The 57,671-nt window shown below is 34.6% G+C and carries 42 protein-coding genes, 16 tRNA genes, 2 rRNA genes and 4 pseudogenes (1 of these 64 running past the window's edge); 10 read left to right on the top strand and 54 right to left on the bottom strand.

The features are described from left to right. Positions 1–1,315 carry the 5' portion of a formate dehydrogenase subunit alpha gene (fdhF, locus tag DM800_RS17965; RefSeq protein WP_088608955.1) on the bottom strand. Its footprint begins 1,622 nt before the window's first position, so only the first 1,315 of its 2,937 coding nucleotides appear in the window; it begins with the start codon at positions 1,313–1,315; the stop codon falls past the left edge of the window. Positions 1,316–1,614: 299 nt separating this feature from the next. On the opposite strand from fdhF, the gene fdhD reads away from it, so the two are divergent. Beyond that, a complete protein-coding gene (fdhD, locus tag DM800_RS17960; RefSeq protein WP_088608954.1) occupies positions 1,615–2,421 on the top strand; it encodes a formate dehydrogenase accessory sulfurtransferase FdhD in 807 nt (268 codons plus the stop codon). Positions 2,422–2,641: 220 nt separating this feature from the next. After that, positions 2,642–3,148 (top strand): GNAT family N-acetyltransferase, encoded by a 507-nt coding sequence (locus tag DM800_RS17955; protein WP_000405878.1) that lies wholly within the window; start codon positions 2,642–2,644, stop codon positions 3,146–3,148. A 510-nt stretch (positions 3,149–3,658) separates the two neighbouring features. Here DM800_RS17955 and DM800_RS29650 read toward each other — a convergent pair. Beyond that, on the bottom strand, positions 3,659–3,781 hold the full coding sequence (locus tag DM800_RS29650) for a hypothetical protein (protein ID WP_080492832.1): 123 nt from the start codon (positions 3,779–3,781) through the stop codon (positions 3,659–3,661). Between the two features lie 329 nt (positions 3,782–4,110). On the opposite strand from DM800_RS29650, the gene DM800_RS17950 reads away from it, so the two are divergent. The 3 genes from DM800_RS17950 to DM800_RS17940 all read left to right on the top strand — a co-directional run bounded on the left by DM800_RS17950 (position 4,111) and on the right by DM800_RS17940 (position 7,079). Next, a complete protein-coding gene (locus DM800_RS17950) occupies positions 4,111–4,782 on the top strand; it encodes a response regulator transcription factor (protein WP_088061791.1) in 672 nt (223 codons plus the stop codon). A 65-nt stretch (positions 4,783–4,847) separates the two neighbouring features. Beyond that, positions 4,848–6,311: a HAMP domain-containing sensor histidine kinase gene (locus DM800_RS17945; protein ID WP_088061789.1), complete on the top strand. Its 1,464-nt coding sequence runs from the start codon at positions 4,848–4,850 to the stop codon at positions 6,309–6,311. A gap of 255 nt (positions 6,312–6,566) precedes the next feature. Further along, positions 6,567–7,079, top strand: a complete 513-nt coding sequence (locus DM800_RS17940) for a GNAT family N-acetyltransferase (protein ID WP_000351216.1) — start codon at positions 6,567–6,569, stop codon at positions 7,077–7,079. 32 nt (positions 7,080–7,111) lie between these two features. Here the strand turns inward: DM800_RS17940 and pdxR are convergent, their stop codons facing one another. Further along, positions 7,112–8,512: a MocR-like pyridoxine biosynthesis transcription factor PdxR gene (gene pdxR / locus DM800_RS17935; RefSeq protein ID WP_147787296.1), complete on the bottom strand. Its 1,401-nt coding sequence runs from the start codon at positions 8,510–8,512 to the stop codon at positions 7,112–7,114. Between the two features lie 120 nt (positions 8,513–8,632). On the opposite strand from pdxR, the gene DM800_RS17930 reads away from it, so the two are divergent. Next, positions 8,633–9,559, top strand: a complete 927-nt coding sequence (locus tag DM800_RS17930; RefSeq protein WP_088121249.1) for a DMT family transporter — start codon at positions 8,633–8,635, stop codon at positions 9,557–9,559. Between the two features lie 115 nt (positions 9,560–9,674). Beyond that, entirely contained in the window at positions 9,675–10,199 is a 525-nt protein-coding gene (locus DM800_RS17925) for a DUF4871 domain-containing protein (RefSeq protein ID WP_147787295.1), read from the top strand. 297 nt (positions 10,200–10,496) lie between these two features. On the opposite strand, the gene DM800_RS17920 is transcribed toward DM800_RS17925, so the two are convergent. From DM800_RS17920 to DM800_RS17860, 14 genes and pseudogenes are all read right to left on the bottom strand, one after another. After that, positions 10,497–11,696 (bottom strand): NAD(P)-dependent malic enzyme, encoded by a 1,200-nt coding sequence (locus DM800_RS17920; protein WP_075310641.1) that lies wholly within the window; start codon positions 11,694–11,696, stop codon positions 10,497–10,499. A 59-nt stretch (positions 11,697–11,755) separates the two neighbouring features. Then, complete coding sequence (locus tag DM800_RS17915; protein WP_000512729.1) at positions 11,756–13,102, bottom strand: 2-hydroxycarboxylate transporter family protein; 1,347 nt, start codon at positions 13,100–13,102, stop codon at positions 11,756–11,758. Positions 13,103–13,224: 122 nt separating this feature from the next. Continuing rightward, positions 13,225–13,932, bottom strand: coding sequence for a response regulator (locus DM800_RS17910; protein WP_147787294.1), 708 nt, complete (start codon positions 13,930–13,932; stop codon positions 13,225–13,227). Beyond that, positions 13,929–15,533, bottom strand: coding sequence for a sensor histidine kinase (locus tag DM800_RS17905; protein WP_147787293.1), 1,605 nt, complete (start codon positions 15,531–15,533; stop codon positions 13,929–13,931). Before DM800_RS17905 ends, DM800_RS17910 begins: the two co-directional genes overlap by 4 nt. 78 nt (positions 15,534–15,611) lie before the next feature. Continuing rightward, positions 15,612–16,430 carry a methyl-accepting chemotaxis protein gene (locus tag DM800_RS30065; RefSeq protein WP_434087966.1) on the bottom strand — a complete coding sequence of 273 codons (819 nt, stop codon included), beginning with the start codon at positions 16,428–16,430 and terminating at the stop codon, positions 15,612–15,614. A 120-nt stretch (positions 16,431–16,550) separates the two neighbouring features. Then, a pseudogene (locus DM800_RS30060) lies at positions 16,551–17,564 on the bottom strand (HAMP domain-containing protein); the annotation flags it as partial. 282 nt (positions 17,565–17,846) lie between these two features. Further along, entirely contained in the window at positions 17,847–18,596 is a 750-nt protein-coding gene (locus DM800_RS17895) for a C39 family peptidase (RefSeq protein WP_147787291.1), read from the bottom strand. A 13-nt stretch (positions 18,597–18,609) separates the two neighbouring features. Next, entirely contained in the window at positions 18,610–19,431 is an 822-nt protein-coding gene (locus DM800_RS17890; RefSeq protein ID WP_098090702.1) for a transporter, read from the bottom strand. A 206-nt stretch (positions 19,432–19,637) separates the two neighbouring features. Further along, positions 19,638–20,888, bottom strand: a complete 1,251-nt coding sequence (locus DM800_RS17885; RefSeq protein ID WP_304488575.1) for a sensor histidine kinase — start codon at positions 20,886–20,888, stop codon at positions 19,638–19,640. After that, entirely contained in the window at positions 20,885–21,556 is a 672-nt protein-coding gene (locus tag DM800_RS17880; protein ID WP_147787289.1) for a response regulator transcription factor, read from the bottom strand. Before DM800_RS17880 ends, DM800_RS17885 begins: the two co-directional genes overlap by 4 nt. 150 nt (positions 21,557–21,706) lie before the next feature. Continuing rightward, complete coding sequence (locus tag DM800_RS17875) at positions 21,707–22,411, bottom strand: metallophosphoesterase family protein (RefSeq protein ID WP_048562841.1); 705 nt, start codon at positions 22,409–22,411, stop codon at positions 21,707–21,709. Between the two features lie 589 nt (positions 22,412–23,000). After that, positions 23,001–23,873 carry an ankyrin repeat domain-containing protein gene (locus DM800_RS17870; protein ID WP_147787288.1) on the bottom strand — a complete coding sequence of 291 codons (873 nt, stop codon included), beginning with the start codon at positions 23,871–23,873 and terminating at the stop codon, positions 23,001–23,003. Positions 23,874–24,163: 290 nt separating this feature from the next. Beyond that, on the bottom strand, positions 24,164–24,667 hold the full coding sequence (locus DM800_RS17865; protein ID WP_147787287.1) for a nitrous oxide reductase accessory protein NosL: 504 nt from the start codon (positions 24,665–24,667) through the stop codon (positions 24,164–24,166). Positions 24,668–24,798: 131 nt separating this feature from the next. Further along, on the bottom strand, positions 24,799–25,053 hold the full coding sequence (locus DM800_RS17860) for a hypothetical protein (protein WP_087983445.1): 255 nt from the start codon (positions 25,051–25,053) through the stop codon (positions 24,799–24,801). A 253-nt stretch (positions 25,054–25,306) separates the two neighbouring features. Here DM800_RS17860 and DM800_RS17855 point away from each other — a divergent pair, with 253 nt between their 5' ends. Then, the gene (locus DM800_RS17855) at positions 25,307–26,611 is read left to right on the top strand and encodes a CitMHS family transporter (RefSeq protein ID WP_000880452.1); all 1,305 of its coding nucleotides are present in this window, start codon (positions 25,307–25,309) and stop codon (positions 26,609–26,611) included. A 47-nt stretch (positions 26,612–26,658) separates the two neighbouring features. Here DM800_RS17855 and DM800_RS17850 read toward each other — a convergent pair whose 3' ends face one another. The 7 genes and pseudogenes from DM800_RS17850 to colA all read right to left on the bottom strand — a co-directional run bounded on the left by DM800_RS17850 (position 26,659) and on the right by colA (position 36,616). Beyond that, positions 26,659–27,351 carry a response regulator gene (locus DM800_RS17850; RefSeq protein ID WP_088061768.1) on the bottom strand — a complete coding sequence of 231 codons (693 nt, stop codon included), beginning with the start codon at positions 27,349–27,351 and terminating at the stop codon, positions 26,659–26,661. After that, positions 27,351–28,961 carry an ATP-binding protein gene (locus DM800_RS17845; protein ID WP_472926093.1) on the bottom strand — a complete coding sequence of 537 codons (1,611 nt, stop codon included), beginning with the start codon at positions 28,959–28,961 and terminating at the stop codon, positions 27,351–27,353. Before DM800_RS17845 ends, DM800_RS17850 begins: the two co-directional genes overlap by 1 nt. 152 nt (positions 28,962–29,113) lie before the next feature. After that, on the bottom strand, positions 29,114–29,974 hold the full coding sequence (locus DM800_RS29945) for a methyl-accepting chemotaxis protein (RefSeq protein ID WP_371399490.1): 861 nt from the start codon (positions 29,972–29,974) through the stop codon (positions 29,114–29,116). Between the two features lie 81 nt (positions 29,975–30,055). Further along, positions 30,056–31,090: pseudogene (locus DM800_RS29940) on the bottom strand (HAMP domain-containing protein); the annotation flags it as partial. 247 nt (positions 31,091–31,337) lie between these two features. After that, positions 31,338–32,912: a flotillin family protein gene (locus DM800_RS17835; RefSeq protein ID WP_000154996.1), complete on the bottom strand. Its 1,575-nt coding sequence runs from the start codon at positions 32,910–32,912 to the stop codon at positions 31,338–31,340. 12 nt (positions 32,913–32,924) lie between these two features. After that, on the bottom strand, positions 32,925–33,473 hold the full coding sequence (locus DM800_RS17830; protein WP_001173145.1) for an NfeD family protein: 549 nt from the start codon (positions 33,471–33,473) through the stop codon (positions 32,925–32,927). A 245-nt stretch (positions 33,474–33,718) separates the two neighbouring features. Next, positions 33,719–36,616, bottom strand: a complete 2,898-nt coding sequence (gene colA, locus DM800_RS17825) for a collagenase ColA (protein ID WP_088061762.1) — start codon at positions 36,614–36,616, stop codon at positions 33,719–33,721. A gap of 268 nt (positions 36,617–36,884) precedes the next feature. Here colA and opuD point away from each other — a divergent pair, with 268 nt between their 5' ends. After that, the gene (opuD, locus tag DM800_RS17820) at positions 36,885–38,435 is read left to right on the top strand and encodes a glycine betaine transporter OpuD (protein WP_088061760.1); all 1,551 of its coding nucleotides are present in this window, start codon (positions 36,885–36,887) and stop codon (positions 38,433–38,435) included. Positions 38,436–38,563: 128 nt separating this feature from the next. Here the strand turns inward: opuD and DM800_RS17815 are convergent. The 13 genes and pseudogenes from DM800_RS17815 to DM800_RS17755 form a co-directional block, all read right to left on the bottom strand. Beyond that, a pseudogene (locus tag DM800_RS17815) lies at positions 38,564–39,427 on the bottom strand (GNAT family N-acetyltransferase). Between the two features lie 156 nt (positions 39,428–39,583). Next, on the bottom strand, positions 39,584–42,496 hold the full coding sequence (locus DM800_RS17810) for an NEAT domain-containing protein (protein ID WP_147787284.1): 2,913 nt from the start codon (positions 42,494–42,496) through the stop codon (positions 39,584–39,586). A gap of 129 nt (positions 42,497–42,625) precedes the next feature. Further along, complete coding sequence (gene yhbH / locus DM800_RS17805) at positions 42,626–43,801, bottom strand: sporulation protein YhbH (protein ID WP_046957378.1); 1,176 nt, start codon at positions 43,799–43,801, stop codon at positions 42,626–42,628. 446 nt (positions 43,802–44,247) lie between these two features. Next, positions 44,248–46,143, bottom strand: coding sequence for a PrkA family serine protein kinase (locus tag DM800_RS17800; RefSeq protein ID WP_000353275.1), 1,896 nt, complete (start codon positions 46,141–46,143; stop codon positions 44,248–44,250). A gap of 392 nt (positions 46,144–46,535) precedes the next feature. Next, positions 46,536–48,605, bottom strand: a complete 2,070-nt coding sequence (locus tag DM800_RS17795; protein ID WP_098191411.1) for a sensor domain-containing protein — start codon at positions 48,603–48,605, stop codon at positions 46,536–46,538. 127 nt (positions 48,606–48,732) lie between these two features. Continuing rightward, on the bottom strand, positions 48,733–49,221 hold the full coding sequence (trmL, locus tag DM800_RS17790; protein ID WP_000538149.1) for a tRNA (uridine(34)/cytosine(34)/5-carboxymethylaminomethyluridine(34)-2'-O)-methyltransferase TrmL: 489 nt from the start codon (positions 49,219–49,221) through the stop codon (positions 48,733–48,735). Between the two features lie 58 nt (positions 49,222–49,279). Next, positions 49,280–50,167, bottom strand: coding sequence for an amidase domain-containing protein (locus DM800_RS17785; RefSeq protein ID WP_088061751.1), 888 nt, complete (start codon positions 50,165–50,167; stop codon positions 49,280–49,282). 44 nt (positions 50,168–50,211) lie between these two features. Beyond that, the gene (queG, locus tag DM800_RS17780) at positions 50,212–51,354 is read right to left on the bottom strand and encodes a tRNA epoxyqueuosine(34) reductase QueG (RefSeq protein WP_048541846.1); all 1,143 of its coding nucleotides are present in this window, start codon (positions 51,352–51,354) and stop codon (positions 50,212–50,214) included. A 199-nt stretch (positions 51,355–51,553) separates the two neighbouring features. Further along, a tRNA-Gly gene (locus DM800_RS17775) sits at positions 51,554–51,627 on the bottom strand. 114 nt (positions 51,628–51,741) lie between these two features. Next, the gene (locus DM800_RS17770; protein WP_000841323.1) at positions 51,742–52,392 is read right to left on the bottom strand and encodes a DsbA family protein; all 651 of its coding nucleotides are present in this window, start codon (positions 52,390–52,392) and stop codon (positions 51,742–51,744) included. A gap of 188 nt (positions 52,393–52,580) precedes the next feature. Further along, a complete protein-coding gene (locus DM800_RS17765) occupies positions 52,581–53,357 on the bottom strand; it encodes a transglycosylase domain-containing protein (RefSeq protein ID WP_048541849.1) in 777 nt (258 codons plus the stop codon). A 427-nt stretch (positions 53,358–53,784) separates the two neighbouring features. Beyond that, positions 53,785–54,246, bottom strand: a pseudogene (locus tag DM800_RS17760) (NUDIX hydrolase). 148 nt (positions 54,247–54,394) lie between these two features. Beyond that, positions 54,395–55,114 (bottom strand): YebC/PmpR family DNA-binding transcriptional regulator, encoded by a 720-nt coding sequence (locus tag DM800_RS17755; RefSeq protein WP_000532975.1) that lies wholly within the window; start codon positions 55,112–55,114, stop codon positions 54,395–54,397. A 351-nt stretch (positions 55,115–55,465) separates the two neighbouring features. On the opposite strand from DM800_RS17755, the gene DM800_RS17750 reads away from it, so the two are divergent. Continuing rightward, a complete protein-coding gene (locus DM800_RS17750) occupies positions 55,466–55,786 on the top strand; it encodes a DUF3884 family protein (protein ID WP_046956772.1) in 321 nt (106 codons plus the stop codon). Between the two features lie 211 nt (positions 55,787–55,997). Here the strand turns inward: DM800_RS17750 and DM800_RS17745 are convergent. The 17 genes from DM800_RS17745 to DM800_RS17665 form a co-directional block, all read right to left on the bottom strand. Next, positions 55,998–56,079: transfer RNA gene (locus DM800_RS17745), tRNA-Leu, on the bottom strand. Positions 56,080–56,088: 9 nt separating this feature from the next. After that, positions 56,089–56,159 (bottom strand) — tRNA-Cys (locus tag DM800_RS17740). 14 nt (positions 56,160–56,173) lie between these two features. After that, a tRNA-Gly gene (locus tag DM800_RS17735) sits at positions 56,174–56,248 on the bottom strand. Positions 56,249–56,252: 4 nt separating this feature from the next. Beyond that, positions 56,253–56,327: transfer RNA gene (locus DM800_RS17730), tRNA-Gln, on the bottom strand. Between the two features lie 63 nt (positions 56,328–56,390). Continuing rightward, positions 56,391–56,466: transfer RNA gene (locus DM800_RS17725), tRNA-His, on the bottom strand. Positions 56,467–56,485: 19 nt separating this feature from the next. Next, positions 56,486–56,559, bottom strand: a tRNA-Trp gene (locus tag DM800_RS17720). 7 nt (positions 56,560–56,566) lie between these two features. After that, positions 56,567–56,650, bottom strand: a tRNA-Tyr gene (locus tag DM800_RS17715). A gap of 10 nt (positions 56,651–56,660) precedes the next feature. Beyond that, positions 56,661–56,736 (bottom strand) — tRNA-Thr (locus tag DM800_RS17710). Positions 56,737–56,754: 18 nt separating this feature from the next. Continuing rightward, positions 56,755–56,830, bottom strand: a tRNA-Phe gene (locus tag DM800_RS17705). 9 nt (positions 56,831–56,839) lie between these two features. After that, positions 56,840–56,915: transfer RNA gene (locus DM800_RS17700), tRNA-Asp, on the bottom strand. Between the two features lie 3 nt (positions 56,916–56,918). Further along, a tRNA-Met gene (locus DM800_RS17695) sits at positions 56,919–56,995 on the bottom strand. A 24-nt stretch (positions 56,996–57,019) separates the two neighbouring features. Then, positions 57,020–57,095 (bottom strand) — tRNA-Val (locus DM800_RS17690). A 5-nt stretch (positions 57,096–57,100) separates the two neighbouring features. Continuing rightward, positions 57,101–57,175: transfer RNA gene (locus DM800_RS17685), tRNA-Glu, on the bottom strand. A gap of 17 nt (positions 57,176–57,192) precedes the next feature. Further along, positions 57,193–57,284 (bottom strand) — tRNA-Ser (locus tag DM800_RS17680). 2 nt (positions 57,285–57,286) lie between these two features. Then, positions 57,287–57,361: transfer RNA gene (locus DM800_RS17675), tRNA-Asn, on the bottom strand. A 9-nt stretch (positions 57,362–57,370) separates the two neighbouring features. Then, positions 57,371–57,486 (bottom strand): 5S ribosomal RNA (rrf, locus tag DM800_RS17670). Positions 57,487–57,584: 98 nt separating this feature from the next. Then, positions 57,585–57,671, bottom strand: a 23S ribosomal RNA gene (locus tag DM800_RS17665); the annotation flags it as partial.

Below are 57,671 nucleotides of genomic sequence, written 5' to 3'. Positions count from 1 at the left end.
CAAGTACAGGATGTCCTTCTGTTGGATTCGCACCAACGATAATAACAAGGCCTGCTTCAGCTATATCTTTCACTGTTCCAGCATCCCCGCCCATACCGACAGTTTTAAATAAACCGTCTGTCGCTGGAGATTGACAATAACGAGAACAGTTGTCCACATTATTCGTTCCATATATTTGTCGGGCTAGTTTTTGCATAAGGTAATTTTCTTCATTCGTTACTTTCGATGAAGAAATGAATCCAAATGCGTCGCTGCCATATTGAGATTTAATATGCTGCATATTAGAAGCAACAACTTCTAATGCTTCTTCCCATGAAGCTTCAACAAACATATCTCCTTGGCGAATTAATGGCTTCGTAATTCGATCTTCACTATTTACAAAGTCCCATCCAAATTTACCTTTTACACATGTGGAAATACCATTAACAGGTGCATCTGAAACAGGTTGCACTTTTAATATATGGCGATCTTTTGTCCATACTTCAAAGGAACAACCGACACCACAAAATGTACAAACTGTTTTTGTTTTATTAACTTTCGTCTTACGCATCGCAGCCTCTACTTCTGAAACCGCTAAAATACTACTATATCCAGGCTCTACATCCTTTACAAAATCAATCATTGGATCTAACACATCTGGTTTTAATCCAGTCATGAACCCAGCTTCACCTAGCATTGTTTTTTCCATTAACGCATTACATGGACATACTGTTACACACTGCCCACAACTTACACAAGATGAGTCATTTATGCTTACACCATGATCCCATATAACACGTGGACGATCTAAGTTCCAGTCTATCGATATAGTTTCATTAACCTGTAAGTTTTGACATACTTCTACACACTGTCCACAAGCAATACATTGATTTGGATCATACCGATAAAACGGATGTGACATATCCACTTCACAAGCACTTACTTTCGGCTCATACGGATATTTCTGTTCTTCAATTCCCATCATATGTACCGTGTTATGGACTTTACAGTTACCATTATTGTTATCACAAACGGTACAATACAATAAATGATTCTCTAATATTCGATCCATTGCCTCAGTCTGTGCCTCTTTTGCACGCTGGGACTGTCTTTCAATATGCATACCGTTCTCTAATTTTGTTGAACAAGCACGTAATAACTTCCCATTTACTTCTACAATACACGTATCACAAGTTTGAATTGGATCTACTTCTGGTACATGACAAATTTGAGGATGTTCCAAATTACTCTCGTTAAATAATTGTAGTATCGTCTTTTCACCCGATGTGGAAAAGTCTTTACCATCCACGGTTACATGGACTGTCTGTTCTGCCATAGTTTCCCCTCTCCTTACAACCAACTGTACAACACAATTATGAATCCGTTTTCAAAATCGCATTACTGTACATATTTTTGAACGCTCTGTCCGAATACTTTTCTTATGAAGTCGATTCTAGATGTTATAAGGTATAACTACGAAAGCTTGAAAATATCACTATTCTACAGTTCTATTATATCGTACATATACAATAATAACCAAAATAATCTGTGATTTCCTTGCTAATAGGTGTTTTTATTTCCCCATTGTTTTATGATAAATATGGGAGAGAAATACATATAAAAGGGGAATTAAATATGGGGCCTACGCAAGAGACTTATACAATTGTACGCTATCAATCTGGTACATTTTCAAAACAACTGGATGAGATTGTTACAGAATCTCCTATTACTATTAAATTAAATGGTGAAGAATATGTAACAGTTGTATGCACACCAAATTATATTGAAGATATGGTAATTGGTTTTTTAATTTCTGAAGGAATTATTGCTTCCTATAAAGATGTTGAAGAACTATGGGTGCAAAAAGATAACGGAATTGTCCATGTAACATCATCAAAAGTAAATCCACTCTATCAAACTTTATATAATAAACGATACATCACTTCTTGCTGCGGAAAAGGTAGACAAGGTTTTATTTTCGTTAACGATGCAGCAAAAGCAAAAGATTTACATGATATACATGTAAAAATTACTCCTGAAGAATGCTTTCACTTAATGAATACTTTACAACAATCTTCCACTACCTTTCGCCAAACCGGTGGGGTTCACAATACCGCGCTATGTGATCGAAACAATATCCTCCTATCAAGAATGGATATTGGAAGACATAATGCATTAGATAAAATATATGGTCATTGTTTACGCAACGATATATCCGTTAAAGGAAAAATCATCGCATTTAGCGGGCGTATTTCATCCGAAATTTTACTCAAAGTTTCAAAAATCGGATGTGAAATGGTTCTATCTAAATCCGCTCCAACAAAATTAGCATTACAACTTGCTCACGATTTAGGCATTACAGTCGTAGGATTTATTAGAAATGAATCTTGCAATATTTACACACATCCACATCGAATTGATGGTTATCAATCGAATAACTAAAATAACTCCTCGGTTGAGGAGTTATTTTAGTTATAAAAATGTAATATATTAAAGACTTGAATAGTTAATGAAGTTAATATATAATTTCATTACATATTAAAAACAAAACATTGTAGCATATATCTTTTCATTCTTTTACAAATTAAAAGAGACTGTTAACAAAACGCATACACAATCTTATTGAAGTAATGGATTTATTTCGACCAAGGAGGTTATAACTATGGAAATTCGCTTATTAACGACAGAGGACGCAGAAATATATTTAAAAGTTTGTATGGAAGGTTTAACGAAGAACCCGGAAGCTTTTAGCTCTTCTTATGAAGATGTTCTTAAACATGAGGATCCTGTAGCTGCTATGGCAAAACGATTAAGCAATCCGGATAAGTATACTCTAGGGGTCTTCAAAGATAACGATTTAATCGGCATTTCTACTTTAGAAACAAAGCCTTTCATTAAACAAGAACATAAAGCAAAAATCGGTTCCGTTTTTGTTTCCCCAAAAGCGCGTGGCCTTGGAGCAGGAAGAGCTCTAATTAAAGCAATTATCGAAAATGCCGATAAATTACATGTAGAACAACTTATGCTCGATGTTGTAGTTGGTAACGATGCCGCAAAAAAATTATATGAGTCATTAGGCTTCCAAACTTACGGCGTACAAGAGCGTTCATTAAAACATAACGGGCAATATTGGGACGAGGAACATATGGTTCTGTTCTTAAATGATTAATACTTCAATATAGTTTTTTAAAAGCATCTTCTTATTAAGGAAGGTGCTTTTTTCATTACAACAATGTAATCTTCATGTCACCTTTATCGATCGTACCAAACCTTTCCATTCATTATACTAAAAGTATAAAGTGAAACTTTACTCAGTGGAAAGCTTTACCTCCACTGATTATTAGCCCTCACCAATCGGGCTTTTATGGGCAGTTGATCTTCCATCTAACTTCTTCGCATCCACTAAATCTTTAGATGGAATTCTTACTGCCCATTAATGCGGGGTAAAGTGACACTTTCATTAGTGAGGTACCAATCATGAAATGAACGTATAGCATTCAATTGATATATAAAGGAGAATGTGACATGAAACAAAACAAACGAGCTATGCTTTTAATATTTACTACAGCAATTGTAACTTCTGGGTTAGCAATTTTACCTTGGTTTATTATATAAAACTATTCCCCTAATAACGAAAAAAAGCTTATTGCTTCTTAAGAAGCAATAAGCTTTTTCTATATTATAAAATCCCCAAAATTTTATTTACACAACTTATAATAATAACCATAGATACGGTAATGCACATGACAACCGTATTACGATCTTGCTTTTCTTTTTTTGAAATTTCTTCTTTTGGATTCATGTGTATGATCTCCTTTTAAAAAAAGTGTGAGATAGGAAATTTTTCTTATCCGATGCGAGGTGAATACGAAAACCCTCTCTATCTCACATACACAATAGAATGGAATTGTCATTTTATAAATAAAATGACATGACGTTATGTCGCAACATAGGGTATTTTGTGTCGCTACGTTTTCTATTATAAAAAATAGTTGTGCAAAACTAGTGCATTTTTTATGTCAATTACTCTGAGCGAGAAATCACTCTTCCACTCAATCACATAAAAAGAGTTTTTTATCATTTTCATGTAAACTATACAAGTAGAATGAACAGTTTGGGGTGCACAAGATTATGGTAAAAATTTTATTAGTAGACGATGAAGAACGTATGTTACGATTATTAGATCTGTTCTTAAGTCCTCGTGGCTATTTTTGTATGAAAGCTACCTCTGGCCTTGAAGCACTAAAGTTAATAGAACAAAAAGACTTCGATATTATTTTGTTAGATGTAATGATGCCGAATATGGATGGATGGGATACTTGCTATCAAATCCGTCAAATTTCCAACGTTCCAATCATTATGCTAACAGCTCGTAATCAAAGTTACGATATGGTGAAAGGCCTTACTATCGGCGCGGATGACTATATTACAAAACCATTTGATGAGCATGTATTAGTTGCACGAATTGAGGCTATATTACGCCGTACAAAGAAAGATGGATTTGTTAGCTTCAATGGTATTGAGTGGGATAAAACAAAACATACTGTCACAGTGTATGATGAAAAAATCTCACTGACTCCTATCGAATTTTCGTTACTTGGACTATTTTTACAAAATACAAACCGTGCTTATAGCCGAGATGATTTAATCGAAAAAATTTGGGGTTATGAAACAGACATTGAATATAGAACAATCGATTCACATATTCGCAATATCCGCGATAAATTACGCAAAAAAGGATTTCCAGTTGAAAATTACTTAGAAACTGTCTATAAAGTCGGATATAAATGGAAAAGTGAATAATTACTTCGGTCAGTGGACAATAGTATACCACTGACCCTTTATATGAAATAAGGTATGGTGAGAAAATGAGTAAACTTTCACTTAAAATTGGGACATACTTTTTAATACTAGCTTTATGTATTGAAACAATTGCTTTCGTATCTTTTTACAAAAGCATTTCAAACATGCGCATTGAGGAGGAAACACTTGCTCTTTTAGAAAAGGGTAATCGCTATAGTAACAAAATTACAAACCGCACAAAGTGGAGTGCCATTGCTAAAGAAAAGAAATACCTCGAACGCGCTGAATACAATAAAAAGCCTAACCGTCCTATGTATCCAGAGTTCGATATCGCGAATGAAGCTGAACACTTAGTAGAATCAGAATTAATTGCTAACTCTGATATAGCCATCATAATAACAGACAATAATGGCAAAGTCATTTCCACTTCAGAACCCGTAACAAAGGCAATGCAGAAACAACTTACTTGTAAAACAGAACCTATTCCAAAAGGCGGATTAATCGTCGAAAAGAACTGGAAAAAATCAAAATTCATCACTACGGTAAGCCCGCTGGAACTTCAAGGATTTCAAGGTAAGTTGTATATGTTATTAAAAACATCTTTCTTAGAAAATATGTTACTTAAACTCATGAACCAATTTCTTATCATTAGTGTTTTAACAATTATTTTAACGACTATTTCTGTCTTTGTTTTTTCTCGTGTTATTACAGAACCGCTTATAAAAATGAAGAAGGCAACAGAAAAAATGTCAAAGTTAAATAAGCCAATTCAATTAGGTATTAAACGGAATGATGAACTTGGAAGTTTAGCAAAAACGATTGAAGATTTATCTAGTGAACTGACTTATATGAAAAAAGAACGCAATGAATTTCTCGCTAGTGTTGCCCATGAACTATTAACTCCATTAACCTATATGAAAGGTTATGCGAAGGTAGCAAAGAGAGACTCTTTAACGAAAGAAGAGCGTGAAGAATACTTACAAATCATTGAGGATGAAACAGATAGTGTAACCGATCTCGTCCAAGATTTATTTATGCTGGTGCAATTAGAACAACACCAGTTTGTTATAAAAAAACAAAAAGTGATTCTTCAACCATTTTTAGAACGAATGGTTGAAAAAACAAAAACAACATTAACAAATAAACAAATGCAACTCCATGTATATTGCAAAGATGATTTAGAAGTTTGCATAGACGAAAGACGTATGGAACAAGTTATGTTAAATTTATTACACAACGCTTATCAACATTCGCCAGAAAACACTACTATTACGATACGCGTACTCACAGAAACAGATTCTTTTACAATAAGTGTAGCCGATGAAGGAGAAGGTATTCCTGAAGAAGATATCCCGCATATTTTTGATCGTTTTTATCGTGTTGATAAATCGAGAACGAGAGCTACTGGAGGAAAAGGTATCGGGCTAGCTGTTGCAAAAGAAATTGTAGAATTGCATAACGGTTCCATTCTAGTAACAAGCCAATTAGGAGTAGGAACAAACTTTAGAATCGAGCTACCTTTTGAATAAGATGCGTGTGAAAACACCAGTAGTAGTAAACACTACTGGTGTTATTTTGTTCATAAAATCAGCTCATATAAGCTAACCTTTTGAAATTATTCTTATTTCAATATAAAATAAAGTAAAACTTTAACCAATCGGGCATTTACGGGCAGTTATCTCCCACCTAAAATCCGCGCATTCGCCGGATTTTAAAGTTGGATTCTTACTGCCCGCAAATAGCGGGGTAAAGGTACATTTGCAAAGATTTGGAGGGTGATATAATTGGATATCCATGTATTAACAAAAGATGAAGCAGAAATTTACTTAGAACTTCGTGTAGAAGGATTAAAGCAAAACCCTGAAGCTTTCAGCTCTTCTTATGAAGATATTATTAATAAAGAGTGTGCGATTGAATATAAAGCACAAAAATTAGCACAAGATGAAAACTATACGCTAGGTGCATTTAAAGATGGACAATTAATCGGAGTTGCAACGCTGGAAACGAAACCATATGTAAAACAAGAACATAAAGCTAAAATTGGTTCTGTATATGTGTCTCCAAAAGCACGCGGACTTGGAGCAGGAAAAGCACTTATTAAAGAATGTCTTGAACTTGCTAAATCTTTAGAAGTAGAACAAGTTATGCTTGATGTTGTTGTTGGCAACGATGGTGCGAAGAAACTTTATGAATCATTAGGTTTTAAAACATTCGGTGTACAAGAACGTTCACTGAAATATAACGGACAGTATTGGGACGAAGAGCATATGGTCTTATTCTTAGATGAAAATAAATAATAAAAAACATCCTCATGCCTGGAGGATGTTTTTTACTTTCTTGTATACCATGCCTTATGTAATAATTGAACCGCTTTCGCAATTTCGTCTTCTGATAAAATTGCAAACCCAAGTAAAACTACATTTTCAGGCGCAGTACCGTCTTTATAGTACGTAGAAACAGGATATATTTTAATACTATATTTTGCAGCTTCTTTAATTAGTTCTTCTTCTCGCATTCCATTATGCACTTTTAATAAAATGTGTAATCCAGAATCTTCTCCTATCACTTCAACACGATTAGAGAAATACTTCTCTATTTCAAAAACAAGTCGATCCCTCTTTTTTCGGTAGACGACGCGCATTTTATGAATATGTTTTCCCCAATAGCCTTCATTTAAAAACTTTCTAATCACTTCTTGGTCCATTCTTGAAACACTTTGTGTATAAAACAAATATTCCTTTTGATATTTTTCAATTACATTCTTCGGTAATACTATATAGCTCATCCGTAATGAGGGCAACAAAGCTTTTGAGAGCGTCCCCATATAAATAACTTTCCCATCTGTATCTAAACCTTGTAGTGCCGGAATTGGCTTTCCTGAATAACGAAATTCACTATCGTAATCATCTTCAATAATATACCTGTCTTCCTCTTTCTTCGCCCATTGTAAAAGCTGCGTCCTTCTCGTAATAGGCATAATCATTCCATATGGGAATTGATGAGATGGAGTTACAAATACAACATTCGCATCGCTATTTTCTAAATCTGCCATACAAATTCCGTCTCTATCTAAAGACAACATTTGAACCTTCTTCTCTCCCTGTTCAAAAACGACCATTTTCCTATGATAACCTGGATTTTCAACAGCATAATTACTTCCCTTCAACAATTGAAAAAGTAACTTCACTAATATTTGTGTTCCCGCCCCTATTACAATTTGGCTAGCTGAACAACGCACACCTCTAGATTCATACAAATAGTTGGCAATTTCCTCCCTCAGGCTCAATTCCCCTTGAGGATGTCCAAGAAAAAGCAATTCATTATTATGTGGTTGCCATACATCATTTATAAGCTTGCGGTACGTAGTGAACGGAAACGTATTCGTATCAACCCCTGTTTGGGTGAAATCAAATGTATAGTTCTCCTCCCGAAACGGTACTTCTTCTACTTTCTCTTCACTTCCTTCTACATAAATCATTTGTTCAACTTTACATACAAAATAACCTTTTCTCGATGCTGACTCAATATAACCCTCTGCAAGTAATTGCTCGTAAGCCGCTTCTACTGTATTCTTACTCACTTGTAAATAGCTTGCCAGCTTTCTTTTTGCAGGTAATTTTGTTAAAGCCGGAATCGTTCCATCTTTAATCTCTTTTTTTATATACTCATACAATTGCACGTACAATGCTCTTTTACTATTCACATTTAAATTAGGCGTTAATTCTAACATAATATCTGACCCCTTAATAAAACTAAAATCTGATACTTTTTACAGTACCAGAAGTTATATATAATTCCTTTTATCATGTCACACATAAAAAATCAAATACCGGAGAGGAGAAACATGATAATGAACAATGGTAGACGTATCGGACTCATTATGATTATTATAGGGGCTACATTATGGGGATTATCTGGTCCAATGATTCAGTGGCTATTTCAGCACACTAATGTATCCTCAATTGATTTTTTAACAATTCGCTTGTTGCTTGCAGGAATATTTATTTTGTCTTTCTTACTTATAAAGAAACAAAACATATTTCAAATTTGGAAACACCCTAGATATTCTATACAACTTATTATTTTCTCTATTCTCGGCATGCTCGGTGCGCAATACGCCTTTATTGAAACAGTTCATATTAGTAACGCCGTTACAGCGACATTATTTCAATTTCTTGGCCCTGTTCTTATTACCATTTATGTCGCATTTGGACAAAAAAAATTCCCAGCGTCTATGCAACTGCTCGCAATTATAACAGCACTAACGGGGACATACTTTATTATTACAAATGGTTCAATTGAAAATATTGTTTTATCAAAAGAAGCCATTATTTTTGGTCTATTAACTGCAATTGGATTTGCATTTTATACCCTTCATCCAGCCTCTCTTATTAAAGAATGCGGAACAACTGTAGTAATTGGCTGGGGAATGTTAATTGGCGGTATTGCCCTGCTTATTTGTAATCGCTCGTTTGAATGGAATCAGCTTTCACAAACTTTTACATCAAGAACTTTTTCTATGCTTATTCTTATCATCATAAGTGGCACTCTTTCTTTCCTCCTTTATATCGGTAGTCTGAAATATTTAGCAGCAACAGAAACGAGCATTTTATCTAGCATTGAACCACTTGTAGCTGCCATCGTTTCAATCGCTTGGCTAAATGAATCCTTTGGAGCATATCAATTATTAGGCGGCGTATGTATCGTTCTTTCTGTTATTTTCTTAACGATGCCACAAAAAGAGAATGAACCTACCTTTTCAACTGAACAAATATAGAAAATGTCAAAAGAGGTCGTACAAAACTTACGACCTCTTTTTATACTTTAAAGGAATTGTCCCGCTTTCTAGCAAATACAATTACACTAACAATAAAATTTAGGAGTGTGACACCATGAAAAAAATCGGAACTATGCTACTTTTCTCTTTTCTCATCGCTGGATGCACACAAACGCAACCTGATTCAGAAACACCTAAAAAAGAAGCCATCGCAACGTCATCCACTCAAGTTAATGCACCTTCCTTCTTTCATCTTAGCGTTTTAAAAGATGTAAATTGGGAAGAAACACCCTCCTTCATACAAGAAAAAATACCTTTAAAAGGCATCGAAGAAAAAATCGCAATGGCTGATAGTCCTATTATCGCAAATGAAAAAAATGAAATAATGTGGTACTTTTTAGATCCTGAAATGCCAACTGGAAAACTATCTATTATTGCACTAAAACAAGGATCAATAACTCCAACACCCGTACTCTTTCAACAAGAAACTTCCAAACCAACTTGGACTACTTCAAATACAATTGATTCTACTACAAACGAACTCCCTCTCACTATGTCACTACCTTCATCTGGATTATGGATATTAAATATATATGTGAATGAAAAATATTATGATCAGTTTTTAATTACCGCTGAGTAAAGTGACAAAACTAAAACACTTTCTTACAACAATGTAATTTCTACGTCATGTACTTCGGTAGTTGAAGTATCTCTCTTCTCTTATACTTAAAATAAGAAATGACACGAGGAGAGATGAGAGATGAAAAAAATGATAGAAGTAATCGTAGCAGTAACTGAGGTTTTAGTAAATGGTAAACAAGTTGCAATGGAATTAAATAAATAGTGAAGACACACAAATAAATAATTTTACACTTCTTCATTATTTTGATTTCTTATCTCAAAAAAGCAGTGCCTTTTTAGGCACTGCTTTTAGCTATTAATAACTTGGTATTTTCATAATTTGCGCCACACCTGAATCAATGGCCGCTTTCGCTACAGCTTCCGCAACACTTGGAACAACTCTTTTATCTAACGGATTCGGGATTACATAATTCGCATTACGTTCTTCGTCCGTAATGATGTTAGCGATCCCATATGCTGCCGCTAATTTCATCTCTTCTGTAATATCAGTCGCGCGCACATCTAACGCACCACGGAATATCCCTGGGAACGCCAATACATTATTTACTTGATTCGCATAATCCGAGCGCCCGGTTCCTACTACAGCTGCCCCAGCCTCTAATGCATCCTCTGGGAAGATTTCTGGAATTGGATTCGCCATAGCAAACACAATTGCTTTCTCATTCATCGTTTGTACAAGTTCTTTCGTTAATACGTTAGGAGCAGATACGCCAATAAAAATATCAGCTTGATGAATCGCTTCTTTTAACGCTCCACGCACATATTCTCGATTTGTCTTTTTGGAAACTTCAATTTGTGCTTCGTTCATCCATGATTCACCTTCACAAACAATACCTTCTAAGCTAACTAACGTAATGCGCTTTGCACCAGCTTTTAATAATAATTTTCCAATTGCAATTCCTGCCGAACCTGCACCGTTAATAACAATTTTCACATTATCCATTTGTTTGCTAACAACTTTTAATGCATTAATAACAGCTGCTAAGACGACAATAGCGGTCCCATGTTGATCATCATGGAATACAGGAATATTTGTTTCTGCTTTTAATCGCTTTTCAATTTCAAAACAACGTGGTGCCGCAATATCTTCTAAGTTAATTCCTGCAAACGTAGGCTCTAAATTTTTCACAAGAGTAACGATTTCATCCACATCAGTCGTACCTAAACATAACGGGAAAGCATCTACATTCGCAAATTTCTTAAATAAAATACTCTTCCCTTCCATAACAGGCATAGCTGCTTTCGGTCCAATATTCCCTAAACCAAGTACCGCTGTTCCATCTGAGATAACTGCCACCATATTACCGCGTGCCGTATAGTCATACACTGTTTCTTCATCCGCCGCAATTGCTTTGCAAGACTCCGCTACACCTGGTGTATATGTCAGGCTTAAATCATCCGCTGAATTTACTTCTACTTTACTTGTAATTTCAATTTTCCCTACTAATTCTTTATGCAGTAACAATGATCTTTCATTAATTTGATTATCTAACATACTTATAATCTCCCCTTAAATTGACAAGCTAGCTATATGAATATAGCTAGCTTGTTTGATCATGAAAACATTTTCAATAAAATTGTCGCTGTTACAACCATTGCTGCCCCGCCTAAACGTGTTGAAATTTGCGCAAACGGCATTAATTCCATACGATTTGAAGCTGATAAAATAGCAACATCTCCAGTTCCACCTAAACCACTATGACATCCCGTTACAATTGCTGATTCAACTGGATACATTTTCATCACTTTCCCTACAAGAAAACCTGATGCTACCATTGTAAGAACAACTGATGCGCACACAACAACATATCCTACTGAAAGAACTGCTGCTACGTCTTTTAACGGAATATATAGCAATCCTAGTCCAACCATTAACGGCCAAGTTAAATTCTTCGAAATGAATTTATATAAATGGAATGCTCCTTGCTCCATTTTTGCTGGCATTAATTTAAAGTATTTCACAAGTGCTGCTGAGAAAATCATAATGATTGCCCCAGGAATACCGATGAACTTAGAAGCAAATCCTCCGAAGATGAAGAACGTACACGCAATTAATAAACCTGCTCCCATTAATGAGAAGTCAATTGGCTTCTCTGTATTTTGTTCTTTTAATAACTCTGCTTGATTGTCTGTTTTCACTAATACACCGTTACCACTAAGCTCCGGTTTCTTCTCACCTAAACGCTTCATATACCCTGCACTCACGATTGCGAACATATTTCCAATAATAGCCGCTGGAATAAGTTGTGATACAAACGTTGCTGATGATTCATTTAAAATATCACTATAAGCTAGCGACAATGGTAAAATCCCTTCTCCAATACCACCACTCACAATTGGTACGATGATAAAGAAGAATGTTTGCTTCATTTCAAATCCAAATAGTGAACCGACCAATAATCCTACCGCTACAGAAGCTAACGTCCCTACTACTAAAGGTATAAACATACGAACGAAACCTTGTACTAATACTTTACGATTCATTCCTAAAATACTTCCGACTACTAAACAAGAAATATATAAATATAAAAAGTTCGATTTTTTCATTAACATAGTCGCAGCTTCCATTGAAGCTGGATTCATCCAGTTAAAAAATACAAGTAATGATGGAATAAATAATGAAAGTATTGCCGGGCCGCCGATATTTTTTAAAATTGGAATTCTCATTCCAATGTCGCCTAAGAAAATACCCATGATCATAATAACTGCAAATCCACCAATCATATCTGCTGGCAATTTATTATATACAGATGCCCCATAAATAATAGCAGCCAATACTACATATAACGGTAAAGGTATAACACCGATTTTTACATTCATAATTTTAGAAGCGAAAGATTCTCTTTGTACTTCATTTCCTCCAGAAAATGATACCGCTTCCACATTCTTTTGAATTCCCATATGGCACCTCCTTGTTTTCTTAATAACAATATTAAAACGCTTTCAATAGTAAAAATAGTTTTTGTAAGTTTTGTAATTGATTTTGTAATTAAAAAAAGTATAAGCGACTTATAATAAGTCGCTTATACGTAAAACTCTATTTTATTTTGGTCAATACATCTTAATTTACTCACTGGTCTTCCTACATGTTGATACACCATTTCGTTTTCTAATACTCCAATTTCAGTCAAAAACATTACATACTTTCGAATAGAAACTCTTGAAACCCCAACTAATTGCGCCATTTCATCTGTTGTAAACGCTCGTCCATTCAGCGACTCGATCTTTTGCCAAATTAATTGCATCGTTTGCTTCGTTAATCCTTTCGGAAGCTCTTTAGTGACAGTAGGTTCTCTTTTTTCTTTTTGCAAAATTAACGAATCTAATTCCGATTGACTAATTTTTTGTTGTTCTTTCATGAAAGTAAGCTTTTCTCGATATATAGTTAACGCCTTTTTAAATCGTTCAAATGTAAATGGTTTAATTAAATAATCTACTACACCATATTGTAATGCTTTTTTAATACTCCCCATATCATGTACAGCTGAAATCATTATAATATCGATTTCTTTTTCTTGGTTCCGAATATACATTAAAAGCTCAAATCCAGTTTCTTCAGGCATAAAAATATCAAGTAATACTAAATCTACTCGTGATTCCTCTAATACTTCTATCGCTTCTTTAACGGAGTTAACTGCTTGAACAAGTTCAAACCCTCCTACTTGCTCTAAATAATGCGTATTTAACATTGCTACCATCGGGTCATCTTCTACAATTAAAACTTTAATCATATTTGCCTCTCATCCCTACCTTTAGGTATTTCAATTGTTATCGTTGTTCCCTTTCCTACTAATGAATGCATATGAATTTCCCCATTTATTCGCTGTATACTTTCTTTTACAAGATACAAACCATAACCACGGTCATCCCCCTTTGTGGAATAACCTTTCGTAAATAATGCCCCTATTTCTTCTTCTGGTATACCTTTCCCCGTATCTTGTACTGTAATGATTAATGTATCCCCATATTGTATCTCAAGTTCAACTTGCTTCTTTTCACAATTCATCACTGCCTCTAATGCATTATCAATTAAATTTCCGACAATCGTAATTAGTTCATGAATAATACTTTCATCATCTATTTCCGGCATGTAAGAATCTTCACTTATGATTAATTTTATATTTTTCTCTCTAGCATAGCTAAGTTTCCCAAGTAAAAAACCAGCAAATACTGGACTTTTTATTCTCTCCATAACCCCACCAATTTCATATTGATGCTCTGATACCATACCGCTTATATACTTCTGTAATTCTTCATACTGCTTCATGTGTGTAAGTCCTAATACGACATGCATTTTATTCATAAATTCATGCGATTGTGCCCGTAATGCTTCCGCATATAGTCTAATACCAGTTAATTCTTCTGCTAATTTTCTAACCTCTGTTTTATCACGAAATGTTGCAATTGCACCAACTATTTCTCCTTTTACATATAAAGGAACACGATTCGTCACAATCGTAATTCCATAAATATTTTGTTCTTCGTTTAATTGTACCTCTCCCGTTTGTAATACTTCTTTTATACGTGAATTAGGCATATACAACTCAACATCTTTACCGATAAAATCTTCTTCAAGTCCACTTTTCTTAAACAATCGTTTTGCCTCATTATTTATTAAAGTTACATTGGCTTCTTTATCTACAGCAATAATACCTTCCTTTACAGATTGTAGCATCGTATTTCTTTCTTCAAGAATTTTCGCTATCCTGTGAGGTTCAAGACCAAATAAACTTTTCTTTATATGTCTAGCTAGCAATATTGCTCCTATAATTCCAACTAGTACTCCAACTCCGACACCAATGTAAATGATATGTCTACTTTCCCTAACTCTCTCTTTTACATTATCTGCTGAAATACCAACGGCCACCGCTCCAAGTTGTTCACCTGTTTCAGAAACTACAGGTACAAACACTCGCATTGAAATACCTAAAGTTCCTTCTGCCAGCGATACATGTTCCTTTCCTTTCAATGCAGGCCCTTCATCTCCCCCAATAAAATGATAGCCTATTTTTTGAGGATTTGGATGTGATTTTCTTATTCCATTCATGTCCATAACTACAATGAATTGAACACCTGTGTTTTTTAATATTCTATTTGTATACGTTTGGATTGCAGAAGTATCTGCCTTCCCAATCAAACCATCGATTACAATTGAATCATTCGCCACAATGTGTGCAATTGTTTTTGCTTTCTCTGCTTGGCTATCCTCCGTCGTCCGTTCTACATTATGACTAATTAATATATCTGTCACAAGTAAAGAAAAAATTACAACTGTACAAACTAACAATGTAATCGTTTTCCATAAATTCCATAGTCTTTTTCTTTTTTTCATCCCGTTAATGACTCCCCTAATTGCTGAATAGAAAAATAAGTAAGGTGAAAATAATATCACCTTACTTATCTGCTGTTATTATACTTTAAATTTACTAGTCATCGCTTGTAGTTCTTCGGCCATCCCAGCTAAGTTTTGCGAAGCTGAACTAATTTCTTCCATTGAATTCACTTGTTCTTCTGTTGAAGCAGCAACACTTTGCATACTAGCTGTATTTTCTTCTGCAGCCGCTGCAATTTCATCAATAGCATTTGTCACTTCATTTGCATCTCCAGCAATTCTCTTCGTTGTTTCTACCATTTGATTAACTTGAGAAACAATATGTGTAGTAGAACTTAAAATTTCCGTAAAACTTGCTTTCGTTTTTGTTACAACATCAAGGCCTTGTTGAACTTCTCCATTCACATTATCCATCGCCTTAACAGTATGTTCAATATCCGCCTTAATTTCTGCAATTAAATTTGCAATCTCTCCAGATGATTCTCCTGATTGCTCCGCTAATTTTCTAACCTCATCAGCTACAATAGCAAACCCTCGGCCCTGTTCACCTGCTCTTGCCGCTTCAATAGCCGCATTTAAAGCTAATAAGTTCGTTTGAGTAGCGATGTTTTGAATCGCTTCAGAAATAGCTCCTACCTGCTTTGATTTCTCATCAAGAAGTTTAATAATAGCATCTGACTCGGATACCGATTTAGAAATAGACTGCATTTGTTTTGCTGTTTGTTCAACCAATTCTTCCCCTTCTTCAGCTCTTTCTCTCGCATGTAATGAGGAGATAGAAATTGATTCCGCGCTTCCAGTTACATCTTGAATTGCTGTATTTACTTGTTGTAATGTAGCCGCACCTTCTTCAACACCTTGACTTTGTGATTCAGCCCCACCTGATACTTGTTCCATTGCAATTGTAATTTGATCTGTCGCATCATTTGCTTGCTGTACGCTCGCTGTTAACTCTTCAGCCGATGCAGCGACATGTTCTGCTGAAAAACTAATTTGAGTAATCACATCTTGTAAAGAGGCAGACATTTCATTAAATGAATTCCCTAATTTCCCTATATCATCCTTGGAATGGATTGTAATTTTCTCTGTCAAATCTCCCTTACTAATTTTATGTGCCGAGTCAGCTATTTTTCTTAATGGTCTTGTAATAGACTTTGTAATGAAATAAATTAATACACTACCAAATACAATAGCTATAGCAATGACAATCAAAGTCTTATAAAACACTGGATTCGCAGCTTCGGTAATTTCTTCGTCGAACATAACCCCGACTACTTTCCATCCTGTTTTCTCATTTGTTGCAAAGATTAAATTCTTTTTATCACCTTGTTCTGTATAAGACACATTTCCTTGTTTTTCTTCATAAATTGGTTTAATCCACGGATCAGTAACTTTTGCACCTGATTTTCTAGATGGATGACTAACAATTTGCTTATTTTGATCTAGAATAACTGCATAACCTTTTTCACCAATGTTAATCATTTTGGAAATTTTTAAGATGTTATCTAAATTTAAGTTAATTCCTATAACACCTTTACCATCTTTTACTTCTTTAGCAATTGTCACTACCATATTTTTAGTAGATGCTGATTGATATGGTGCAGTAACAATTACTTTCCCTTTATTTTCATGTGCTTCTTTATACCAAGATCTATCTGTTGGATTATACCCATCAGCCATTTGGATAAATGGTTCTCTTATAAACTTTCCTGCCTGTGTTCCAATATAAATACCTTCTACTTCTGGATGAAGTTTTATATATTGCGTTAACTTCGTTCTTACTATTTCTTCTTGTCCGTTTGGATATGTATCCTCTGTTAAAATGTCTGCAAAGTACGCCGCATCAACAAATTTCTCTTCTATATTTTGAGAAATAACAGTATTTAAAACTGAAATATTCTCCTTTGCTTTACCTGTAATTTGTTGTTCAAAATTTGTTTTGGCAGTTTGATATGAAACACCACCGATAATAAGTCCTGGTATAGTTAAAATAAGAAAAAATGAAATGATTAATTTTTTCTTAATACTCATACATTTAACCCAGTTAAATATTTTTTGCATAATAATCCTCCTTTATGTAATGTGGATACTTGTGTAATTTTATACAAGTAACATATATAAAACAATATATAATGATAACATGTAATTTTTTTGTCAATTATGCATTTTTACATATTCACTACTTCTAAATATTTAATCATAAAAAATAAGAGAACCTCAGCCTATATAATAAGCTGAGGTTCTCTTATTTCTTAACAAAAAACACCCACAAAAACTCCTCTTACAGTTCCTTACATCTATTTCCTTACTAATTCATTTAGAGCTTTTCATATAACTAATCGCCTGACTCCCCATTTGCATCCATGCCTTTTCAAATTCTCCTCTCGGCACTTTTACATCTAGGCTATCCTCGAGAGGATCCCGAATATATACAAATTCTTCATCGTATCCAATCAGTACTACACAATGTTCATTATACGTAATAGAAACATCTCCGCTATTTGTTTCCCATGTAGTAAATTCATCTTCATCTAATAGCGCAAATGTTGCATTCGTAATCATAACTACCGGTTGTCCTGATTTTACACTCTTATAAAGTTCTTCTATACTCTTCCCTGTTAAGTCCACAGCTTTATTAGGTAAATACTTTTTCGCTAATTGAAAAAGTGGTCCGTGATATACACCATATCCAGATTCAGAAAAGGTATAAATATTCCCTACAAATCCTTCATTCGGATTCCCACGTACACCATCGTTCATAAAATCAACTTTCTTTATTTCATTTGCTAATTGCATCTTATCCACTGTAATGCCTGCATATTGTAACATCATCGCTAAGCTAGTCACTTCACAGCCTCTATCTAGCTCTGGTAATTGCTGAATTAAAGGTACATTCGATAAGATGACCTTTTCATCATTATTACTAAAATCTGCTTCTTTTCCGCTTTGTATATTGAAGAATGTTAACTTCTCCACATACTTTGTAATGCCATTTTTATATACATTCCATACTGCTATAGCTAGTAAAGCCATACATATATACCACTTCCATCTCCGTATCACTCTCACGCCCTTTTTAGTTCGTTAAATAAGAATAAAACGCGTCAGCATCCGTGCGAATCACCGGTACAAAATTTAGTTCTTTTCCTTTTTCAGGCTGATCTTTTTTAATTTTTTCTGCTAATTCTTGAACGTTCATATTCGTTTTATCCATATTAAGCTCATCTGCCATTTGTAACACTTTTTGTTCATTAATTTCGCTTAATACTTGATATATATCTTTACCATACAAATCAATATGATATTTTTTTGCTTCTTCCTGCACTTTTTGTTCATACACTTCTTGCGCTAACGTTTCTATCTCTTTTCCTTTTTGTGAAATACCTAACTTCCCTGCTTCCTCTCTTACTTTCGTTCCATAGATTTCTTCCGCAATGTCTTCTATTTCTTTTCCATTTGTCGAAATGCCTAATTTATCCGCTTCATCATTAATTTTAATCGTATTAATTTGATTAATTAAATTTACAATCGTTGTATTTTCTATAGATATGCCTAGCTTTAACGCTTCTTGCCTCACTTTTGTTTCATAGATTTCTTCTGAAAGAGTTCCAACATCTTTTCTTTCAATCGAAATTCCTAACTGTTCAGCTTCTCTTCCTACTTCCGTCTCATGAATTTCTTTTTCTAGCGTAATTTGTTCTTTCCCTTCCGTTTCAATACCTAGATTCTCCGCCTTTTCTTCTGTATGCACCGCATGTATCTTCCCATTATTTAATTGTTCTTTACTGCGCTGCGTGTAATTTGTCTTTCCTTGTGATGTTTCAGAAGGAGAGGCACCCCCTAATATGCTTAAGCTCATTACTCCAATAGTGAATACCGTCATCATTTTCTTTTTCAAAATTAATTCCTCCCTCTTACACTTTCTTTTCCATCATTCCCTATACATAATCGAAATAACATTATGATCGATATAATCTGCTCAAATACCTTTTTATAATCGCTTCTTCATAGGGCGAACTTTCTGTATATCATACATGTTATAAATAGTTTCTTAACTTTCCCTTAAAAAAAGACGACCTTGTAAAAACAAGATCGTCTTCTCACTTATATTCTTTGATTTTTAGGGAAATTCACTTCAAAACAAGTACCCTCTCCCCATTTGCTATCTACTAATATTTTCCCATAATGCTTTTCTACAATCCAATTTGCGATTGAAAGGCCTAATCCCGCTCCTTCTGACGCACTTCTCGCTTTATCACCTTGATAAAAACGATCAAATAATTTTGGGATGTCCTCATCTTTAACCCCTATCCCGTCATCTTTCACCCGTATACGAATTGAGCTGCTCATTTGCGTACAATCGATTTGAATATGCCCGCCCCCATTTGTATACTTCATCGCATTATCTAACAATATGACCATCATTTGATGAATTCTCTCTCTATCACCCATAAATGATATGTCATGTTCTACTTTCAATATCATCTCTTTTTCTTGATATGAAGCAATTTCCTTATATGGATCTACTATTTCTTCTAACAATTTATCCATTTCAAATGTTCTCTTATCCATCTCAATTTGATTAGAATCCGAACGTGCTAACAATAATAAGTTAGTTACAAGCTTAGATAACCGTCTACACTCCTTTGAAATCGTAGAAATATCCATCGCTTTTTCTTCTATTGTCGCAGATGGTGACTGGAATAACACATCCGTTTTTGATTGAATAACTGCAAGTGGTGTCCTTAATTCATGTGATGCATCCGAAACGAATTGCTGCTGTTTTTCCCACGAATTTTGAATGGGTATGAGTGCCCTGCCGGCTAAGAAAAAGCCGATGCCTATTGCACATAAACTTCCTACACTACAACCAATAACAAGAATTAAAAATAAAGTATTTAACATTTCTTTTTCAGCTGTTATATCGCGTACAATTTGAACTATTTTTGTATCTTGTTGAAATGCAAATGTTCTAAAATATTGCCCTTGCACTTCTATATCTTGCAAAGTTCCTAATTTCTTTGGAGAAAACTTTTCCAAATTATCTTCAAAGATAAAACGGCGTTTGCCGTTTTCAATACCTATCTCCACTATGTTTCCAATCCAAATTAACTCCGTTATCCTTGGATCCCCAATCGGAGGATATCCCCTAATTTTTTTAGGTAGTTTTTTATCATCTGAATTCTTTCTATGCTGAACGGATTTTCCTATCGATTTATCTACTTCATTATAAATACGATTATATGTGTATGAATAAATGATACTGCCTAATACACCTATCAAGATAATAAATACTAATGAATTCAATATAGTCAATCGAATGCGTGTTTTCTGAAACATGCTTCCCTTTTTCATTGTTCTTTTAATATATATCCAATACCTCGAACAGTTTGAATATCTTTCTGATAACCGAATGGCTCTAATTTTTTACGTAAATGATGTACATACACTTCTACAATTGCTACTGTCGTATCTGAATCAAATCCCCAAACACGATCAAAAATTTGTTCACGCATTAAAATCTTTCCGCTATTTTGAACAAGGTACTCTAGAAGCTCATATTGTTTTAATGTTAACTTCATACTTTGTCCATCTACTTGAACGTCTTTATCTTTTCCGAACAGTTCAACCCCTTTATAACGAATAGTCTGCTTTGTTGTTAAACTACCGCTTCGTCGTAATAAAGCACGAATTCTCGCTTTTAACTCTGGAGCCTGAAATGGCTTAACGATATAGTCATCCCCACCAAAGTCTAAGCCTTTCACGCGATCTTCTAAAGAGTCTCTCGCTGTCAAAAATAGGACTGGTGTTTCAATTTTTTCATCACGTATTTTTTGAATTACTTCAAAACCGTCCATTTCTGGCATCATCACATCAAGTAAAATGGCATCATATATATTTTGTAACGCTAGAAATAATCCATCTTCCCCATTCAATGCTGTATCTACTTCAAATTCATCGCGTAATATTTGGACAATAGACTCTAATAAAGAAGCATTATCTTCTACTACGAGTAAGCGCATATTCTCACCTTCCACCATATTGTTCAATTCTATTTATAATTATATTTTAACGTTTTTCTCAATATAAAATTTGAATGATTTATTATAAAAATTCTTTCTTAAATTTTTCTTAATAAAAAATTGAAAGAAATAAGACTCCCCTTATCTCTTTCAACTTTTTACTACGTACACCTTTTTACTCGGCAATTCTAAACAATTTAACTGGCCACCATATACAGCACCGCCATCAATCCCTATAATACGATTACTCCCAAAATACACGCCGCAATTCTCACTACCATGAAACGTTTTTGTTTCCGTATGACCAAATACAACAACCTTTTCACCACTATACCCACTATGAAACTCATTACGTATCCACATTAACGTATATGGTTCACATTCCGAAACTCGCTTCAATGGCTCAACACCGGCATGTACAAATATATACTCTTCTGTTTCAATGTAATGATCTAATTCTTGAATAAATTTTACATGTTCCTCTAAAACATGCGATTGTAAAATTGGTTTTTGGAAGGCTTCTTCATTAACCACAATATCTTCTTCTACAAAGCCATAGCTGTATAAAGTCTTATCTCCACCATTCCTTTTTACCCAATGGTTCCATGAACGTTCTTCATCAGTCGTTAACGCTTTAATCATCATATCTTCATGATTACCCTTTAGAACGAGGGCTCCCTCTTCTTTTAACGCTTTTACCTTTTCAATTACAGCACGCGCATTGGGACCACGATCTACATAATCCCCTAATAAAATCAATTGATCCTGTCTTGCATCATATTGAGCTTCTTCTAATAACTGTTCGAACTTTTCTATTTCTCCATGAATATCACTAATAACAAGAATTCTTTTCATATTATCCCCTTCTTTCTAAGCCACTCTCTTTCTAATTATAGTTCAAAACAACAGAAATTTCTGAATCCATATTCGAAATCACATTTATTACAAATAAAACGATTGTCCTTACAACAATGTAAGTCTCTTGTCATCCAATTCGATAGTTGCAAGTGCTATATTTCCTTATACTAAAAGTAAGAAATGAAACAAAAAACAAGGAGAGATGAGACATGAAAAAAGTGATGGAAGTTGTAGTAGCGGTGGCAGCGGTTTTCGTAAATGGCAAACAAGTTGCAATGGAGTTAAATAAATAATGAAAAGGACAAGATTCATTCTAGACCCTTTACTCATATAAAAGAGATAAGACTTCTTCATTTTTTTGATCCCTTATCTCCTTGTAAAAAAAGCCGTATCCTTTTTCGTATTGTCATGTTTCATTTACACACTTTATTATTCCTTTTACTATGTATCCATCCCTTCCCTCAAACAATTTTCCCAAAACAAAAATCCCATTCAAATACACATTACTGAATCCATCATACTAAATGACTTCTTCATTCTGTCTATCTAAATGAGATTATTTCGTACTTTTTATTTCTTTATCTTGTTATTCCACCGGTTGTGGTTGTGGCTGTACGACTTCATTCGCTCCAGCTAACCTCAACATATTTGCAATATCTTTAAAACCTCTTTTTTCAGCATATTGCAGTGGCGTAATATTTTCCTTATTGGCCATATTTACATCTGCCCCGTGGTCAATAAGCATTTGAATTACTTTCTTATGATTTTCACTACCATTTCCTAATACGATTGCTTCTACTACAGCTGTTCCACCACGATCATTTCTATAGTTCACATCAATATCTGTATGCTCTAATAACTCTTTTACGACCTCTACATGGCCACGTTCAGATGCAGAAATGAGTGCTGTTCCACCTGATTTAGTAGTTTCTTTCGTATTAACCCCTGCATTAATTAGTAGCTTTACAATGTCTGTATATCCTTCTCTACTTGCATAAAGAAATGGATTACTTTGTTTCTCATCTTTCCTTTCAATATTAGCACCTGCACCAATTAATGCTTTAACTGTCTCTACATGATTTTGATACGTTGCTGCAAGGATAGGAGTTTCTCCGTTGTCACCTTCTACGTTTATATTGGCTCCATCTTGAATCAGCTTCATAGCTGTTTCCGTGTCTCCAAGAGTCGCAGAAAGTAGCAACTGTTTGTCCATTAAATTTATACTTTTTTCTTCTTTAGGTTCTTCCTGTTCTTTATGCTTTTCTTTTTTCTTTTCGTTTTTCACATGAACCGGTTTCGATTCTGGCTCCTCTTGCTTATCGCAAGCCACTACCGTCATTAAAATTCCTAATAACATACATAATAAAATTTTTTGTTTTCTCACAACTACAGCTCCTATGAAAGATAATGTTTTCTTAACCATTCCTCCATCACATACAATAACTCTTCTTGAGTACATTTATCCATAAGCCCTTTATATTCCTTCTTTAATCGGATTATCTTAAAACCTATACTATGTTTCTCAACCTATTGGAATGATGTGCCTGATGGCCTCATCATTAACATTATGAAGCAATTAGTTTAGCACGATTTTACCGCATTTGTATACATTTCTAAAAAGTACATAAATGATTGCTTTAGGTTACTATATTCCATTGTAACCGTTCTTCTAAAATTTTTACACCTTTTCTATATTTGCACCTGAGTAATACTAAAAAAGACAACTTATGTAGTTGTCTTTTTTTAGTATTAATGATGACCACCGTGATTTCCCTTTTTCGGGTTCCCCATCATCTCTTTATTCATTTCCCATTTATGCTCTGCTAGCTCTTTATATGAAAGAACTTTCCCTTTATAGTTAGACACAAAGTTTTCTGCATCCTTTTTATTTTCAAATGAAATGACATTATAAGCCATCGGTGTCGTTATTGTTTTATCATATACGTAATTCGCATCTTCTAACGAAATCCACTCTTTCGAATCATAATCTCGAACAAATTTTTCTTTCGTCTTTTCACCTGGATTAATCTCCATCCATTTATACATACAACCGATATCATCAAACTTTAACGCTTTTCCATTTTCTAAAATGACTTCTGTTGCAAATTGATTATCCATTACCCCAATTTGGCAAATATCACACTTATCATGTTTCTCATCAATTGCTACAGCCTCTGCTTGTTTCTTACCACATCCTACTATTGTAAAGACAAAGAATAAGCATATAGCAAGTGTCACATACTTTGTTCTCATTTTACTTCCTCCCTAACCGTATCTTCCACAAGGAGCATATCAAAAAGTTGTGTGAGATTTGTGAAAAAATAATGTACTTTTTGTAATATAAAGACCAAAAAAGATGTGTAGCCATTTCTACACATCTCTCATCATTCACAACCTGTAATTAATAAATCGTCTTCTAACTTAACTAATAATGTATCTGTATTAATTTGCTGACCAACAACTACATTTACTAACCTTATATTTCCACTAATACCGACCGCAACTTTTTCAAGCTCACCGTTATTTTTTCGGATCATCATTAAATTTTCCCACTCATATACGTAAGAAGATTCATTAACAAAAATCTCTTCTACTTTTCCTTCATAAGAACTATAAATCTCTTCAATTCTCGTTTTCATATAAAATCTACTCCCTATTTCACACTTCAATATTTTCATCTTATTCTACCATTCTTACGGAGAGCAGCTTACTTTTTAAAAATTCAAATTAACTACCGTGAACAAAATGACCAAAATAAAAATTATGCTTCTAATGATGTTATTTTTCAAATTATTTACCATTTGAATGAATGCTTTTATGATAAATAAAAAACACTTTTTCTGAATTTTCGTTACATTTTGAAAGCGCAATCATTCTTGAGGGGGAGATTACATGTTAGCACTACTTGGATTTGCGATGGTATTTGTCTTTATGTTTTTAATTATGACGAAACGTATGTCAGCACTAGTAGCATTAATATTAATTCCAATTACTTTCGCATTAATTGGCGGTTTTTATGCAAATATGGGACCTATGATGTTAGAAGGAATTCAAAAACTAGCACCTACTGGTATTATGCTTATGTTTGCTATTTTGTATTTTGGAATTATGATTGATAGCGGTTTATTCGATCCTGTCATTAGTAGGATTTTGAAATTTGTAAAAGGAGATCCTTTAAAAATTGTTGTTGGTACAGCGATTCTTACTATTATCGTTTCATTAGATGGGGATGGAACAACAACGTATATGATTACGGTTTCCGCAATGTACCCATTATATAAACGCCTTGGAATGAATCCACTTATATTAGCTGGGGTTGTTATGTTAGGAGCAGGAGTGACAAATCTTACACCGTGGGGCGGACCGACAGCTCGGGTTATGAGTGCTCTTGGACTAGACGCATCAGAGCTCTTTACACCACTTATACCAGGAATGATCGCTGGTGCAATTTGGGTCGTTTTCGTTGCTTACTATCTTGGCAAAAAAGAAAGAAAACGATTAGGAATTATGGATGTACAATACTTAAAACAAATGCAAACGATGGATGAGCAAGCTGCCACAGTAGAAGCTGCCGTTCATAAACGCCCTAAACTTCTATGGATTAACTTTTTATTAACTGTTACCTTACTTGTCTGTCTCATACTAGAAGTTATGCCGTTACCTGTTTTATTTACAATCGCTTTCGCCATTGCTGTTATGCTTAACTATCCGAACTTAGAACAACAGAAAGAACGTATTGCTTCTCACGCAGGAAACGTATTAGCCGTTGTTTCTCTCGTATTTGCCGCTGGAATTTTCACTGGTATTTTATCAGGAACAAAAATGGTAGATGCAATGGCTCAAAGTGTAGTCACTCTTATACCAGACGCTCTTGGACCACAATTACCGATTATTACAGCTCTTCTTAGTATGCCGTTCACATTTTTCATGTCCAATGATGCATTTTACTTCGGAGTATTACCTATTTTAACGAAAGCTGCCGCTGCTTACGGAATTAGTGCAGCTGAAATGGGACGTGCTTCATTACTCGGGCAACCTGTTCACTTATTAAGTCCTCTTGTCGCTTCCACTTATTTATTAGTCGGAATGGCCAAAGTTGATTTTGGTGAACATCAACGCTTTACGTTACTTTGGGCTGTTGGAACGACAATGGTGATGTTAATTACGGGAATTGTAATCGGAATTATTCCAATATAAGACGTAAAAAAACAGTAGAAGAAATGTAATTCTCTACTGTTTTTTTGTTATGAAGAAACAAGAAAATACCTTCTTTCTGGTCTCCCTACACTCCCATATATAAGCTCCGCATGAACTTTCTTTCCAGATATTAAATACTCTAAATAACGCCTCGCTGTTGATCGGCTTACCCCAACCATTGAGCTTAACACTTCTGCCGTAATACCTTCTTCATCAACTGCTAACATATGCTTTTTTATTTTTGCTAAAGTTAAAGGATCTATCCCTTTCGGGGCATATTCTATTTCATTTCCCTTTACGCCTCTTTGAGACCATAAATGTTCAATTTGTTCTATAGATAATTGATTAGTTTTTTTTAACTGCACAATCTTTTTTTGGTAACTTTCCAAACTCGCTTTAAATCGATCAAACATAAGTGGCTTTACGATATAATCTGTTACTCCGCCTCGTAGAGCGTGCCTCACTACATCTGTTTCCGATGCAGCTGTAATCATAATAATATCTGTATCATGCAAATTATTCCTAATATATGTGACAAGTTCGGTTCCTTGCATATCAGGTAAGTACACGTCTAATAAAACGAGTTGTGGCTTCACAAACTCTAGCCATTCTTTCGCTTGTTCTCCAGTCGTTGCTGTTCCAATTACTTTAAATCCCTCAATCTTTTCAGTAAAACGACGATGAATGTCCGCAATTCGAATATCATCTTCTACAATCAATACTTCAATCTCCTCACCCATTACAATTCGCCTCTCTCTTTTGGTAATGCAATAATAAATAATGCACCACCTAAATCCCCTTTTTCGATTGCAATACTTCCATTTAAATCTTCTACTAACTCTTTCACTTTTGCTAATCCATATCCTCGTTTCCCGCCTTCTTTCGTCGAGAAGCCTTTATAAAATATGCTAGTAATGACTTCATCATGAATCCCTTGTCCTGAATCTTCCACTTCAATTACTATCTCTTCTCCAATATCAGTTACAAACATCCTTACCTTCTTATCATTCTCTTCATTTCTTTCAATTGCTTCAAATGCATTCGTAATTAAATTTCCTAAAATAGAAACGACGTAATTACTCTCAATATGCGGGCTTAATTTATCTAAGCTACTTTCTCGATCTAGCATAAAATCAATCTTTAACTCTCGCGCTCTATTATAGAATCCAATTAAAATTCCACCTAACCATGGATTTTGAATTCGCTTCATAATAAATTGAACAAAATCTTGATATACCGCTGTTTCCTTATGAATAAGCTCTAAAGCATCTTCATATGATTCTAACTGGATAAGCCCTGAAAGCGTATACAACAAATTGTTATATTCATGCGTTTGCGCTCGTAATGCCTCTGTATATTGCTTCGTCTGAGATAACTCTGCTGTTAACTGATCCAGTTCAGATTTCAAACGTAAGCTCGATACAACGCCAGTTACTTTATTCTTTACTTTAATAGGTAGACGGTTCGCAATAACAGCCTGCCCTTTTATATTTAATTGACGATCAAACTGTTCTTCACCAGTTTGAAGTACATCTAGTATCGTTGAATTAGGAATTACATTTAAAATAAATTCTCCAATAATATTACGCTGTTCATCTAACGAAAGAATATCATAAGCCGCTTGATTGACTAAACTAATCATGCCATTGTGATCAATGACAATAATCCCTTCACGTACAGATTGAATCACTGTACTATGCTCTTCATATAAAGATGAAATTTCTTCTGGCTCCATCCCAAACATCATTCTTTTTATACTTCCGGCTAAATATATAGAACCAATTATCCCGATTAAAAGACCTATTACTGTAATCCAAAATACACGCTTTCCATATACTTCTACCGCTCCATGAATATCATCCATTGAAAATCCAACAGACACCACGCCTATAATTTCATTTTCCTGATTACGGATTGGAACTTTGCCGCGTAATGAAGGACCTAATGATCCAGTTGCTTTCGAAATATAAGATTTTCCTTCTACTAGAACTCCTTTATTATCTCCACCAACCATTGCTTCTCCTATTTTATCTCGCTTAGGATGTGCATATCGAATCCCTTCTTTGTTTCCAACTACAATAAAATCAGCATCTGTATCAATTCGAATTTTTTCTGCAATTGGCTGAATGATAGAAGCTGGGTTTTCTTTTTGAAAAGCTTCCGTTATTTCAGGTATAGCAGCAACTGTTTTCGCAACATGCAAAGCCCGTTTCCCAATTTGCTCTTCTACCGTTTCAGACAATATGTAATAAAATAAATAACTTGTTAATAGAAGTACGACTAGAATAAGTGTACTAATTGTTATTGTGATTCTCGGTTGTAGTTTTAACTTTTTAAATTTCAAAACCATTCCCCTAACATAATTAAAGATAGAATTTAATGAATTTACAGTCTTTTGCGATTACAACTAATCATAACACGGTTACTCTATATTTCTTTATTTTTATCTTCACAAAAAAAGAAACGAAGTACAATTACTACCTCGTTTCTTAACATTTTTTATTACACTTTAAATTTCCCAATCATCTCTTGTAATTCTTCTGCCATTTGCGATAAATGAACTGCTGCTGCATTGATTTCATCTACCGAAGCTAATTGTTCTTCTGAAGAACCAGCAATATTTTGAACGCTTGCTGCATTTTCTTCAATTGTAGCTGCAATTTCATTAATAGATGCACTAACTTGTTTTGCATCTACTGTCATTTGTTCCGCTACTTCTACCATACTATCAATTTGTACAACTGTATCATCTGTAGACTTCAATATTTCAGCGAAGCTTTGCTTCGTTTCATTTGCAACTACAAGTCCTGATTGTACTTCTGTTCCAACTTGCTTCATAGAGCTTACTGTTTCTTTTATGTCAAATTGTATCTCTTTTACTAGTTTTCCAATTTCCGTAGAAGACTGTCCTGATTGTTCTGCTAACTTTCGCACTTCATCTGCTACAATTGCAAATCCTCTTCCTTGTTCTCCAGCTCTCGCAGCCTCAATTGCAGCATTTAATGCTAATAAATTTGTCTGCTCTGCAATATGTTGAATTACCTCAAGGATTGCTCCAATTTGTTTCGACTTATCATCTAGCAAAACAATAACTTTATCTGATTGTGAAACAGACTCATGGATTAATTGCATTTGATTCACCGTTTGTTCAACTAACTTCCCACCATCTTCAGCCTTTTTCTTCGTATACATAGATGCTGTGGATACTAATGAAGAACTGTCTGCCACACGTTGAATTCCTTCTGTAACTTCTTCTAATAATGTTGCGCCTTCTTCGACTTCTTTCGTTTGTATTTCCGCTCCACTCGACACTTGCTCTATCGCTTGTGTAATTTGTTCCGTTGCTTCACTCGTCTGCTTCATACTAGCTGTTAATTCTTCTGAAGATGCCGCTACATGACCTGCTGAAGTATTTATATTGGAAATGACATTCTGTAATGATGCTGCCATCTCGTTAAAGCTTTCTCCTAACTGTCCAATTTCATCTTTAGAATGAACTGTAATGGATTCTGTTAAATCGCCTTCACTAATCTTTTTCGACGATATAACAAGTTGTTTTAACGGATTAATAATAGAAGCAATTATGAAGTAAATTAAAATCCCGCCAATTATTAATGAAATACCAATAACAGTTATCGTTTTATAGAAAATAGGTTCAGCAGCTTCAATAATTTCTTTTGCAGGCATAATTCCTGCTATTTTCCATCCAGTTATCTTATTTGTTTTAAAAGTGATATGACGATCTTCACCATCTAATCTGAAATTAAAATCACCTGTTTCTTGTTTGTACAACTCTTTTTCAAGTTTCTCTTCTACCTTATTACCTGGCTTCATCGTTGGATGTGCTACCACATTTTTATCTTGATCAAAAATTGCTACATATCCACTTTTACCGATATTAACCATCTTTGAAGTGTTTACGATATCATTAATAATTAAATCAATACCAAGAACACCGCTCTTATCCTCATTTTGTTTTGCTATTGTAATAACAATATTTCCTGTCGTTTTTGATTTATATGGAGCTGTAATAATTACTTCTCCACTTTTTTTCACTGCCTCTTTATACCAATCTCTTTCTGTAGGATTATATCCTTCTGGCATTTGAATAGACGGTGATTGAATAAACTGCCCATTGCTGGATCCAGTATAGATGGCTTCCAGTTCTGGATGTAACTTATTATATTCTTCTAGTTTATTTTGGATATTTTGTATTTGATCCGTTTGGTAACTTGATTGTGTAAATAGTTTCGTAAAATAAACTGCATCTACTTTTTTACTATCCAATTCTTTATTAATTACATTATCCAAAATTTTTATATTGTCTTTCGCCGATTGTGAAATCGTCTCATTAAAGTTTGTCTTCGCTTGCTGATAAGACGTCCAACCAATTACAATACTTGGAAGAATTAAAATGATAACAAATGACACAAGTAACTTTGCTTTTAAACTACTACTCCTTAATTTCCCTTGAAACATATTTCTACCCCTCCATACCGTTTTAAATGTAATTGTTTTACATTTAATTTCTTTATATAAATCATACGATTCAAATGTATCAATGCTACTCTCTATCTCTTTCTCTATTGAAGAGTTGATACATACCTTTTTCATTCTATATAAATTAAATAATTAAAACAATATATAAAAATGTATATTATTCGAAATATTATAATTCACAGAAGAACCTCTAGTATCTCACTTACTAGAGGTTCCTCCCGCTTTACTATTCTTTATCTTTTTCTACTTCTTTTTTCGCATCTTCTACTACAGATACAACAGGTTTATCGTTTGATAATTGTTGTACTGCTCCTTTTCCAGCAAATCCTTCTAATAACTCTTTTAAATCAATGCCAGAAGAAGCTTTTAATGTTTCTTGCATCGTTGCCATTAAATCAGTCGCATAACCTGCAACTTTTCCGGCACCGCTATTTTTACCACCGCCACCTGTATCGACAACTGTAATTTTATCAATGTTGCTAAGTGGGCTTGCAACTTCCTTCGCATAACTTGGAAGCATGTTAAGAACCATATCCATAATCGCCGCTTGGCCATATAACTCAAATGCCTCTGCAATTTTTTGTTTCGCTTCCGCTTCTGCTAAACCTTTTAATCTGATAACATCTGCTTCCGCTGTACCTTGTGCTTTTTGTACTTCTGCTTTTGCTTGACCTTGCGCTTTTTCGATTTCCGCCTTCGCTAAACCTTCTACACGAACTTCTTCTGCACGTGCTCTTGCTTCCGCTTCAATTTTATATTGATCTGCATCTGCTTTTTTCATTTGTTTTACTTTTTCCGCTTCTGCTGATTGTTCAACAGCATAGCGATCTGCATCTGCCTTTTTCTTTACTTCTGCATCATATTGCTTTTCACGACGCGCAATCTCTTTTTCTTCTAATTCAATTTGCTTTTCACGCTCAATGATTTTAACTCGCATTTGCTCTTCTGTAACACCTTGTTGCGCTTTTGCTTGTTGTAATTCATAGGAAAGATCTGCATCTGCGCGAGCTTGTTCTTGGTCTCTCTTATAAGATTGTACTTTTAACTCTTTATGTTTTTCAGCTTCAGCGATTTGTGCATCACGTTGATACTCAGCTTCTTTCGCTTCTTTCTCAGCACGAGCTTTTTCAATTCGCGCCTCTTTTTCACGCTCTGCATTTGCAACTGTTGCATCACGCTTAACCATCGCAATTTGTGGCTGACCAAGTGCATCTAAGTAACCGTTCTTATCCATGATTTCTTTAATTGTAAAGGAAACGATGCGAAGTCCCATCTTCTTTAAATCTGTAGAAGCTACTTCATGTACCTTTTGAGCAAATTGCTCTCTATTACTATAGGCATCTTCTACTGTCATAGAAGATAAAATAGCACGTAGATGCCCTTCTAAAACTTCTTTTGCTTCTATTTTCAACTCTTCTGTTTCTTTTCCTAAATATTGTTCAGCTGCTGTAGAAACTTCTTCAATGGTAGACCCTACTTTAATAATAGAAACACCATTTACTGTAATCGGTACACCTTGTTTCGTATACGTATCACGTGTTCCCACTTCTAATTTGTAGTTTAATAGACTTAAAGGCTCTGCTCTTTGCATAATCGGAACTACGAAAGTACCGCCGCCACGAATAATCTTAATCTTCTTTCCATCATCAGTGGTAACTACATTTTTCCCGCCACCAAGCCAGTTTCCAGTAACAATTAATGCTTCATCTGGTCCAACTGTTCGATACTTTGTAATGAATACTAAAATGAGTAGAATTAAAATTGCGAGTAATACTCCACCGATAATTAATGGAATCGTCATGTAAATTCCCCCTTATAATTTTGGTTTCTTTAAAGAATAAGCAATGTTCTGTACAAGCAGAACACCATCTTGGACTCCCTCGATAATAACTTCAGTTCCTTGTGAAATATCTTTCTTTCCAACTGTTTTAGCTAGGATTGCATTGTTTCCAAATTGGGAGGAAATTAATACTTCACCAAACCCTTCTGTAGGAATAGTCGTAATGACCTCTCCCTTACAACCAATAAATTCATCCATACGCTGCACAGTGTTTTGTTCTGCTTCTGCAATCGGCTTTAAAATTAATATTTTCATTATGAAAACACCAATAAAGGATATAGCAAATGCAGACCCGAAAATAAGAATGCTATTAAAGGAAAATAAATATTCTCCTATATAACTAAGTCCACATAACATGGCGAAAAAACTAAGTAATAAAGTAACAACGGATACAGATCCGCCTCCAAAACTAAATATGGATTCAAATATATCTCCAAAAAAGATATAAATAACAGTGAGTATAGTAGCAATAATAAATCCGTATAAATAAATTGTTTCAAGTGGATAACCAAACAAAGCCATTTCTTATCCCCCTCTCTTAAACAATCCCTTTTTTGTTATGTGTATGCCCACCTCTTTCAAAGATTATAGTTCTTAATTTTCAGTTATTTACCCTTTAAAGAAAAGCCTGTAAGACAGGCCCCTAAAAAAGAACAGGAGAAACCTATTGTGACAGGCTCCTCCTAGTAAATAACCGATATATTATATATCTATATAATATACTATTTTCCACAAAAAGTAAAGTTAAACATACATTGGAAAAGCACTTATTTTACTGATAATTCGTACGTTCCATCGCCATTATCATATTTATATACATACAAATAATACTTACCTGGTTTTGCATTAAATTTTGCCTCTATATGATTTCCATTAGCTTGACCGTAAGCGGCATAATTTTGCATATCTGATTCATGATGAAGCACCCATGTCATCCCGATTCCATACTCATTTAAAACGGAAATATCGATATTTTTCGTTGATGCTACATTAAATGTATAAACATCGGTGTGATCTCCGCCGATAAGGCTACCTTTTATAGTAGTGTTTAGCCCGATACGATTTGCTTCCTCTGGACGATTATTTGGTTCTAATTCTGTTAAACTTCCATCTTTAATCGTAACAGTGGTTTCGTTTCTGCTCTCCTTACCTTTATCATCTTTTACTCTTAACGCTACTTTATAAATTCCTTCTCTTTCATATGCATGTATTGGATTAACTTCTGCACTTGTGCTGCCATCTCCAAATTCCCATAAATAAGAAACAATTTTTCCATCTTCATCATTTGAGCCATCACTTTTAAATTGAATTCCTTCTTTTACAAGCCCATTATAAGGTCCATTTATATTAACCGTTGGAGCTTTATTTTCTCCATCATCTTTTGCGATACCGTGGAAGACTACATCATATTCAAATTCATTTGAACTATTCACACGATAATTGACGAAGTATGCTGTAACAGTTTTGTAGCCACTCCATTCTTTTTGCGCCAGTTGTTCTAGTGCTTCATTTACTCGTTTACTCATTTCGTTCCAATCTTCGGATTCACCTTTTGTTACACTACCTGTAAATGTGCCTTCTAATGTAAATGTATTAAAGAATTGGGAGCTATGTTTTGTCATTTTTGCCTCTTTCATTGGCAACGTATCACTAATTTCTTTCTCTACTGCTGTTAACGATTTTGGTGCATGTTCAGCTAAATAATCATCTGCTACTTCCGGTACATTATATTTATCTTGATTATCAATTAGCTGTTGCATATACTCTTGATACTCTTTATTTAGTTTAGAATCTTTACTTAAATTCTCACGATAGGCATCATAATTTTTCACGTCATTTGCACGAATTAAATCTTGAATTTTATCAAATGTTTCAAATTGATGTGTATATAAATAAGATTGCAATGCGAACGAGTAATTATAGAAATCCCAAGAACCATATTTAGCAAATAATGTGCGCTCTGCTGTATAACGGCTTGCAGGATCAGATGATAATCCACTAATGATGCTCTTTCTCGGTACTACATTATTTGTACGAGTAGATCCTGCGAAAAATTCTGCATTTCCTTCTTGGAACCAAGTTAATCTCTCATTTTGATACATATCTCCTCTTCCAAATAAACCTGGCACTTCAAATCTCCCTTGAAGATAATGAGTAAACTCATGACGGAATAACTCTTCTAAACTATAAATACTTTGTTCTGGCGTACGCTCATATGTAAAGAATGTACCTGTTTCTTCTATATAAATGCCACCGTTGTTTGTTTCATATCCATACAGTTGTCTGTTTAACTGATATTCGTCTGGAGTATTATAGATTACTATCGTTAATACGTCGTCTGCATTACCTGGCTCTAATGCTTTGTCATTCCCAATTACACGATGATACTGTGCTTTTACTTCCTTTGCAGCCCAGTATAGTCTCTTAATTTTTTCTTCTGATACTTTATCTCCTGTTTTAAATACGATAGATCCATCGTCGAATGTATACGTTTTTGGTAAGTACTGTTCTTTTCCTTCTTTACGTATCGTCTCTAAATCTACAGTATTACCGCTATAATCTTTTCCGTTATAATTTGTTGTAATTTGTTCTACTGCAACAAAATACGGCTCACTTAAACGCGGATACATATGCATTGCTTGTGTAACAACCTCTAAACCTTTATTTGGATTACTATGAAACTTCCCTAAACGACTAGCAAAATAAATTCCATTATTAACGAGCCACTTATTTTCTGGTGTTACTTCATTTAAAAGAGCAATACGATTTATTTCATTAATAAATCCATCTATTTTCCCGTACCACATTGTATCTTTTGCTTCTTTACGAGTTTCAAATAAATAAGATTGCATATCATAATCAATACCTTGCATCATATCGTATACAGCTTGTCCTTTCATACGATCGTCTACATACGTATGAAGATTATCATTGTATTGTTTTAAAATATTCGATGCGTATTGAACCGTTTCCACATCACTTGAAGCATTACTAATTAATTTACCGTATGCAGATACGACTGCATCTTGCTCATATGTACCAAGCTTAAAGTTTGGATTGGCTGCAATTGCTTTTAAAGCAGGTAAACATTTATCCTGGAAGCTTCTCTCATTTAAATCACTTAATTCATTATTGTAAAATGCGAGATAAAAAGCTGAACGTAACACTTCTGTAAACGTTTGAATTCCTTTTGAATCATCTTTCGTAAACGTACTACCTCGGTGAGCTAATTCATCTATAACTGCTTGCATTTTCCCTTTGTCTTTATAAAAAGCCTTTGCATCTTCATTGAACTGGAATAAGTCTGTAATTTGATTCCATTTAATACTTCCTAGCGTTTCAACCAATTCTTGATTATTCATTTTGTTTAAATCAGCCATTGAATAGCTTTCTTTAATTTGCTTTACTTCTGAGCTCTTCATAATAGATGCTGGTCGCTGTGAAAAGTCTCCTACTTTTAAACGTTCTTGAAACGATAATGTTTCCTCTGCTTTAGAAACATGTCCAATCTCATCTACTGGTTTTTCAATCCCAACTGGTTTCGAATGCAATACATTGTATGGCACCTTTTCTTCTGCTGATACATTCGTTTGAATTGCTCCTAACGATAGCGCCATTGTACTAATACTAAGCATCACTTTATTAATCTTTGATTTCTTGTTCATATCATTGCCCCCTATTTATATATTCCCTTGAAGAATTTAACATAAAATCTAGATACAACAATATAAAATGCAATATTTCATATTATTTCTTCCTATATTTTGTACATATCGTGAACAGACTTACCTTTATCTAACCTCCAATAATTATGAATCCATAGCGATTAAACTGTCCTTTTACACAAGATAAAAATCGAATTTTTTGACAATTAACCTTTTAATTGTTATAGTTAATATAATTGTTAACTTTATTAAACAAAGGTGGGATTCTATGATAAAAAAAGAAAACAGTGTATTTTATATCTCCATCTTGCTAACAACATTATTCATTATATGGGGAATTACCCCGGCAAGTTGGATACAAGGCTATGATTTGCAAAGTGTTACATCTTCCTTAAACTCATTTATCCTCAATAAATTTGGATGGTTTTACTCTCTACTTATGATCGCAATGATTATTTTAGCCACTTATTTAGCATTTTCTAAGTACGGTTCTATTCGTCTTGGTAAAGATGGAGAAAAACCACAGTATAGTTATCCATCTTGGCTATCCATGTTGTTTGGAGCAGGAATGGGAATTGGACTCCTCTTTTATGGAATCACTGAACCGATTTCACATTTTACAGATCCATTAACAGGAAAAGCAGGTACAGAGGAAAGCGCCAAACTCGCTATGCAATATTCATTTTTCCACTGGGGACTCTTTCCGTGGTCACTATACGCGATGGTTGCTTTAACAATTGCATATTTCACATTCCGTAAACAAAAAGGTAGCACAATTGGGGCTACAGTTACTCCATTATTTAATCGATCGAAAAATTCTCCTATCGGAAAAACAGTCGATATTTTGGCTGTTTTAGCCACAGTATTCGGTATTGTGCCATCTGTTGGGATTGGTGCTCAACAAATCGCCGGAGGATTAAGCTATTTATTCCCTTCTATTCATAACACTGTACTTACACAGCTTGTACTTATCGCCATCTTCGCTGTTTTATATTTAACAAGTGCACAAACAGGCTTAGATCGTGGGATTAAATATTTGAGTAACTTAAATTTCTCTCTTGCAGGTATTTTACTCGTCTCCTTTTTACTTTTAGGACCGACTGTATTTATTATGAAATATTTCACATCTACACTCGGTTCTTATATCGGAGCTTTACCTAGTATGGGATTAAATTTAGGAGCATTTAATGAAAAATCTTCTTCTTGGATTGAAAACTGGACTATTTTCTATTGGGGATGGTGGATCTCTTGGTCTCCATTCGTCGGTACATTCATCGCTCGTATTTCTAAAGGGCGTACAATAAAAGAATTTATTATTGGAGTTGTATTAGTCCCAACTCTTATCTGTACATTTTGGTTTGCAGTATTTGGCGGTACCGCTATCCATATGGAAATGTTCCAATCGCTTGGTATAGCTGATGAAATCGCAAAAAATGGTACAGAGATTGGATTATTTGCTGTTATTTCACACCTGCCGTTCTCTACATTTTTAACAATTATCGGGTTAATTTTAGTAGCCACATTTTTCGTTACTTCTGCTGACTCGGCAACATTTGTTGTTTCAATGCAAACGAGTAACGGAAGCTTATCACCGAAAAATAGTTTAAAACTTATATGGGGATTAACAATCGCGATAATTGCTGCTATTTTATTACAAGCTGGAGGATTAAATGCACTGCAAATAGCAGCTATAATTGCTGCGCTACCATTTTCTATCGTAGTTGTTCTTATGGTCATTTCGCTCTTTAAGGAGCTTCGAAAAGAAGATGTTAATTTACAAGCAAAAGAAGTTCCTCAAAAAATAAAGAAGGTTATGTAACGATTAGCACCTCTCCTAAAGAAGAATTCGGTCCTCCGATTAGTCCTGAATCCATTATTACTGAGGGCTGCAAAATAAATTAAATAAAATCCATTCGTATGAAATATAATTTTCATACGAATGGGTTTTTACTCTATTATATAGTGTTGTAAACATGCCTTCTCCTCAAAACCTACTTTCTTGTACAACTTCATCGCACCATCATTATTCGTATTCAAACATAGTTCTATCTCTCTCATCCCTTGAAAGGAGAAAATATACTGAATTGCCCCTTGTAATAAGCGCTCTCCAACACCTTTTCTTCTACTATTTTCAGTCGTTGCAATAAATTCGATATTCGCTTCTTGAAACTCCGGATTTACTTCAACATATACATAACCTTCTAACTTATCATTCTTCATACTTACAAATAATTTATTCGTATCACTTAAACGTTCGATAATTTCAATTCCTTCATAATATGCATTAGGAAAAACATTATTGTGTAAAGCGATAAACTGCTCAAATACTTTTGGTAAAGCCTCTTCTACATTACATATAACACGTTTTCTTGGAATATTTTTTAAAATGAGAATACTATGTCGATCTTATTCTTTAGCATGTAAATCCTTCATTAAGCGGGCACAATTATTATTTTCCACATGATAAAAACCATAAAATTTCTCAATATGAAAAGGCATCTTTTCTATAAGTTCCTTCCACATATGTAAAGCAACTTCTTCCCAATTCTCTACAATAATAAACGGCCCCCATATTTCTGCACATTTTTTCACTTCATCCACATCAAATCCTAATACACCTATTATTTTATTATTTTCATAAGTAACAACAAAAGATTGTTCCCATCCTATATCAGAAAAATCATGGATAATTGTCTGTAATAACTCCTCTTTCTCGTCTCCACAATAACCAACATAATGAGTAGCATCTTTATTCATACTTGCAATAAATGATGCCACCTCTTCAGTTTTCAAAATAGAACTGACATGCATAACCTCTCCTCCTTCTCTAATATATTTACACCTTTTACATTTATATCCTTCTAAAAAAAGACATCATCATAAGCATATTTCAAAATGAAATCGCCATGATAATGTCTTCTCAAAAACTCATATAATCGTTTTACATTATAATAAGATAAAACGTTTTTATTTCTTAAATAATCTCTTTCTAAATACAAACATACTCAGTGCTGAAAGAACTAATGCTACACCCGAAAGTAACGTTGATGTATTCGCTTGTCCACCTGTTGCTCCTAGCGATTTCTTACTTTCTTCTTGCTTAGTAACTGCTGGTTTATTTTCTTTCACACTTTGATTCGCTACTACTTTTTCTGCCACAACTTGATTATCCACGTTTTTTTCTTGAACTACTGCGGATTGATTTACTGCGTCTTTTGAACCTTCAATTTCTTTTCCTGTTTCTTTTACCGGCTCTTTTTCTTCTTCTTTCGATTCTTCAACTTCTTTTGACGGTTCCTTTACTTCTTCTTTCGATTCTTCAACTTCTTTTGTTGGCTCTTTTTCTTCTTCTTTCGATTCTTCAATTTCTTTTGTTGGTTCTTTCACTTCTTCTTTTGGTTCTTCAACTTCTTTTGCTGGTTCTTTCACTTCTTCTTTTGATTCTTCAACTTCTTTTGTTGGTTCTTTTACTTCTTCTTTTGATTCTTCAGCTTCTTTTGCTGGTTCTTTTGGCTCTTCTTTTGATTCTTCAACTTCTTTTGCTGGTTCTTTTTCTTCTTCTTTTTCAACTATATTCTGGATTACTGTTCCGTTAAAACTTATACTAATTTCATCCGAATCTAAATCAAATTTATACACCTTTTCACCTGGAGTACTCCATTTTATTACTCCGTTATTAAATGTTCCACCCTCACTTGTCAGTTTTATATTCTCAATAATTTCTCCTTCTAAATCATATACAGGAACTTGAATTTCTTCATTTACTTTTGCTTCATCTAAAAAGATTTTCTGTCTTCCGGCATCAATTGAAAACCATTGGCCTAATTGTATTAACGGCCTTACATCACGAATCTCATTTCCAGCTAATTTTAAACTGAGTAGGTCTAACATTGGGCTAAGAACTGAAACATCTTTAATTTGATTATCAGCAAGATTTAACCACTGTAAACTTTTTAATGAAGATAGTGGTGTTATATCTTCAATCTGATTATGAGATACATTCACATCGTTCAACTTTTCTAAGTCTGAGATAAATTCAATATTCTTTAAACCTACTCCTTCTAAAGTAAGTTTTTCTAAGTTCATCATATATTCTAAACCTGTTATATCTTTTATATTTTCCCCTTTTTCTTTAAGTATCTCTAATTTTTTAATCTGCAATAAATCTTCTTTTGTGATAGGAGCGTTTAAATTCTCTCTACCTAAATTCTCTTTATTAATATGTTGTTGTAAAGTTTTATCAAGAATTATATTTTCCTTTTGTTCATCATTTCCTTTTATTTCATCTAACCTTTCAACAACATTTTGAATTACTGTTCCATTAAACTTAATACGATTCTCTTCTGGTTTTATATCCAACATAAATTCGTATGTTTTTTCACCAGTAGTACTCCATTTAACAGAACCATTATTAACTACTCCATCTCCATTCTTTAATTGAACAGTATCGAGTGGCTCTCCTTGTAAATTATAGATAGGTATTTTAACTTCCTTATCTTTTTCTACATCATCTAAAAAGATTTTTTGTCTTTGAATATCAATGTACATTCTTTTCCCTAACTCTTGAACTGGTCTAACATCACGAATTTCATTTGACCCTAGCTTTAAATCGTATAAACCTGTTAAGTGGCTAAGTGGCGTTATGTCTGAGATATAGTTTTCTTCTAAATTAAGTGATTGTACGGTAGACAATCTTGATACAGGTTCGATGTTTTCTAATTCATTTTTAGAAAGATCTAACTCTACTAACTTTTTCATTGGTGTAATATGTTCAATATTAGTCAGTCCATTGTTGCTTAAAGATAAACTCTTCACATTCTTCAATTGCTCAATCCCAGCAAGATTAGCATTACTAATTTGATTATTTGCTACAGTCAAAGTCTTTAAAGTTGTTACTGTAAATAATGGTTTAATATCTTTTATATAATTACTATTTAAATCTAGCATTTTGATCTTCTTCATTTGACTCAATGGGCTTAAATCCGAGATTTTATTGTTTCTCAAGCTTAAACTTTCGATATGTTCTAACTCAGCCAAAGGTCCAATATCTTTAAGTTCACCATAAGTTATACTTAATGATTTCAATTGTCTCAAACTCGAGATAAATTGTATATTTTCTAACTTAACTTCTTCCAATGTTAAGGTTTCTAAGTTCGTCATATATTCTAAACCAGTTACGTCTTGTATTCCTTTACTTTTCGCTTCAACGACTATTAAAGATTTAACTTTTAATAAATCTTCCTTAGTTATTGGCGTATTTAGATTCTCTCTATTTAAATTATACTTATTAATCTGCCTTTGTAATTGCTTATCTAATATTACATTTCCGTCTTCATCCTGTTGATCCTCTTTATTTTCCTTTTGCTTTTCTGGAACATTATTTTCTAAATTTAAAGCATTTACTTCAAACTGCACTTGATATTTATTATCATAGGCCATTGTCGGAATATAAATATGCATTTGCATATTATATCTTTTTCCTAATTCTCCTACTTCAAACTGAATCACTTTCGTTCCGTTTTTCTTTTTATCTTCTGATATTACTTTTACATCATGAAACACACCAGGAGTATGAATATCTTCTGTTTTCAAGTATTTGAAGAAATCACTATCACTTAACGTTGCCGTTACCATTTTCTTTCCATTCTCAATCGTTAACTTAGGATCCTTTATATAAACAGCTGCCATAGACTCCTCATTCGTTTTATCTTTATATGCTTTCATAACAGCATCATATGTACCATCTTCTAAAGCATAGCCCTTTTTATTAGCCTCAATTGCTACTGCCGCTAAAGCAGGCTTTGAATACGTGGCAAATGGAAGTGATAACGCCGCAGCGATAATCATCGCATTTATATGTTTTCTTTTATTTTTTTTCAACTTTACATCTCCTCCAAAATATATAAATCTAAATGTAATCATACCTCGAATAAATGATAATGATTTTCATTATCATTGTCAACTAAAAAAATAAAAAGTTAACAAAAAAATAACCCCTTTTTAAGGGGGTTATGCCATTTTTTCTCCGGTTTCTTCTTTAAAAAAGCTCTTCATCGCATGGAATACGTCTGCTTTTTGCTTTAAAATATAATATCTAAAATTCTCATCTTTAATATTTTTATAGGCTGACATGAGGGTACTATGGCGGTTGTACTGGTTCACTTCCCCATATCCAAACATATTACACTTCTTCATTAACTCTTCGACAAGCTTTACACATCTAGCATTATCTGATGTTAAATTATCACCGTCTGAAAAATGGAATGGATAAATATTATAGCGGTCTGGTGAGTATTTATTATCAATTAGCTCGAGTGCTTTTTTATATACAGAAGAACATATCGTTCCGCCACTTTCTCCTTTTGAGAAAAACTCTTCCTCTGGAACTACTTTTGCCTCCGTATGATGGGCAATAAACTCAATATCTACTGTTTCATACTTCGTTCGTAGAAATCGCGTCATCCAGAAAAAGAAGCTACGTGCCATATATTTCTCCCATATTCCCATCGATCCACTCGTATCCATCATCGCTAATACAACAGCTTTTGAATCTGGCTTTAATACTTCATTCCAAGTACGGAACTTTAAATCTTCTTGGTGAATCGGATGAAAAGAGGCTTTACCACGCATCGCATTTCGTTTATATGCGGATATCATCGTTCGTTTCTTATCGATATTTCCCCATAATCCAGTCTTTCTAATGTCATTAAATTCAACATGTTCAATCCGGTTTTCATCTATTTCTTTTCTCTTTAAATTAGGCAGCTCTAACTCTTTGAAAAATGCTTGCTCTAATTCTAAAATAGAGACTTCAGCTTCATAATAATCTTCTCCAGCCGCGTCCCCTGCTCCTTGCCCTTTTCCTGGTCCTTTTTGCTTTTGACCACCTGATCCATCTCTCGCAACGACATCACCAACTTTGCTGTCACCATTTCCTTGCCCAACGTGTTTGTTTTTATCATAATTGTACCTAATCTTATATTCATCTAAAGAACGAATCGGTATTTTTACAACATCCTTACCATTAGACATAACTATGCTTTCTTCTGTTACAAGATCGGGTAAATTATTCTTAATTGCCTCTTGTACTTTTTCTTGATGGCGTTGTTGGTCGTCATATCCTTTGCGATGGAGGGACCAGTTTTCCTGTGAAATCGTATAATTTGGTTGGTTTTCTTCACCCATTTCTTTCCCTCCTTACTGTAATTGTCTTCCCTTATGAACAGTAAGCTAGAAATTTTGTTTTATACTGTGCAAGCTAGAATGAAAGATAACTGCCCATCGAAATTCATCCCATAAACATATATAACGTTTTTCATATAATACTCCGAGCATCCTAAACAAAATTTTGCCACTCACATACTAGAAAGAAATATTCAGCCGTTGATAAGAAAGAAACACAATGCATAGTTGCACACATTTACACTTTGCAACATATTGTATTGTGTTGGCTTTTTTCGTATGAATGGTTGGTTACTCTATCATATGCATATTGTAAAAATAATTGACAATAAATTCATGAAATTGTATCTTAATTTATTACATTTGGACAAGGTATGACACTTTACACATATAAATGGATAATAAAACGCTGTCCCGCAAAATACAAGAGACAGCGTTTTGTTATCAAACTATCGGTTTAGCAGACTACCTACATAGCGTAATAATTCATTCGCAGATGAAGAATTATAGCCGTGCTCATCAATTAAGCGTGCAACAACATCATTGATTTTCTTAAGCTGATTTTCGTCTGGCGTTTTCGTTGATGTTGTAATTTTCACTATATCTTTTAAATCAGCAAATAGTTTTTTCTGAATCGCTTCGCGAAGACGCTCATGTGAATTATAATCAAAGCGTTTTCCTTTACGCGCATAAGCAGAAATGCGAATTAAAATTTCTTCACGGAATGCTTTCTTAGCATTTTCTGAAATTCCAATTTGCTCCTCAATTGAGCGCATTAGCTTTTCATCTGGACTCATTTCTTCACCTGTTAATGGATCACGTAATTTCGATTTATTGCAATATGCTTCAACGTTATCTAAGTAATTATCCATAAGTGTCTTCGCTGATTCTTCATATGAATACACGAATGCTTTTTGTACTTCTTTCTTCGCAATTTCATCATATTCTTTTCTCGCTAATGAGATGAAATTCATATAACGCTCTCGATCTTCATTACTAATTGACGGATGCTGATCCAACCCGTCTTTGAGCGATCTAAGTACATCTAATGCGTTAATAGATGGTACCTCTTTTCGAATAATTGTAGAAGAAATTCGGTTAATAACATAACGAGGGTCAATACCTCTCATACCTTCATCTTGATATTCACGTTGCAGCTCCTCTACATCAATCGCATTATAGCCTTCTACCGTTTCTCCATCATATAAACGCATCTTTTTAATTAAATCAATATCTGGACGCTTCGGATCTTTTAAACGAGTTAAAATCGTAAACATTGCTGCAACGCGAAGTGTGTGCGGTGCAATATGCACATTGGATACATCACTTTCACGAATCATTTTCTCATAAATATGTTCTTCTTCACTCACTCGTAAATTGTATGGAACTGGCATTACAATAATTCTTGAGTGCAATGCTTCATTTTTCTTGTTTGCTATGAAGGAACGATACTCCGTTTCATTCGTATGCGCTACAATTAATTCATCTGCTGAAATAAGCGCAAATCTTCCCGCTTTGAAATTCCCTTCTTGCGTAAGCGATAATAAATGCCATAAAAACTTCTCGTCGCATTTTAGCATCTCTTGGAATTCCATCATCCCACGGTTTGCCTTATTCAATTCTCCATCGAAGCGATACGCTCGTGGATCTGATTCTGAACCATATTCTGCGATTGTTGAAAAGTCCAGACTACCTGTTAAATCGGCGATATCTTGTGATTTAGGATCAGACGGGCTAAATGTACCAATCCCTGTACGGCGATCTTCCGAGAAGAAAATACGCTCTACAACTACATCCTCAATTCTTGAACCATATTCTTGCTCTAGACGCATTACGTTTAATGGCGATAAATTCCCTTCAATTCTAACTCCATACTCACCAAAGAAATCATCCCGTAAATGATGCGGAATTAAATGCAGTGGATCTTCATGCATTGGGCAGCCTTTAATTGCAAAAATTGCGCCTCGATCTGTTCGTGAATATGTTTCTAATCCTCGTTTCAACATCGTAACTAATGTTGATTTCCCGCCACTAACAGGACCCATTAATAATAAAATACGTTTTCTAACATCTAATCGTTTTGCAGATGGATGAAAATATTCCTCCACAAGACGTTCTAAAGCATCCTCTAATCCAAATAGCTGATTACTAAAGAAGTTATACTTTCTTCTACCATCTACTTCTTCGATTCCAGCATCTTTTATCATATTGTAAATGCGAGAGTGTGCTGTTTGAGCCACCCATGGTCTTTCCTTCACAAGCTCTAAATACTCCGCAAACGTACCTTCCCATTGTAACCGTTCTTCTGCTGCTCGATGCTGTTCAATCTTTTTTAGAATATCCATTATAGCTCCTCCCCCATCTCCTTGTTCAATCGGATTATTATAAAAGGTATGCTAGGATGTCCTTAAACATTCTTTAAATCAAAATGAAATATACAGTAGTGCTATAAAATTCTCTCCAAAATTCAAAGAAAATTCTGTATAATATAGGTATTAAAGTTTTTACACCTCTATTCATTTTAAATAAATTCTTTTCTTCCAAGAACCTTACATACATTTTGATTCATATTTAAGATTCGTAAACTGAAAAATAGGAGGGATATTAGTATGAAATTATTATTAATTTTAGGTGTATCACTCACATTTCTTACAGCTATTTTCACATCTGGTTACAATGATAAACCTGGTACACAAAAAAAGTGATGTGCTTCTTAGCACATCACTTTTTTTATCAATCATTTATAATACACATTTTCCACATCATATTTTGATAAAGGTCGGCTATAATAATAACCTTGCACAAACTTCACATTCTTTTCCTTCAAAAATTGTATTTGTTCCGCTTTTTCTACTCCTTCTGCAATTACATTCAATTCCAAAGTATGAGCTAAATGAATAATTGCAGCTGTAATATTCGTATCACGTTCATCCACATGTATACCTTCCATAAAAGAACGATCGATTTTCAACGTATCAATTGGGTACGTTTTTAAATAACTTAAAGATGAATATCCCGTCCCAAAATCATCTAAATGAATCTTTAAATTTTGTTCTTTTAATTGTAGCAATACCCTTTTCGATATGTCTTTATGCATAAGGGCTCCTTCTGTAACCTCTATCGCTAATAGATGAGCTGGTACATTGTACTTATGTAACGCCCGTGTAATCATCTCTATTAATGTAATCGAGCGAAAGTGCCTGGCTGAAATATTAACTGCAATCGGGACAACTTCATATCCTTTATTTAACCATTCACGTATTTGCCGACACACTTCATTTACTACCCATTCATCAAGCTTAATAATAAATCCTGTTCTTTCTGCTAGCGGAATAAATTGATTGGGAGAGACAAATCCCAATTCTTTATTCTCCCACCTTATTAAAGCTTCCATACTCGCTATTTTTTTCGTTTCAATATTCATTTGTGGCTGATAATACAAGCAGAATTCATTTTTTTCTATAGCACGATGCAATTGGTTTTCTATTATAAATCTTTGTTCACGCTCACAATCTAATCCACTGCAATAAAACTGATAATGCCCTTTTCCTTTTTCTTTTGCTTTTTCCAAAGCAGCATCAACTCTTTGGAATAATATTTTTTCATCCTCTCCATCTGTTGGAGCCATTACAATTCCGATTGACGCACTTAAATAGACGTCCTCTTCTTCGATTACAAAATGTTCACTAATCTTTTTTAGTATGCTTTTTGCAACTATCTCTACACGTTCTTTCGTTATATTTTCTATTAACATAACAAATTGATCATCGTGTTCTCTAAATAAGTGCATACCGTCTATTTGAAGACTGCTTAAACATTCTGTAACTTTTTGTAATACTTTATCTCCTTCTTTATGACCAAAAGTATCATTAATAAGGTGAAATTCATCTAAATCTATAAAAACAAGTGCAAACTCTGTATTATCATTTAAAAAAACATTTAACTTATTTGCACATGAAATTCTATTCATTAATCCTGTTAATTGGTCATAATAAGCTAAATATTCTGTTCGCATTTCATTCAATACTTGCCTTGTAACATCCCTCGTAACAATATATACCCCAACAATTTCGGCGTTCACAATAATCGGAATAGTTCTCAAAGAAATATAGAGCTCGTACCCTTCTTTATGAACATATTTCTTTGAAACAATTTGTTTTGCCCTTCCTTGCAGGGCTCCTTTAAATATAATTTGAAAATCTTTTTCATATTCCTTATTAATAAATTCAAAAATAAATTTATTATGTAATTCTTCATATCGATATCCAAATATTTCATACGTTGCTGGATTTGCATATGTAATTCTACCTATAGAATCCATAGATATAATGGAGTCATTATTATATTCTAATAACGACTTAAACAACATTTGTTTTTCCTCTATCTCTGCCTTTTCCTCAATCTGAGCTGTGATATCCCTCGTAATACAAATAATAAACTGACATACTCCTTCTTCGTCGAATACAGGATTAAGTGAAGATTCATAATGTAACTCACCCTTTGGTAAACTAACTACATCACAAAAGGTATGTGCTTTCGCTTCGCTCGCTACTTTTGCATATTGCACTCGCAATATTTCCGCCGTATCTTCTGATAATACTTCAGCAAACGTTTTTCCATAACATTCTTCGCCTAGCTTCGCATAATCCATACCTATCTTATTTACATAAATATATTTAAAGGTTTCCTCATCCATAACTTTCACAATAAATACTAAATCTTGAATAGCATGTAATAGTCCTCTTCTTATTAAATCCATATCTATCATACTTAAAAAGGTATTTTGATTATTATATTGTTCCTTCATATTTATCTCAACCCGTCTAATCTATTTTTATTCATATATCCCATTCTATATGAATATGTACCCTTTTTTAAATGTATGATTACATATTATTTTTATTTTTAGAAAAAAAGTCGCCATATGGCGACTTTTAATAAACAATTTCTAAATCTAATCCCGGATAATTTTGTTGACGGAATGCTTCATAAATTAAAATAGCTGCTGTATTAGATAAATTTAATGAGCGCACTTTATCAGTCATTGGAATACGTAAACAATGATCGAAATTTTCTTCGATTACATTAGCTGGTAAGCCGTTTGTTTCTCTTCCAAATACAAAATAGTAATCCTTCTCACGTTTGCTATAATCAAATGCTGTATGAGCTTTCTCGCCATACTTTGTTAAATAGAAGAATTCACCGTCTTTATTTTTCTCATAAAATTCTTCAATTGAATCATAATACGTAACTTTCACGTGCTGCCAATAATCTAATCCTGCACGCTTTAACATTTTATCATCCGTTGAAAATCCAAGCGGTCTAATCAAATGTAATTCTGTTCCAGTTGCTGCACAAGTACGAGCAATATTCCCTGTATTTGCTGGAATTTCTGGTTGATATAAAACAACATGTACTCCCACGCGATATTCACCTCTGTTTTTTGTCTACTACGTATTATACCACTTGAGCGAAAAATCTCTACCCATTAATAATATGAAAGAATTTATATTTCATTTGTGGTGTATATTTACTAGAATCTTCATAGTTCCAATAACGCCGACGGCTATTCGCTGAATGTGCATTTACAAGTGGCATACCATCTGCGTCTTTTGCTACTACAATCGTCGTATGATTCCACCTACCATCATCCTCGAAATCATAAGCGATGACATCACCAAGAATAAGGTCCTCTGGCCTTTCTACCGCTTCAGCTCGAAGCCCTGTTGTAGCACCTGACAAATACCAATAAAAAGAGTGTGCGACAGCCCAGCTCCAACTCCACTGATTCTCCCTTTGCCACCATCCTTTGCGAATATTAGGATATCCATTCATTGGTACTTCTCCAGTATGAAGACATTGAGAAATAAAATTCGTACAATTATCAGGGAAATTACGATATACAGGGTTTCGATCATCCCACCAACGCTCTGCATATTTAACTGCCTCTAAACGGTTGTACCGATAAGAACCGTACTTCTCTTTTGTAACTTCCCTTTCTAACGTCTCACTCATTCCAACTGCTTCTGGCACTTCAATAGCATAATCACCTATTACCCGGCTATTATTTAAACAAACTCTTCGTTTTAGTTGTTCCTCTTCGATATAAAATAATTCTTTATGCTTAATTAAATATTTAAAATGTATTTGATAATCAATTTCTTGATGATTGCTATTATTTAATTGTCTCATGAAAGAAACATCCGCAGTTGCTTTCACTATCTCTGCATTACGCTTTTGAAACAATTGTTTCTTTCTCTGTGCTATTTGTAATAAATCTTCAGCAATACCATCTACATTTGTTCGTTTCTCTGTTACATATGCTAAAAATTGTTGTACTTGCTTTTCAATATTTATTTTTACAACCATTTCGTCTCCCTCCCATATTACAATATGAAGAAGGGAGATATTATCTACTCTTTTTTCTGCGCTAACAATTCAAGTCCGCGATTCATTTCATGAAGAACCTCTTCATCTTTCTCACGTTGCATCGCTTTTTCAATAGCTTCGCCCACGCCATCTCCACCAATTTTCCCAAGTGCCCATGCTGCTGTTCCGCGAAGTACTGGTCTTGGATCGTCTTTCATAACACCAATTAAATCTGGAATTGCTGATGCCTCTTTAAAATGCGCAAGTGCCAAAATTGCATTTCGTTGCAACGGCTTTTTACCTCTCCATGAACCAGACATAATTCCATATTTCTCTTTAAAATCACGATTGCTAATTGTTAAAAGTGGTGTTAATAACGGCTTAACTAACTCAGGATCTGGTTCCATCTCAGGATGATTATGAAAATCCATTCCTTTATTTTTCGGACAAACAGTCTGACATGTATCACATCCATAAATACGATTTCCTATTTTGTCGCGGTATTCTTCCGGTAGGAATCCTTTCGTTTGTGTTAAAAATGCAATACATTTCTTCGAATCTAACTGTCCTCCTTGTATTAAAGCGCCTGTAGGACAAACATCAATACATTTTGTACAACTTCCACATTGATCTTCTATCGGCTGATCTGGTGGGAAGGGAACGTTTGTAATTATTTCTCCTAAATATACATACGAACCAAATTCAGGTGTAATAATAGCGCAATTCTTACCACTCCATCCAATACCGGCACGCTCCGAAACAGCTCGATCACTTAATTCACCCGTATCAACCATTGACTTAACTTCTATATCGGGAAGTTTTTCGATTAAATATGCTTCTAATTTTTGCAAACGATCTCGTAAAACAAGATGATAATCTTGTCCCCAAGAGGCACGACAAAAAATACCGCGGCGTTCTCCGCGCTTACTTAATGGTGCATTTTTTAATTTTGAAGGATACGCTAATGCAATCGCAATAATTGATTTTGCACCAGGTAGTAGAAGCTGTGGGTTCGTTCTCTTTTCTATATCAGACTCTTCAAATCCCGATTGATAATTTAATTGTTGTTGCTGGATTAACCTCTGCTTTAATTCCTCAAATGGTGAGGCACTAGCAAAGCCTATTTTATCTATACCAATTGTTTTACTATACGCAATGACATCTTGCTTTAATTGTTCAAAATCCATTCCTAATCGCCTCCTCAGATGAATCCATCCCTTATGTAACGACTATATTGGTTAGCAATTCACTTTTGGAATACTATTCTTTACTTCTATTTTCGCATACAATTATGTTTTTCAAACATTAAAAAACGCAATGCCTCGTTTATCTTAGAAACGAAACACTGCGTTGATCACAATTTATAGAAAAACATTTAATAAAATTTGGAGCGGGTGAAGAGAATCGAACTCTCGACCAGAGCTTGGAAGGCTCTTGTTTTACCACTAAACTACACCCGCAAATATGAAATAAATATAAGATATTAGAATAACTTATGTAAAGTAGTATAGCATGTAAAAAAAACGGAAGCAAGAATTTTATCGAAAAAAGTCGAAAAAGTGATGAGTATCTCATCACTTTTTCAATTCTTTATCAATCGCCTTCTTCATACTATCGAAATCAGGGTTTGCAAGATTTCCGTTTATATATACTGAAGGAGCACCTTGAACTTTTAATTTTTGAGCACGATCTGAATCTTTACGTACTTTTTCTTTTATTTCTTTACTGTGTAAATCTTTCTTAAATTGTTCTACATCAACTTTCGGAAGCTTCTCTTTCACAATGTTAAGAAGTAATTCTTCTGTAATCCATTCTTCCGTGTCTTTCTTTTGACTTTGATAAATCTCATCGTAGAAAATCCAGAATGAATCTTGATCTTGTTTATAAATTGCTTCACCAGCTGCTGCACCTAAATCAGAGTCTTTTCCGATAAATGGGAAGTTAATAAAGTATAACTGCACTTTACCTTTATCGATATACTCTTCTTTTAATCGTGGTAATACTGTTACATCCCAAGTACGACAAGCAGGACATTTGAAGTCTCCAAATTCAACTACCTTAACTGGGGCATCATCTTTCCCTAAAGATTGTTGTGTGGAATAAGCAAACATCTCATTCCCTTTATCTTTTTTGTCATTTATGATGCTATACGCAATTGTTCCGATTACAATCAATACTGCGATAGAAAAAACTACACCAAGAGCCATGAGTTTATTTGATTTCATATACATTCCTCTTTAAATTCATATTCTGTATACAGCATTGTACACAATACACATAATATCAACACTTATATACGTCACGCAATGAACACGCTCACATAAATTACAAAAACAAAATAATTGTGACGATATTGTGTCACAATTTGTCACAATTTATTCAAAAAAAGGAAGCTCCTATGTAGGAACTTCCTTTAGCTTACTGCTTTTTCACGAGCACTCTTTAACATCGACTGCTCTGTTTTTATATCATGACGAATTACTAACTTCTCACTAACTGCTTGCACATACTCATTATGATTGATATAGCCTTCTTTCTCCATTAATCTCAAAACGACATTTCGTCTCTCTACGGCCTTATCATAATTTTGTGCAGGTGAGTAATAAGCGGGTGCCTTTACTACAGCAGCCATCATTGCACTTTCAGCCAACGTTAATTGGCTCACCTTTTTACCGAAGTAAAGGTTTGCTGCTTTTTCAATTCCCCATGCTCCTTCTCCGTAATAAATATTACTTACATACAATTTTAAAATTTCATCCTTCGTAAATGTGCGTTCAATTTTTTTCGTATAAAAAATTTCTTTCCACTTACGAGAAAATGTACGTTCATTCGTTAAAAAGGCATTTTTGGATAACTGTTGTGTAATTGTGCTTCCGCCTTGCACAACACCACCAGCTTTTATATTCTCAACAGACGCTCTGACAATCGCTATATAATCTAAACCGTTATGATGATAAAACCTTTTATCTTCTGTCGCAATAAATGCATGTGTTAATGATTCTGGCACCTCTAACTTAGCAGGTACATGTAATTTACTAATATCACTTTGCTCGATCATTACATTTCCAATGAATAATAACGTACAACTTAACAATAATAATAAAATAATGGCTTTATAAAAGAATTTAGTCATTGGATTTAATGCAACTTTTTGATGATAGTTCACCCTAGATAATACTCGTTCTTTCATCTTAAACACCTCTTTTCCACACAGCGTATAACTCTTACTTTAAGAATACCTTGTTGTAAAAAAATATCCCATCGATTTCTCTTACACGTACCTTACATCATTGTAAGGTATAAAAAAGTATTGTATCACAGTCCTTTTTTATCTACTATTCATCTGAAATATTGAATATAGATTATGCTAAACCAATAACAGAGTATACCTTAAGCCTATACTTCCCTATTAAAACATCCTATTTTCATTATATCATCTACAAAAATATATATTTGTAAGTATCTAGTAATCTAAATGTATACAATATATCATACATTATACAGAACAAACGTTCCTGAAATCAATACTAGCACTATTATTATTTTGACCTTTTTCTTAAACAGTATACAAAAAAGAGTAGTGATTTGATTGTATCTCAAACCGGCTACTCTTTTCTTTACAATCTACCTATTAAATTATATGGCTGCACTTCCCACGTTTCGTACGGAATACAATGTGTTGCTCTCATCGCATCAAGCGTTCTGGATTTCATATGAGGACGCGTTATATACTCATCTATATTCTCTTCATTTAAAGCAACAAATTTAGCCTCTTGTATTTCTTCAGGCTGAATTTGTATTTCACCGCTCACGTATGCCACTTTAAAAACAACACCTAGAATGTGCATGGAAGCATTATAATAAACTCCTGTAATACCGATAGGCTTCACCGTTAATCCTGTTTCCTCTTTTATTTCCCTACAAACAGCTTGATCGAGCGCTTCTCCTTCTTCCACCTGTCCTCCTGGCAACTCCCACGTATCCGATCACCAATGTACTTTAGCTAATAACACTTCGTCTTTTTCATTTGTTAAATAACCTGCTACAGCAACGATATGCTTTGGTGTTTTATGTTCCATATTAAACCTCCTAGAAATAATGATTATTTCATATATCCCTATAAGCATATTCCCTGTCTAAAACAAAATACCTTTACTAATTCATCCTCTTAATTAACTTCATGAAAAAAAGCCCCTATCCGTTAAATGAACAGGGGCTTCTATCGTATTATTCTCCTAAGTCTACGTTGTGGTAAACTTGTTGCACATCTTCTAGATCTTCTAATGCATCAACCATTTTTTCAAATTGTACTTGAGCATCTTCAGGAAGTTCTACATCACTTTGTGCAAGCATTGTTAATTCTGCAACTGTGAATTCTTCAACACCAGCATCTTTAAGTGCAGATTGTACGGAATGGAATTGATCAGGTTCAGCATACACGATAACAGAATCTTCTTCTTCTAGAATGTCACGTGCATCAACATCTGCTTCCATTAAAATTTCAAGAACTTCATCTGATGTTTTACCTTCAAGACCGATAACAGCTGTCGCATCAAACATGTAAGCTACAGAACCGTTTACACCCATGTTACCACTGTTTTTGCTAAATGCAGCTCGTACATCTGCTGCAGTACGGTTTACGTTATTTGTAAGTGTATCTACAATTACCATAGATCCGTTTGGTCCGAATCCTTCATAACGAAGCTCGTCATAATTTTCTTCTGAACCGCCTTTTGCCTTTTCAACTGCACGATCAATAATTGTTCTTGGTACGTTGTATGTTTTCGCACGTTCTAATACAACTCTAAGCGCTTGGTTTGATTCTGGATCTGGCTCGCCTTGTTTTGCTGCCACATAAATCTCACGTCCAAATTTCGCGTATATACGGCTTGTATTTGCATCTTTTGATGCTTTTTTTTCTTTAATATTATTCCATTTACGACCCATACTTTCCACTCTCTTTCCCGTTTTAAATCTACATAAAAATATTAATATGAAATATAATGTGTATTCAACACATTTTTAAAAGAAATATAAAAAGTTCATTTTTGATTCATATTACAGACATAATATAAATTACTATCATTTTGTTCTTTCGACAAGTTATATTATACATGAATTTCTACATTTATTACGAATTTTAGAAGCACATAGTATAATTTAACAAAAAAGACTCTAACAGAAATGTTAGAGTCTTTTTATATAGCTGATACATATTTCCATAATATTCCCATAACTACTTTCTATTGTTGTATAATAAAAACAGGAAAAAATTTGAAGAGAGATGGAGGGAGAATTATGACACATTCACATGAGAAAAAAGCACATGGTCTGAAAGGAATAGGAGAGAAGTTAAACCCAACTATCTATCAAGTGAGATTCATGAAATTAGATGAACCAATTCAATTTGAGTCATTTCCTGAATTAAAGGAATTAGGAGATTGGTTGAGTACTTCAACGCACATGTGGGCGTGCCACTCAACTATGTACAAGTACAACAAAGAAGAGTTTGAAAAGAGGTTTTTAGAAATTACAAACTTAACCGTTGATAATGTACTAATATCTACTGGTGCTGTCGGATTTAACTTCATGTCACCGGGGTGGAGAAATTCTCTCTAGAGTGCTCGAAGGGAATATTGTATATACAATATTTTGCTGGAATTTTATAGAATATCACAATTAAAAGGATAAAAATGAATGTTTGTTTTATCCTTTTAATGTTTCGCAGTCTACTCACCGTACACTTTTTGTACTTATTTTGTCATATAATGAAGAGAAAATACAAAAAAACTCTATACTAATTGTATAGAGTTTTTTACGTCGTTTATGATACCGATGGTCGGGGTCGAACCGACACTCCCGAAGGAACACGATTTTGAGTCGTGCGCGTCTGCCAATTCCGCCACATCGGCACAAAAGAAAGGCGGCAACCGGATTTGAACCGGTGGTAAAGGTTTTGCAGACCTCTGCCTTACCACTTGGCTATGCCGCCATGTTAAATTTTATTGGAGCGGAAGACGGGATTCGAACCCGCGACCCCAACCTTGGCAAGGTTGTATTCTACCACTGAACTACTTCCGCAAAATGGCTGGGCTAGCTGGATTCGAACCAGCGCATGACGGAGTCAAAGTCCGTTGCCTTACCGCTTGGCTATAGCCCATCGAATTCTTACTTAATTATATGTAAGTATCAATTAAATTATTTGTAATTTTAAAAATAAAAATGGGGCGACTGATGGGAATCGAACCCACGAATGCCGGAGCCACAATCCGGTGCGTTAACCACTTCGCCACAACCGCCATGTTGTGTAAATATATTTGGCAGGGGCAGTAGGAATCGAACCCACACTGGAGGTTTTGGAGACCTCAGTTCTACCTTTAAACTATGCCCCTATGTAAATGGTGGAGGGGGGCAGATTCGAACTGCCGAACCCGAAGGAGCGGATTTACAGTCCGCCGCGTTTAGCCACTTCGCTACCCCTCCGAAACTTACATGGTGCCGGCTAGAGGACTTGAACCCCCAACCTACTGATTACAAGTCAGTTGCTCTACCAATTGAGCTAAGCCGGCGTATATTATTAAGATAAATGGTGGCTCGGGACGGAATCGAACCGCCGACACGAGGATTTTCAGTCCTCTGCTCTACCGACTGAGCTACCGAGCCTTATTAAAATGGCGGTCCCGACCGGGGTCGAACCGGCGATCTCCTGCGTGACAGGCAGGCATGTTAACCACTACACCACGGGACCATTTGGTTGCGGGGACAGGATTTGAACCTGCGACCTTCGGGTTATGAGCCCGACGAGCTACCGTGCTGCTCCACCCCGCGATAATACTATTCATATAATTTGTATGGTGGAGGATGACGGGATCGAACCGCCGACCCCCTGCTTGTAAGGCAGGTGCTCTCCCAGCTGAGCTAATCCTCCAAAAGTGGTGACCCGTACGGGATTCGAACCCGTGTTACCGCCGTGAAAGGGCGGTGTCTTAACCACTTGACCAACGGGCCAAATATTATAAATCCTATGGCGGAGAGCAAGGGATTCGAACCCTTGATACGCTTGTGACGTATACACGATTTCCAATCGTGCTCCTTCGGCCAACTCGGACAGCTCTCCAATGGCTCCGCAGGTAGGAATCGAACCTACGACCGATCGGTTAACAGCCGATAGCACTACCGCTGAGCTACTGCGGTTTAATAGTTGCTTGGCGACGTCCTACTCTCACAGGGACAAGGTCCCAACTACCATCGGCGCTAGAGAGCTTAACTTCCGTGTTCGGTATGGGAACGGGTGTGACCTCTCTGCCATCATTACCAGACATATATTCCTTTGAGACAACATTAGTATAACTTATTTGCTTTAAAAGTAACAAGGTTTATGTCCTCTCAAAACTAGATAACATTTGCTTCATATTATATGGTTAAGTCCTCGATCTATTAGTATTCGTCAGCTCCACATGTCACCATGCTTCCACCTCGAACCTATCAACCTGATCATCTTTCA

This window comes from Bacillus sp. AY18-3 (assembly GCF_008042305.1).
In the GTDB taxonomy this organism is placed as follows: Bacteria; Bacillota; Bacilli; order Bacillales; family Bacillaceae_G; genus Bacillus_A; species Bacillus_A wiedmannii.
The sequence above is the reverse complement of the archived record's forward strand: the minus strand, read 5'-3'. Positions and strand labels throughout refer to the sequence as shown.

What these genes read in the sequence shown, in the direction of transcription:
- fdhD (WP_088608954.1), top strand. Translation starts at nt 1,615, where the DNA reads ATGGGGCCTACGCAAGAGACTTATACAATTGTACGCTATCAATCTGGT.
- DM800_RS17955 (WP_000405878.1), top strand. Translation starts at nt 2,642, where the DNA reads ATGGAAATTCGCTTATTAACGACAGAGGACGCAGAAATATATTTAAAA.
- DM800_RS29650 (WP_080492832.1), bottom strand. Translation starts at nt 3,781, where the DNA reads ATGAATCCAAAAGAAGAAATTTCAAAAAAAGAAAAGCAAGATCGTAAT.
- DM800_RS17950 (WP_088061791.1), top strand. Translation starts at nt 4,111, where the DNA reads ATGGTAAAAATTTTATTAGTAGACGATGAAGAACGTATGTTACGATTA.
- DM800_RS17945 (WP_088061789.1), top strand. Translation starts at nt 4,848, where the DNA reads ATGAGTAAACTTTCACTTAAAATTGGGACATACTTTTTAATACTAGCT.
- pdxR (WP_147787296.1), bottom strand. Translation starts at nt 8,512, where the DNA reads ATGTTAGAATTAACGCCTAATTTAAATGTGAATAGTAAAAGAGCATTG.
- DM800_RS17930 (WP_088121249.1), top strand. Translation starts at nt 8,633, where the DNA reads ATGAACAATGGTAGACGTATCGGACTCATTATGATTATTATAGGGGCT.
- DM800_RS17925 (WP_147787295.1), top strand. Translation starts at nt 9,675, where the DNA reads ATGAAAAAAATCGGAACTATGCTACTTTTCTCTTTTCTCATCGCTGGA.
- DM800_RS17920 (WP_075310641.1), bottom strand. Translation starts at nt 11,696, where the DNA reads ATGTTAGATAATCAAATTAATGAAAGATCATTGTTACTGCATAAAGAA.
- DM800_RS17915 (WP_000512729.1), bottom strand. Translation starts at nt 13,102, where the DNA reads ATGGGAATTCAAAAGAATGTGGAAGCGGTATCATTTTCTGGAGGAAAT.
- DM800_RS17910 (WP_147787294.1), bottom strand. Translation starts at nt 13,932, where the DNA reads ATGATTAAAGTTTTAATTGTAGAAGATGACCCGATGGTAGCAATGTTA.
- DM800_RS17905 (WP_147787293.1), bottom strand. Translation starts at nt 15,533, where the DNA reads ATGAAAAAAAGAAAAAGACTATGGAATTTATGGAAAACGATTACATTG.
- DM800_RS30065 (WP_434087966.1), bottom strand. Translation starts at nt 16,430, where the DNA reads ATGGAACAAGTATCAGGTGGGGCTGAATCACAAAGTCAAGGTGTTGAA.
- DM800_RS17885 (WP_304488575.1), bottom strand. Translation starts at nt 20,888, where the DNA reads ATGAAAAAGGGAAGCATGTTTCAGAAAACACGCATTCGATTGACTATA.
- DM800_RS17880 (WP_147787289.1), bottom strand. Translation starts at nt 21,556, where the DNA reads ATGCGCTTACTCGTAGTAGAAGATAATGCTTCTTTATTAGAGTCTATT.
- DM800_RS17875 (WP_048562841.1), bottom strand. Translation starts at nt 22,411, where the DNA reads ATGAAAAGAATTCTTGTTATTAGTGATATTCATGGAGAAATAGAAAAG.
- DM800_RS17870 (WP_147787288.1), bottom strand. Translation starts at nt 23,873, where the DNA reads ATGTACTCAAGAAGAGTTATTGTATGTGATGGAGGAATGGTTAAGAAA.
- DM800_RS17865 (WP_147787287.1), bottom strand. Translation starts at nt 24,667, where the DNA reads ATGAGAACAAAGTATGTGACACTTGCTATATGCTTATTCTTTGTCTTT.
- DM800_RS17860 (WP_087983445.1), bottom strand. Translation starts at nt 25,053, where the DNA reads ATGAAAACGAGAATTGAAGAGATTTATAGTTCTTATGAAGGAAAAGTA.
- DM800_RS17855 (WP_000880452.1), top strand. Translation starts at nt 25,307, where the DNA reads ATGTTAGCACTACTTGGATTTGCGATGGTATTTGTCTTTATGTTTTTA.
- DM800_RS17850 (WP_088061768.1), bottom strand. Translation starts at nt 27,351, where the DNA reads ATGGGTGAGGAGATTGAAGTATTGATTGTAGAAGATGATATTCGAATT.
- DM800_RS17845 (WP_472926093.1), bottom strand. Translation starts at nt 28,961, where the DNA reads ATGGTTTTGAAATTTAAAAAGTTAAAACTACAACCGAGAATCACAATA.
- DM800_RS29945 (WP_371399490.1), bottom strand. Translation starts at nt 29,974, where the DNA reads ATGAAGCAGACGAGTGAAGCAACGGAACAAATTACACAAGCGATAGAG.
- DM800_RS17835 (WP_000154996.1), bottom strand. Translation starts at nt 32,912, where the DNA reads ATGACGATTCCATTAATTATCGGTGGAGTATTACTCGCAATTTTAATT.
- DM800_RS17830 (WP_001173145.1), bottom strand. Translation starts at nt 33,473, where the DNA reads ATGGCTTTGTTTGGTTATCCACTTGAAACAATTTATTTATACGGATTT.
- colA (WP_088061762.1), bottom strand. Translation starts at nt 36,616, where the DNA reads ATGAACAAGAAATCAAAGATTAATAAAGTGATGCTTAGTATTAGTACA.
- opuD (WP_088061760.1), top strand. Translation starts at nt 36,885, where the DNA reads ATGATAAAAAAAGAAAACAGTGTATTTTATATCTCCATCTTGCTAACA.
- yhbH (WP_046957378.1), bottom strand. Translation starts at nt 43,801, where the DNA reads ATGGGTGAAGAAAACCAACCAAATTATACGATTTCACAGGAAAACTGG.
- DM800_RS17800 (WP_000353275.1), bottom strand. Translation starts at nt 46,143, where the DNA reads ATGGATATTCTAAAAAAGATTGAACAGCATCGAGCAGCAGAAGAACGG.
- DM800_RS17795 (WP_098191411.1), bottom strand. Translation starts at nt 48,605, where the DNA reads ATGAAGGAACAATATAATAATCAAAATACCTTTTTAAGTATGATAGAT.
- DM800_RS17785 (WP_088061751.1), bottom strand. Translation starts at nt 50,167, where the DNA reads ATGGTTGTAAAAATAAATATTGAAAAGCAAGTACAACAATTTTTAGCA.
- queG (WP_048541846.1), bottom strand. Translation starts at nt 51,354, where the DNA reads ATGGATTTTGAACAATTAAAGCAAGATGTCATTGCGTATAGTAAAACA.
- DM800_RS17770 (WP_000841323.1), bottom strand. Translation starts at nt 52,392, where the DNA reads ATGAAATCAAATAAACTCATGGCTCTTGGTGTAGTTTTTTCTATCGCA.
- DM800_RS17765 (WP_048541849.1), bottom strand. Translation starts at nt 53,357, where the DNA reads ATGAAAGAACGAGTATTATCTAGGGTGAACTATCATCAAAAAGTTGCA.
- DM800_RS17755 (WP_000532975.1), bottom strand. Translation starts at nt 55,114, where the DNA reads ATGGGTCGTAAATGGAATAATATTAAAGAAAAAAAAGCATCAAAAGAT.
- DM800_RS17750 (WP_046956772.1), top strand. Translation starts at nt 55,466, where the DNA reads ATGACACATTCACATGAGAAAAAAGCACATGGTCTGAAAGGAATAGGA.